The organism is Acidimicrobiales bacterium (assembly GCA_036378675.1).
Taxonomy (GTDB): domain Bacteria; phylum Actinomycetota; class Acidimicrobiia; order Acidimicrobiales; family Palsa-688; genus DASUWA01.
On sequence record DASUWA010000017.1, the window covers coordinates 56,739 to 114,244 of the forward strand.

Consider the following 57,506-nt stretch of genomic DNA (forward strand, 5'->3'; position numbering starts at 1 on the left):
TCGGCGCGTCCTCGGGCTTGCCACCGGGCTCGGGCTTGCGCTGGATCGGCAGGTGGTCGGTGAGGGGATCCCCCGATATCACCACTGCCGCGGCGTGGATGCCGTCCTGCCGGCGCATTCCCTCCAGCCCCCGGGCGACCCCGACCACCTTGGCGGCCTCGGGGTCGGTTGCCACGAGGTCTCGCAGCTCGGTCGCCTGCCTGTATCCGTCCGCGAACTTCGGGTCCTGTTCGAAGCACGCCCAAAGGGGGGTGTCTCGGCCCATCACCAGCGGCGGCATCAGCTTCGCGATCCGGTCGCCGAGCCCGTAAGGAAAGCCGAGCACGCGTGCGGCGTCACGCACCGCGGCCCTCGCTTTGATGGTGGAAAAAGTGACGATCTGCGCGACCCGATCCCATCCGTAACGTTCGGCCGCGTAGCGGATCATCTCTGAGCGATACCGCTCGTCGAAGTCCATATCGATGTCAGGCATCTGCTTGCGGCCCGGGTTCAAGAAACGCTCGAACAGAAGGTCGTACCTGATCGGGTCGATGTCGACGATCCTCAGGCTGTAAGCCACGCAGCAACCTGCCGCACTCCCCCGACCTGGGCCGACGCGGATCCCGCTGTCCCTCGCGTGCCGAATCAAGTCCCACACCACGAGGAAGTAATCCGAGAAGCCCATGTCCGAGATGACGCCCAGCTCGTACTCGAGCCGCGCGGTTACCGGCGGCGAAAGTGGCTCCCCGTATCGCTGCTCCGCGCCTTCGAAGGTGAGGTGCCTGAGATACGCGTCGGCCGTGTCGAAACCTTGGGGGCGGGGAAACGACGGGAGCTTCGGTTTTCCGAACTCGATCTCCACGTCCGCCCGCTCTGCGATCCAGAGGGTGTTGTCACACGCTTCGGGATAATCCCGGAACAGGTGGCGCATCTCTGCTGCCGACTTCAAGTAGTGCTCGTCTCCATGGAACTTGAAGCGCTTCGGGTCGTCCATCACCGACCCGGTCTGCACGCACAACAGCGCGTCGTGGGCTTCGGCATCGGACCGCGAGACGTAATGGCTGTCGTTGGTAGCCAGCAGCGGCGCGCCGATCCGCTGTGCTAGACGAATCAGCTGGGGGTTGGTGCGCTGCTGCTCGGGCAGACCGTGGTCCTGCAACTCCACGAACATCGACTCGCGCCCGAAGATGTCCTGCAGGCGGGCGGCGAGCCGGGTCGCGTTCTCGAAGTCGTCTCGGAGCAGTGCCTGCAGCACCACGCCGCCGAGGCAGCCTGTCGTGGCGACGATCCCCTCGTGGTGGCGCTGAAGGAGCTCCCAGTCGCAGCGAGGCTTGTACCAGTAGCCCTCGAGATAAGCGTCCGAGGAGAGCTTCATCAGGTTCTTGTAGCCGTCGTTGGTCTCGGCAAGCAGCGTCAGGTGGTAGTACAACTTTTCGCCGGCCTCGGCGTCCCCGCCGGTGTCGTCTAACCGCCCCCGCCGCACAGGTCGATCGAACCTCGACTCGCCGGCCATGTAAGCCTCGGTGCCGATGATCGGCTTTATGCCGGCGTTCCTTGCCGCCTTGTAGAAGTCGAGGACCCCGTACATGTTGCCGTGATCGGTGATCCCGATCGCCGGCTGGCCGTCGCTCACCGCCCGGGCAATCACATCCGGGACCCGCGCCGCACCGTCGAGCATCGAGAACTCGGTGTGCTGGTGCAGATGGGTGAACGACGCCCCCACGACTTAGCCTGATCTCCTTGTCTGACGTGCGAGAACGCTTTTCCGGACAGCGCCTGTAGGTCATCCACAGCTCCTGTGGAAGGCCCTGTGGAGAACTACAGCGCTGTGATTTCGCCGCCCCAGGCTAGCGCGGCCACCTCCGGTTGAACACGTTCCGAGGGCGGCTTTTTACAGGTAAGTCCCGCCGGCGGGCCTTTCGTCGGTGCGGGCGGGAAGGCTCCTCTGGCGCATTTGCTCGAGCTGAGCCCGTGCCGCCATCTGTTGAGCGAAGAGTGTCGCCTGGATGCCCTGGAAGAGCCCTTCGAGCCAACCGACCAGCTGGGCTTGGGCGACCCGCAGCTCCGATTCGCTCGGCACCTCGTCGGGGCCGAACGGCGACGTCATCCCGGCCAGCTCGTCCCGTAGGTCGGGAGAAAGCCCGTCGGCCAGCTCCCGCACGGAGGTGTCGTAGATCTCCCTCAACCGAGCCCGGCCGCGTTCGTCCAGCGGCGCCTGGCGAACTTCCTCCAGGAGCTGCTTGATCATCGAACCTATCCGCATCACCTTGGCGGGTTGCTCGACCGCCTCCCGGTCGGGTTGGCCGGATTCCGCGGAGTCGCCCTCACCCGGAAGATCGCCGGGGATGATGAGCACCTGCTCACCCTGAGGGCCGTCGGACATCGGGCCTTGGGACATCGGGTCTTGAGCCATCACGTACCCAGTCTGCCCCGCTGCCCCAGCAACGGCACAAACATCTCGTCGGGTGTCAGCGACCCGTGCCGGCAAACCAGCACCGCTTCGGTGGTCTCGGAGGGGGCGAGGTAGCCGACGGGCTCGAACGGCACGACGGCCACGTCTCCTAGACGCGCCCTGATCGTCGGGGTCAACGGTCCCCCGAACCAGCCTTCCGCTTCGAGCTGGTCGCACGTTGCCACCCACGCCTCGTCGCCGTAGATCTCGCCGGCAAGGGTCGCAAGCTTCTCGATCGCTCCCGGCTCGCCGGCGGGAGCATGGAGCCAACGGAAGCGCGCTTCGCCGCTGGCCATCTCGATCTCGCTTGTCAATCGCGCGTCGAGGACGCGCGCCCTCTGCCCGACATCGACCTGCCCGTGATCCGATGTGACCGCGACCGCGACGTGGGAGGGGAGCTGGTCGAGAAGGTCACCGACTATCCGATCGACCGCGATCAACTCGGCGTCGTAGTGGTCGTCGAACCCGTATATGTGCGCGATCTTGTCGACGCCTTCGTAGTACGCGTAAACGAGCGGCGCCCCCGCGGCGATCTGGCGCCGAACCTCGACGGCGAGGCTCGAAGGCTGCACCCAACTGGCTTCGGCCGCCCCGCGTTGATGGGCGATGGTGAAGCCGGTCCCTTTGAACTCGGCCTTGCTCACCACCGGGATGGGCCGACCGCCGAAAGGAAGCAACGGTTGGAAGGCCACAGGGTCCACCACCTGGCGCATGTCCCCCAACTGCGTACGCCACCGCAGGACATTCATGACCTCGGGCCCGCCTTCGCCATCCACGACCAGCTTGTAACCGACGATCCCGTGAGCCGCCGGCGGGGCGGACACGGTTATCGAGGTCAGCGCGGTCGCGGTGGTGGTCGGGACCACCGAGGTGATCGGACCGCCCGGCATCTCGCTCAGCACCTGCGCGAACCCCGCTCGCTCCCCGAGCTGCAACCAGCCCAGCCCGTCGATCACCAGCATCACGACCTGTTCTGCTTCCCTCAGCGGGTCCGGAAGCCACTCCGGGCGAAGCCCGACGGGGCCGGTCAGGGCGGGTATCAGCCCGACCAGGTTCGGTCCGTCGTAGTCAGGAAGCACCGGCTGAGGCACACTCATCACGACCAACCCTAGAGGTACGATGGGACAGTGAAGGTATCCACGAGGGGGGATTACGCGAGCCGGGCGCTCCTTTCGATGGCTCTCCACGGCGGGCAAAGCCAGCCGACCTCCGTACGCGACATAGCCGAGCGTACCGGCCTTCCGCAGCCCTACCTCGAGCAGATCCTTCTGGCGTTGAAAGGCGCCGGGCTTGTTCGCTCGAAGCGCGGAGTCGGTGGCGGCTACGTGCTCGCGCGCGCTCCTCAGGACATCAGCCTCTGCCAGATCGTCAGCGCGGTCGAAGGCCCAATCGTCGCCGGCGACTTCGGCGAGCCGCACCAGAACGGCGCGTGCGACCACGAGGGTCAGTGCGTGCTGCTAGCGGTGTGGGCCGACGTCGGCGAGCACATGCGCAAGCATCTCGAGTCGTTCAGCCTCGCAGACATGGTCGTACGCGCCCAGGGCAACGCGCCCGTGGCGCCGGCCGAGCTGCTCGCCCACTGACTCAAGCGGCACTCAATGAGAGTGCCTAATGAGTGTGACGGTGCGCCGCGGCCAGATGCGAGTGCCCGACCCCTATGGGCTGTCCGACCCGATCCTCTTTCCCAGGCCAGGGAGCACGGTAGGCGCACGTGTCGCAGTTGACGCCTGACTCAGCCGCGGCAGAATCGCCTTGCTGATCATGCGATCCCGTCCCGATCGCTTCGCGGTACCGCCGGACGACCAACGGCACCAGCGCCGGCTCCGGCCCGATGTAGCCGGCATCCACGTACTGAACGCCAGCATTGTCGAACACAGCTGACATTTCGGCGCGACCCCGCTCCACCAGTCGCCCATGGCAGAGGAACCACCACGCGACCGCGACCCTCGTGTATCCAATCCGCACCATCGCGGCCGCCGCGTCCTCGATGCTCGGCCCGGTGATCCCACTGAAACCGACGTTGACGAACCCACTTCCGGCCCACTCCCCCACGAGGCGGGCGGCTTTGTACGCGTCCGAGTTCGCATCCGGGTCCGAGCTTCCACGGGCCAGCACGAGTAGGGGCAAGCCCGCGCCACCCGCAGAGACAACAGACTTCCCCAACAGCTCCACCGCCTCTCTCGCCACACCGAGCGGCGTTCCGAACCGGAAGTCGACGGACGGATGCCGGTCGCGCGCTTCGAGAACGACCGCCGGCGAGTCGCTCTTCGCGTGCCCGGCGCCGAGGAGAACCAGCGGAAGGACGCCGATCCGTTCGCAGCCCCGTTCGACCAGCCGGTCGATCGCCGCTCCCGCGGGCGGATCGTTGAGTTCTAGGAACCCGACCTCGACGGAGACGTAGGGCATCTCCGAAGCGACCAAGCCGCCGAGGGAGTGCATCTCCTCCACGCTCAGCTCGGAGCGGGACCCGTGACCGACCATCAGGAGTCCCTCCCGAGCAGGCAACGGTCCCCGCCCGCCACGACCGGTCCCGCCCATCGGGCCTTCTCCCACGCCTACCACGGGCGCCAAACCTAACCGACTCGCCTTCCGACCGCCGATGCTGCGAGCATCCGATTCGTGCCTTCGGATCTGCTCGGCCCGCGCGTCGTCATCGCCGGCACCCACTCGGGGGTCGGCAAGACAACCGTCGCGACCGGGCTGATGGCTGCCCTACGTGCGGCCGGCCACCGGCCGGCGCCTGCGAAGGTCGGCCCGGATTTCATCGACCCCGGGTACCACTCCCTCGCGTGCGGTCGGCCCCCCCGGAACCTCGACGCTTGGCTTTCCGGGACCGAAACGATCCCGGGCCTCGCCGCCCGAGCTGCCAATGGAGGCGATGTCCTGGTGATCGAGGGGGTCATGGGCCTCTTCGACGGCGCCGGCGACAACACCCCGTCGTCGACCGCCGACATCTCCCGCATGCTCGACGCCCCGGTGGTGCTAGTCGTTGACGCGGCCGCGATGTCCGGCTCGGTGGCCGCCCTCGTTCACGGCTTCAAGACCTTTGATCCCTCGTTGCGCTTCGCCGGCGTCATCCTCAACAAGGTCGGTTCCGAAGGACACGCGACGCTGCTGCGCGAAGCGATGGCACCAACCGGGATTCCGGTGCTCGGCGCCCTTCCCCGCGACGACCGCCTCTCCTGGCGCGACCGCCACCTCGGCCTCGTTCCCGTCGCGGAACAACCTGCGCGAGTCGAAGCATCACTGTCCCACCTCGCTGCAGCGGTCTCCGAGCACATCGACCTCGACTCGGTCGTAGCCATCGCCGCTTCAGCACCCCACCGATCACCGAGCGCACCGCCTTTGCCGCGCCCCGGCCCGCCCGTCGAAGTGGCGGTCGCCGCGGGCCGCGCGTTCACGTTTACCTACACCGACACGATCGACTCGCTGGAAGCCGGCGGCGCGCGAGTCTCCACGTTCGACCCGTTGTCAGATGCCAAGTTGCCAGATGCCGACGGAGTCATCATCGGTGGTGGATTCCCCGAGGTTCACGCTTCCGCGCTCGCCGGCAATCAACCGTTCCTGAACGATCTCAGGACGAAAGCCCAAGACGGAGTCCCGTTCTGGGCGGAGTGTGGAGGCCTTCTTCTCCTCGCCGAATCGCTCGACGGCCACAGGATGGCGGGAGTCCTGCCCGCGAAAGCGAGCATGACCGAACGCCTCACCCTCGGATACAGGGAAGCGACCACCACCACCTCGACAGCCGTCGGCCCGGCCGGCACAACCTTCCGGGGCCACGAGTTCCACTATTCAAGGCTGCAGCCCCCCGGCGAGGCCCTGACGCTCAGCTCCCGCTGGGGAACCGCTGGCGAGGGCTGGGCGACACCAACGATGCTCGCCACCTACGTCCACCACCATCCCGGAGGAGACCCAGGCCTCGTTCAGGCCTTTCTCGGCGCCTGTGCCCTACGTCGTGCCCTACGTCGCGGCTAGCGCCTATTGTGCGTTCCCGTGAGCAGGACATGAAGAAGAGCAGCCTGTACCTGCCCGACCGGTTGAAGGCGGCCCTAACCTCTCGCGCCGCCGCCACGGGCCGCTCGGAAGCCGACCTCATCCGGTCCGCGCTCGAGACGATGCTCTCGACCGGTCAGACGAGCTCGCAACGCGTCGACCCGCCGATCCCGGGACGGCTGATCGGGGTCGGGGTCGGGCCGGGCGAACCCGAGCTGATGACTGTTCGCGCAGTCACGGCGCTGCGTCGCGCAGACCGTGTGCTCGCACCTACTACGTCGGTTGACTCGGTGGGCCGCGCCGAGGCCATCGTCCGCGAAGCGGTGCTGGATGTCCCGATCGAAAGGGTTACCTTCTCGATGAATCCGTCGCGCACAGCACGGGACCGGTCGGTCAACACCGCCGCGGCGGCAGTTGCCGCGCATCTCAATGCAGGCGAGGAGGTTGCTTGGATCACCCTCGGCGACCCTCTCACCTATTCGACGTTTTCCGCCGTCGCCGATCGAGTCCGCAAGCTTCGTCCGTCGACGATCGTCGAGCAGGTGCCCGGAATCATGGCGTTCCAGGCTCTGGCCGCACGAACGGGAACGGTGGTGGCCGACGAGCGAACAAGGGTTTCGATCAGGACCGGCCTCGACGGCGACGAGCTCGACGCCGACCTCCGCGATCAGTCCACGACTCTGGTCGTCTACAAGGGAGGGAGACGCCTCCCCGACATCGCCGCGCAAGCTGCAAAGCGCGGACGCAACGGAACCGCGGTCGCCGGCGAGCTTCTTGGCATGCCCGGCGAACGTATCGGGTCTCTCGCCTCGCTGGCCACCTCACCGGCTTCCTATCTTGCAACGGTCATCTTCCCCGCGAGACGCAAGGGGCCGAAATGATCTCGTTCGTCGGCGCGGGACCCGGAGCGGCGGACCTGCTCACGATCAGGGGGGCCAAGCGCCTGGCTGGCGCGGATGTCGTCATCTGGGCGTCGTCGCTCGTGCCCGAAGAGCTGCTGACCCACTGCCGCAACGAAGCAGAGATCCATGACTCTGCGGTCATGACCCTCGAGGACGTCGTAGACGTCTACCGCCGCCATCCGGAGTCGTCGCAGATCGTGCGGCTGCACTCGGGTGACCCGAGCATCTACGGCGCCATCGGCGAGCAGATCGACTGGTGTCTCGAGAACCGTCGCTCGTGGGAGATCGTCCCCGGAATCAGCTCGGTGACCGCGGCCGCCGCGATCATCGGAAAAGAACTGACCCAACCGGGTGTCTCGCAGAGCGTCGTGCTGACCAGGCTTGCCGGTCGCACCAGTTCGTCGATGCCGGCGCGCGAAGGGGTCGAGCAGTTTTCTCGTCACGGATCTTCGATGGCCGTCTTCCTGTCCGGCGCCCGTCCCGACGAGCTGGCGTCCGAGTTGCTGGGGACCGAAAGCGGTTACCGACCCGACACGCCGGCGGCGATAGTGATCCGCGCCACCTGGCCCGACGAAAGGGTGATCTTCACCACGGTGGGCCAGTTGGCCGACGACCTGAAGTCGACGGGGACGACGCTGACCGTCCTCGTTCTGGTCGGCGACTTCCTCGCCGATCTCCCCGTCGCCAGGCGCTCGCATCTGTACTCCCCCGGTCACTCCACGGCGTACCGTCTTCGCTCGAAGCCGGGTTCGACCGCCGGACGGCCCTCGGCCCGCCGGCGTTGAGACAGCAGCCTCACGAGCCGCCGCTCTCACCGGAGGTCGCCGGGGCGAAGGGACTCCGGACCGGCTGGACGACCGGAACGTGCACCGCTGCGGCGGCCAAGGCCGCGGTGACCGGCCTGCTCACCGGTCAGGTCCCGGAAACAGTCGAGGTCGGCCTTCCTTCCGGAAAAAGGGTCGCCTTCGATGTGGTGGACGCTGATCCCTCCGAACCGTGGCGCGCTGCTGTCGTCAAGGACGCCGGAGATGATCCCGACGTCACCAACGGGGCTCACCTGACGGTGGAGGCTCGGTGGCTTCCCGTCGGCTCTCCGGCCGGGACGGTCGAGCTCGTCGCGGGCGACGGCGTCGGCACGATCACCCTGCCCGGGCTGGGGCTCGAGGTTGGCGCGCCTGCCATCAATCCGGTTCCGGCCCGAATGATCAGAGCCGCTGTTGCGGAGGTCGCCGACCGTCCGGTGTCGCTGACCGTTTCGGTACCGGGCGGAGAGGAGATGGCGTCGAAGACGTCCAACGCCCGCCTCGGGATCATGGGCGGGATCTCGATCCTCGGGACCACAGGTGTGGTGCGCCCGTTTTCGACGGCGTCGTGGCGGGCGAGCGTTGTGCAGCAGGTAGATGTGGCGGCGGCCCAGGGACGCGACGTGATAGTGCTTTCAACGGGCGGGAGGACCGATGCGGCAGCCCAGCGGTTGCTACCGGAACTGCCGCCGGTCTGCTTCGTAGAGGTCGGGGACTTCACCGGGATAGCCCTCCGGCGCGCCGCCGGCGCCGGGATGTCCAGGGTCGTGTTCGTCGGGATGGCCGGCAAGATCGCCAAGCTCGCTGCTGGCGTGCTGATGACCCACTACCGAAGATCCAAGGTGGATGTCGAGATGCTGGCCGAGGTCGCCCGCGCGTCGGGGGCGCCCGCCGCTGTCGTATCTGCCGCGACCGAGACTGCCACCGCTCGGCACTTCGCCGAGGTGTGCGTCCGCGAACGATCATTGGACCCGCTTGCAGAGCTGTGCCGTCGGGCTTCTGCATCGTGCACCGAATTTGTCAACGGAACCCTCGATGTCGAGGTGATCATGGTCGACTTCGAAGGAGAACAGGTGCTGGCCCGTGGATAAACCATCGCTGTCAGCCGGCGCGTCCGTATCCCTCGTCGGACTGGTCGGAGGCGAGTGGTTCGGCTCGGCCGCGGGTGACGTACTCGCTGCGGCGGACGTGCTCACCGGCAACTCCCGGCACCTTGATTCGCTCCCCGACGAGCTTCCCGGGCGTCGGGTTCCGGCACCGAGTTCCGTGGCCGGATGGCTCGACATGATCGAGTATTGGAGCCGGTCCGGCGAGTCGGTCTGCGCCGTGGTCTCCGGCGATCCTGGTTTCTTCGGTTTGGGCCGCCTGGCCACAGCGCGCTTCGCCAAGCTTCTGACGATCTTCCCCGCGGTGTCGTCGGTGTCGCTTGCATTTGCGAGGGCCGGGATGGCGTGGGACGACGCAGCCGTGGTGTCATCCCACGGCCGCCCGATCGACCATGCGGTGTATGCAGTGTCCCATCACCCCAAGGTTGCGGTGATGTGCTCTCCTGACAACCCACCGCAGGCTCTTGCCATCGCCCTCCTCGAATCGGGTTGCGCGGCACGTCGAATGTTCGTCGCGTCCCGGCTCGGCGAACCCGACGAGCGGGTGTGGGAAGGCGACCTCGAGTCGCTCGCCGGCGAGCAGTTCGACGGTCTGTCTGTGGTGGTCGCTGTTGCACCAGTGGCAGACCCCGGATCAGGACCTGGGATCTCGTGGGGATTGTCAGAGGACTACTTCGAATACCGCGCGGGGATGATCACGAAAGCGGAGGTGCGGGCGGTGGCTTTAGGGAAACTCGCGCTGCCTCCATCGGGGGTCATGTGGGATGTCGGCGCCGGTTCAGGGTCGGTTTCTTTCGAATGTGCGAACCTCGCGCCCGGGCTTCGGATCTTCGCGGTCGAGCGCCAATCCGAAGACGTCGACAGAATGCGCCGCAACCTCGAAGGCACTGCGGTCGAAGTTGTTACCGGCGAGGCGCCGGCCTCCCTCGCAAGCCTGCCCGACCCCGATCGCGTTTTTCTCGGCGGAGGCGGGCCCGCTGTCCTCGACGAGGTGTTGAACCGGTTAAGGCCAGGAGGGACGGTCGTGGCCACCTTCGCCTCGTTCGGCAGGGCGGCCGCCGCCGCGGAGCTTCTGGGCAACGTCATGCAGGTGGCCGTCAGCAGGGGTGTTCGCTTGGGTCGCGACGGCAGTTTCCGGCTGGAGGCCCAAAACCCGGTGTTCATCTGCTGGGGGCCGAGTAGAACGGGACTGGGTTGAACCGCGTCGTCTGCTGTTCGATAACTTCGGCCGGCGAACACGTCGCACGAAAGCTCCCGTACGAGCACAGGCACGGCAACCTGGTCACCAACGTGAGCGAGCTCTGGGAGCGCGTCGACGGATTCATTCTTGTGTCAGCTACCGGAGTCGCAGTCAGAGCGATAGCGCCGCACCTGAACCGCAAGACCGGGGACCCGGCGGTTGTCTGCGTGGACGACCACGGAACCTTTGCGATCGCGCTCTCCGGGGGCCACGCGGCCGGAGCGAACCGGCTGGCGCTGGATGTTGCGGGCGTGCTGGGCGCCACTCCGGTGATAACGACCGCAACCGATAGCGCCGGACTGCCCGCGCTCGACAACCTTCCCGGCCTCATCGCGGAAGGCGACGTCGCGACTATCACGCGATTGTGGCTCGACGGATCTCCGCCCGCGCTTCGCGTCGACGTCGGCCTGGAGGCTTGGCCGCTGCCGGAAGAGATCCGCGGCCTTCCAAACGAAGGGGCGGCGGAGGTACTCGTGACCGACCGGCTCCACGACCAGCAGCACGGCCCCCAGGTTCGCCTCCGGCCGAGCTCGCTCGTTCTGGGGGTCGGCTCGAGCTCCGGTGCCGACGCGGAACGCTTGTGGGAGCTGGCGATGTCGCAGCTGCAGACGGCGGGGCTCGATGCTCGATCGGTTGGCCTAGTGGCGACGCTCGACCGCAAGCTGAGCGAACCGGCTATCAGGTCTCTGGCCGAACGCCTCGGGGTGGAACTCCGCGGTTTCGAAGCCGCTCTGCTCGCAGGCGTCGACGTCCCGAACCCGAGTGAAGCCGCCGAGAGAGCTGTCGGCACCGCCTCGGTCTGCGAGGCCGCCGCGCTTCTCGCGTCCGGGCCGGGGTCGGTCCTGCTTTCCGAGAAGGCGATCAGCTCGTCAGCCGACTCCACCGTTGCGATCGCCCGCCGGCGGGTGCCTGAAGGCCACCTGGCGGTGGTGGGTATCGGACCGGGGCACCCGTCTCGCAGGACGGCAGAGGCGAACATCGCAATCAGGCACGCCGACGTGGTGATCGGCTACAGCGGGTATGTCGAACAGGCTTCGGATCTTGTCGAAGCGCGGCATCGGGTGATCTGTTCCCCGATCGGAGCCGAAGAGGACCGATGCCGGGAGGCGCTGAAGCTGGCGGCTGAAGGTTTCTCGGTGGCCCTGGTTTGCTCCGGCGATCCCGGCGTGTACGCGATGGCTTCGTTGGTTTGCGAGCTTGGCGGCGAATACGGCGATCCTCCGTTGTCGATCGTGCCCGGAGTGACCGCCGCCCTGAGCGGCGCAGCGGTGCTGGGTGCGCCACTCGGTCACGATCACGCAGCCATATCTTTGTCCGACCTCCTGACCCCGTGGGAGGAGATCGTCCGGCGGCTCGAGGCGGCTGCCGCCGGCGATTTCGTCGTGTCGCTCTACAACCCGCGGTCGTTCCGTCGCTCGGAGCACCTTGGCGAAGCGCTGAAGATCCTCGCGTCTCGACGGGCGCCTTCAACCCCGGCCGCGGTCCTGACCGACATCGGGCGACCCGGGGAGTCGGTGTCGAGAACGACGCTCGGTGAACTCGATCCTTCAACCGTCGGGATGCTTTCGCTCGTCGTGGTCGGATCGACGTCTACGCGCTGGATCGGCGAGCGAATGGTCACGCCCCGCGGGTACAGGACATCCGAGCCGTGACTGTCACGGTCGACGGATCCTGCACCGCGTGTGGTGTGTGCATCGTCACCTGTCCCGAGAATGCGTTGTCGAAGGCACCACTCCAGCCTGCAGTCATGAGCACTCGCTGCACCGATTGCCTCGCGTGTGTGGAAGTGTGCCCCACCGACGCCATCCGGCCTGTCGCGCTGTCCGGGTCGTGACCGATTCCGAGATCCATCCCATCGAACAGGAGTCATACCGCATCATGCGGTCGCGCGTGGACTTCTCCCGGTGGCCGGGCGGCGCGCGTGAACTGGTGGAGAGGATGGTGCATGCGACGGCGGACGAGTCGTTCTCTGACACGGCGCGCGTCGGCGGTCGATTCGTCGAAGCGGCCGTGGGCGCGCTCCGGTTGGGAGCCGCGGTGGTGTGCGACTCTCGGATGGTCGAGGCGGGAATTCCTCCCGTAGCGAGCCGGGTTTCGGTTCGCTGTTATCTGGACCAGGCCCCAGGCCGGCCAAACCGGGCCGGACTGCACGGGTCGACTCGGTCGGCGGAAGCCTTCAGCTTGGCGGCGGGCGAGCACCCGACCGGTGCGGTGTGGGCGGTGGGGAACGCCCCGACCGCCTTGTTCCGCCTGCTCGAGCTTCATCGCGCCGGCGAGGTATCGCCCGCTGCTGTCGTGGGTCTGCCCGTTGGATATGTCGGGGCCGCTGAGAGCAAAGAGGCTCTGTGGGCGTCACCGCTGCGCGACATCGCCGTGACCAACGTTGGGCAGCGCGGGGGAAGCGCTGTCGCGGCTGCGGTGCTGAACGCGCTCGCGCGCTTGGCTTGGACTCAGCCGGAGCCGAGGTAGGCGGCCCGAACAGACGGGTCGTCGAGGAGTTCCTTCGCGTTCGCGGAGCGGGTGACCACACCGAGCTCGATCACGTAGGCACGATTGGCGAGGCTCAGCGCCTGCACCGCGTTCTGCTCGACAACAAGGACGGTGGTCCCCTGCTCGTTGATCTCGCGAAGGATGCGGAAGATCTGTGACACCAACATTGGAGCCAGGCCCATCGACGGCTCGTCCAGCAACAGCACCTGGGGGTTGGCCATGAGGGCCCTGCCGATCGCGAGCATCTGCTGCTCCCCTCCCGACAGGGTCCCACCCATCTGGCCCCGGCGGTCAGCGAGGCGCGGGAAGAGCCCGTACACCCTTTCGAAGTCGTCGTCGAGGGGGTCGCTGCGGTCGTACCCGCCCATTTCCAGGTTTTCCCGTACGGTCATCCCCGGAAAGATCCCGCGCCCTTCCGGTGCTTGGCACAGCCCGAGCTTCACCCGCTTGTAGCCGGGAAGGTGGGTGATGTCCTTCCCGTCGAAGCGGATGACGCCTCTGCGGACCGGGCGAACTCCGGAGATCGCCTTCAGGGTGGTCGTCTTGCCCGCTCCGTTGGCCCCGATCAACGCGACGATCTCACCGCGATCGACCGACAGGGTGACCCCTTTGAGCGCCTCTACCTGGCCGTAGAAGACGTGCATGCCCTCCACTTCAAGAAGCGCCATGGCCGTCCCCGGAGTCTTCGGGCCGGCCGAGGTAGGCCTCGATCACGGCCGGTGTCTCGCGGACCTCTGCAGGCAGACCTTCGGCGATCTTGCGCCCGAAGTCGAGGACCGCGATCCGGTCGCAGAGGTTCATCACGACGGTCATGTCGTGCTCGATCAGAAGGACCGTGACGCCGGTGTCCCGGATCCTGCGGACGAGTGCGGCGAGCCCCTGTTTCTCCGCAGGGTTCATGCCGGCCGCGGGCTCGTCCAGGAGCAGGAGCTCCGGACCGGTCCCGAGCGCCCGGGCTATCTCGAGGCGCCGCTGGTCCCCGTAGGAAAGGTTGCGGGCGGCTTCCTGCTCGGAGCTGGCGATGCCTACGAATTCGAGCAGCTCCCGTGCCTGCAGCCTCCCGTCCCGTTCCTCTCGGCGGTGCCGGGGCAGGTTCAGCACCGCACCGGGTATCCCCGTGCGGTGGCGGGCGTCGCATCCGACCATGACGTTTTCGATCGCGGACATCTCCGGGAAGAGCCGGATGTTCTGGAACGTCCTCGCAATACCCAACTGGGTGATCCGGTGCGGCTTCAAGCCTGCGACCCTGCGGCCGCTGAACCGGACGTCGCCCCTCGTCGGCTGGTACACGCCGGTGATGATGTTGAACGTCGACGTCTTGCCGGCCCCGTTCGGCCCGATCAAGCCAAATATCTCGCCGCGGTGCACGACCAGGTCGAGTTGCTGGATCGCGTCGACCCCCCCGAATCGGACAGTCAGGCCGTCGAGCTCGAGAAGTGTGTCCGCGGACGCAACCGGCGCGGTCGCGCTCACGCCTCCACCTCAGCTGCGGGCTCGGACGAAGGCGCAACCAACGGTGCACTCATCCCCCCTCCGGTCCCGACCTCTTGCAGCTCGGCGCTGCGGCGGCGGGAGGGCCACAAGCCCTCCGGCCGGAAGATCATCAGCACTACCAGCGCGGCACCGAAGGCGAGAATCCGGTAGTTGGCGAACTGGCGAAAACGCTCCGGCAGCCATTCGACGACGAACGCGCCCAACGCAACGCCGAACATGTTTCCCGAGCCACCGAGGATCACGGCCACGAGTACGAGGATCGAGATCTGGTAGCTGAAGGCGGTGGGATCGATGTGGTTCGCCTGGGAGATGTAGAAAGCGCCAGCGGTACCGCCGACGGACGCGCCGATTGCGAACGACCATAACCTGAATCTGTAAGTCGGCACACCCATCAGCTCGGCGACGTCCTCGTCCTCCCGGATCGCCATCCATGCCCGACCGACACGGCTTCGCTCGAGCCGGCGCACAAAGAACACGACAACGAACAGGACTGCCAGAGTCAGGTAGAAGTACGGCTTCCCGCTCAGCACACCGTAGGTGAGCTGCTTGACGTGGGGCACCGACGGCGGGTGTGGGATCTGCGAGATGCCTTGAGGCCCACCGTCGACGCTCACCAGGTTGTTGGCAGCCACCGCGACGATGAGACCGAAGCCGAGCGTCACGATGGCCAGATAGTCGCCCCTGAGCCGCAAGGTCGGTGCCCCGAGAATCAGTCCGGAGATCGCCGCAGCAACGATCGCGACGGGAAGCGCTGGCCAGAAGTTCCATCCGTGGTTCTTCATCAGGATGGCGGCGACGTACCCGCCGACGGCATAGAAGCCCACGTACCCGAGGTCGAGCATGCCGGCATAACCCACGACGACGTTGAGCCCGAGGGCCATCAGGATGTAGATGGTCACCGCACCCGAAAGCACGAACGGCCATGAGCTTTGAGGTGCCATGATCCGCGACACCGGTCCGCTGGGCAGGAAGTAGGCGATTGCGAGGTAGAACGCGATGACGACGACGACCTTCGCCGGCAGGGAGAGGCTCGCCCACGTACGTCCGGCGCGGGTATTGAGCCTGCCCTGCGTCGCGGTGATCCGATGCCCGATGCTCATGCGCGGGCCCTCGCCAGCGATTCGCCGAGCAACCCGCTCGGACGGACGAGCAGAACGACGACCAGCACCACGAACACGACGACGTTTTCCCATTGCGATCCGAAAAGGCTCGAACCGTAAAACTCGAGAAGCCCGATGACCAGGCCTCCGAGCAGCGCCCCTCGAAGGTTGCCTATGCCCCCGAGCACGGCCGCGGTGAAGGCCTTGATGCCCGGCAGCTGCCCGATGTCGTAGCGAGTCTGGTGGTAGTGAACTCCGTAAAGGGTGGCAGCAACGCCGGCCATCAGACCGCCGACGAGAAATGTGTAAACGATGACCCGGTCGAGGTTGACTCCCATCAACGTCGACGTCTCGGGATCCTGGGCGACGGCCCGTATGCCTCGGCCGAACTTGGTCGTCGCCACGAGTCGTTCGAGGGCGATCATCATCACGACCCCGGTGATGATGACGAGGAGATCGTCGGATGTAACCGCGGCAGATCCGATCTTGAACACCGTTGCGTGCCCCATGAGGTTGGGCAGTTCGACCGCGTCGCGTGTGTACCAAATGCCGAAGATCTCCTGCAGCACGAAGGAGGCGCCGATGGCGGAGATCAGTGCCGCAAGGCGGCTGGCGCCTCGTCGCCGCAGTGGGCGGTAAGCGAGGCGTTCCAGCAGGATCGCGGTGAAGGCGGACGCTGCCATCGCGACGAGGACACACACCAGCAAAACACCAACGAGCTTTCCTCCACCGACCTGCGAATGGATGTCCAGCAGGTTGAGCGCGCCGAGCATCGCCATCGTGCCCACCATGAACACTTCGCTGTGGGCGAAGTTGATCAGCTTCAGCACCCCGTACACCATGGTGTACCCGAGTGCGAACAGGGCGTAGATACTCCCAAGCACCAGTCCGTCAACTGTCGACGGCCAGAACTCCGTCACGAAGCTATGAAAGTTCAAACCTCTCCTCGCTGCCCTCGCTGCCTGGCAGGGGAATCGTTGGCGGGGGGTTTTGAAGCCCCCCGCCAAGCGTGTCGATTCCTAGCTCGTGGTTCCGGTCTGGACGATCTTGCCGTTCTCTACCTTGTACACGTAGATCGTGCCTCCGAAGATGTTGCCATTCGGCTGGAACTTGATCGTCTTGGTGATGCCCGTGTAGTCGATCGTCGCCAAGTAGGTGTTGATCGCGGAAGGGGTAGTCGCTCCCGACTTGATGGCCTGGAGCACCGCGTTGGTCGCGTCGTAGGCCTCAGCCGAGTAGATCTCGGGTGCCGAACCGATCTGAGCCTGGTATGCGGCGTCGAACGCCTGGGCTGCCGGGATCTTCGTGCTGTCGGCACAGGCACAGGAGAGGTACGCGCCCTCGGCCGGTGCCCCTCCGGCATCGGTCACGAACTTCTGGTCCTCGGAACCGTCTCCAGACATGAAGCTTCCGGCGTACGCCTTGGCTTTCAGCTGGTTGATCAAACGGCCGGCTGCGTCGTAGTAGCCGCCGAAGAACACGGCATCGGGCTTCGCCGCGACGATCTTGTTCACGGTCGCTCCGTAGTCAGCGGCCTTCGGATCGATGTGGTCGTTGAGGACCACGGTGCCCCCGGCCGTTGCCACGTTGCTTCTCACCGAGTCTCCAAGGCCTTGCCCGTAGGAGCTGGCGTCGTCGATAACCGCAACCTTCTTGGCACCGAGCGACTTGACCAAGTAGTCGGCGTCGCCGGCTCCCTGGGCGGCGTCGTCGGCAACGACACGGTGGTAGTACTTCCAACCGTTTTGAGCCAAGGTCACCTTGGTCGCCGAGGCACTGATGTTCGGTATGCCGGCCTGCTCGAAGATCGGGTTGGCTACTCCCGACTCGCCCGAGAACGCCGGACCGATTACCGCGACGACCTTGTCGTTGATCAGTTTGGTCGCACCGTTGTTGGCCTGCGCTGGATCGCCCTGGCTGTCAAAGGGGTCAAGCGTAACTTTCACCGATGGGTTGGTAGCGTCGTACTGGCTGATCGCGAGCTGCTCGCCGTTGCGGATGTTGATGCCCAGCTGAGCGTCGGCTCCGGTGAGGGCTCCGAAGAAGCCGATCTTCACCGTCTTCCCGGACCCTCCGCCGCTCGAGGTTCCCCCCGTGGTCGACTTGTTGCTGCTGGAGCTACAAGCGGCGATTCCCAGTGTTGCGATCGAGACCAGAGCGGCGGCCTTGAGCCCCGCCCGGTGGTCGCGTAATGCCATTCGATTTCCTCCCGAAAGATCGAACTGCTTTGTCGAGCCCGCAACAATAGACCTAGCTCGGACCGCTGTGTCTTATACCCCGGAGCACCCCGGACAGGTCAGCAGGAACTTCGGACTCGAACACCATCAATTCGCCCGTTCGGGGATGGGCGAATTGCAGTTTCGTCGCGTGCAGAAACGGGCGCCCCTGAGGCAGGGGAGCCCAATTGCCCAGTTTGCGCGATCCGTAGCCGTCGTCGCCCACGAGCGCGTGACCTATCGACGCGAAGTGAACCCGGATCTGGTGGGTGCGTCCGGTCTCGAGACGGCAGCTCAGCAGCGTGGACGGCGCTGGTTCGCTGAACCGTTCAATGACCATGTACAAGGTGCGGGCGGACCTCCCACCAGCCTGTACGCGAATTCTGGTGGGGTCGACATCGGAGCGACCCAGAGGCGCGTCGATCAGGCCCTCGTCGGACGCGACGTTCCCCGCGACCAGCGCGATGTACTCGCGCCCGATCGTACGCGCCGTCATCTGCGCGGACAGGGATCTGAAGGCGGTCGGAGTGTGCGCCACAACCAGCAGGCCCGACGTGCCCTTGTCCAGGCGGTGAACGATGCCTGGTCGGTCGGGCTCACCGCCGGCAGCCGTCAAGTCCGGGAACCGGGCCAGCAGGCCGTGAACCAAGGTGCCGGTGCGAGTTCCCGCCCCCGGGTGCACCACCATGCCGGCGGGCTTGTCGACGACGATCACGTCTTCGTCGTTCCAAACAACCGGAACGTCCACCCATGCCTCGGCACCAGGAGCAGACGGCCCTTCATCCGGCAGCGGTCCGACCAACCTAAGCCGCTCTCCTGCTCGTACCTTGCGGTTGCGGGACGTGAGCTGACCGCTTGGCAGCGTGACCCTCCCGGAAGCGATCAGGTCGTTGACCACCCGCCGGCTGAGACCGGTCAGAAGCGCCAGCGCCCTGTCGAGGCGTTCGTCGTCAAGCGCAGACGGAACCTCGAAGCACACCTCAGCCGGTTCATCCATTGGTCTCCACCTTGGGACGGCGGTCCAACGCGTAGAAGGCCACGATCATCACGACCCCGACGACGATCGACGAGTCGGCCACGTTGAACACTGGCCACCAATCGTGTTGGCCGACCCGAGCCGCGGCAATGAAATCGATCACCGCCCCGGGGTGGGCCGGAATGTGACGGAAGAACCGATCGCCGAGGTTTCCGGCTGCGCCGCCGAGGATCAGGCCTAACGCGATCGTCACCGGCCAACCGGTCCCCCAGGCGGCCCGCCTGCCGAATAGGACCAGCCCTGCGACGACGGCGAACACCCCGATCTCGACCAGAGGGGTGACGCCACGACCCAGCCCGAAGGCCGCCCCTCTGTTGAACGTCAAGTCGAACCAGAGCGTCCAGATGACGTGACGAGGTGAATTGGCGTGGTGCAGAGCCCAGGTTTTGCTCACCTGGTCGGCGGCGGTGACCGCGGCAGCAATCACGGGCACGGCAACGCCGCGAACCGCCAGAGCTGATGGAACGGCTACCGCCGAGCGGAGAGCCCGCCGCTCTTGCAAGAGACGCACAGCGCGGCGTATGGGAGTGCCTGGAGGCGGGCGTCGGGAATGGGATCGCCGCACTGCTCGCAGAACCCGTAGGTGCCCGCCTCGATCTTGGCCAGGGCTCGATCTATCTCTGCCGCCGCCGAACGGGCCTGGGCCGAAAGGACCAGATCCAATTCCCGATCGATGTTGGAGGTGCCGCCCTCGCCGCCTTCTTCGTCGAACTGGACATCGCCCGGTTCGTGTTCCAGGGCAAGGGAGTCCGCCTGGGCTTTGAGCGCCTCGGCCGAGCGTATGTACTGGTCCTTTTCTTCGAGCAGCAGCTGGCGCTGCTTCTCGAAGAATGCAATCCGGTCGGCTCTAGGTTTGGCGGCGACCTTTGCTGGTGCCTTGTGTGTACCGGCCGTGGGCGCCGCCGGCGCCTTCGCGGCTGCCGACTTCGAAGGGGCTGACTTGGTGGCGGCCTTTGCCTTAGCCGGTTGGGTCTTCGACGGTAACGACTTGGGCGCCGGGGCGTGGGACCTTGCCGGCTGTGAGGTCGCCTTCACCTTCGCCGGCTGGGCCTTCACCTGCGCCTGCTGGGGCTTCGCCTTCGCCGGCTGGGCCTTCGACTGGGCCCTCGGCTGGGCCTTGGATTGCGCCGCTGGGGCCTTTGACTGGGATTTCACTGGTGATTGCGTCCTCGACTGCGACTTTGCTGGTTGAGACTTGGAGGGGCTCTTCGCCTGCTGGGTTCTCGGCTGGGCTTTCGTTGGCTGGGTCCTTGACTGGGCCTTCGCCGGCTGGGTTCTCGACTGCGCCGGCTGGGTTCTCGACTGCGCCGGCTGGGTCCGCGCCTGGCTCGATGGCGAGCTACGTGCCCTGCCCGTGGACTTCGCCGGCGCCTTGCTGGCTGCTTTGGCTGGCTTCTTCAATGGCATTTCGACTCCGCAGAGTTCGAGTTCTACCCGCGCGGGAGGGGGCACCCTATCACGCCCCGGTAGATGAACCGGGGAAACGCCGGGATCACGTCCGCGCTCGGGCCGTAGATTGTTGGGATGCCCGGAGGCCCCCGACCGAAGTACCCGGACGTCCCAGCATCCCCCCGGTTTCCGAAGATCGAGACTGAGATTCTCGAGACCTGGGAGGGAGAGGACACGTTTCGGCGCTCCGTCGAACAACGCCCCGACAGCAACGAGTTCGTGTTCTACGACGGTCCACCATTCGCGAACGGGCTGCCGCATTACGGCCACTTGCTGACCGGTTACGTCAAGGACGTCGTTCCCCGATACCGAACCATGGTTGGCCAGAAGGTCGAGCGCCGTTTCGGTTGGGACTGCCATGGTCTGCCTGCGGAGACCGAAGCACAGAAGGAACTGGGAGTGTGGGGCCGCGGCCCCATCGCCGAGTACGGCATTGCCCGCTTCAACAGCTACTGCAAGGCGTCGGTCCTCCGGTATACGCAGGAGTGGGAGCGTTACGTCACCCGCCAGGCTCGCTGGGTCGATTTCCGCAACGACTACAAGACGATGGACACGTCCTACATGGAAAGCGTCATGTGGGCGTTCAAGCAGCTGTGGGACAAGGATCTCCTCTACGAGGATTACCGGGTCCTCCCCTACTGCTGGATCTGCGAAACTCCTCTTTCCAACTCCGAGACGCGCGTCGATGACGCCTACCGGGACCGTCAGGACCCGGCTGTCACCGTGGCCTTCAAACTTCAACCGGACCCGTCGGCATTGCCGGAAATATCCGGACCGGTCGACTTGTGGGTTTGGACGACCACACCCTGGACGCTGCCGTCCAACCTTGCATTGGCGGTCGGCCCGGACGTGGAGTACGCGGTGTACCGGCGCGAAGGCACCTCTTTTTCTCTCGGAGCTGACGTTGTAGGGACCTTCGAGAAGGATCTCGCGGGTGCCGAGCGAGTCGGGACCGTACGAGGCGCGGACCTGATCGGCCGAAGCTACGAACCGCTCTTTCCGTACTTTGCAGGGACCGAAAATGCTTTCGTCGTTCTCGGAGCCGGCTTTGTGACCACGGACGAGGGCACCGGGATCGTCCACATGGCCCCGGGCTTCGGAGAGGACGACCAGATCGTCTGTGCCGAAGCTGGGATCCCGGTGGTGTGCCCGGTCGACGACCGTGCTCTTTTCACCGGCGAGGTGACCGACTTCGCCGGACTCCAGGTCTTCGACGCCAACCAGCCGATCATCAGGGCTCTCCGGGACACGGGTTCACTGATCCGGCAGGACTCGATCGTTCACGCCTACCCCCACTGCTGGAGAACCGAGAACCCCCTCATCTACAGGGCGGTGAGCTCGTGGTTCGTAAAGGTCACCGCGATCAAGGACCGGCTGCTCGCGCGCAACCAGGAGATCCAGTGGATACCCGAGCACGTGCGCGATGGGTCATTCGGCAAATGGCTCGCCAACGCGCGTGACTGGTCGATCTCGAGAAATCGGTTCTGGGGATCGCCCATTCCGGTCTGGAAGAGCGACGATCCCAACTACCCCCGCCTCGACGTGTACGGCAGCCTGGACGAGATCGAGCGGGACTTCGGCGTCAGGCCGACCGACCTGCACAGGCCCCGCATAGATCAGCTCACCCGTCCCAACCCGGATGACCCTACCGGTCGCTCGTCGATGCGGAGAGTCACCGATGTCCTCGACTGCTGGTTCGAGTCGGGCTCGATGCCGTTCGCCCAGGTCCACTACCCGTTCGAGAACCGTGACTGGTTCGATGCTCACTTCCCAGGCGACTTCATCGTCGAGTACATCGGCCAAACCCGCGGCTGGTTCTACACGCTGCACGTCCTTGCGGTCGCCCTCTTTGACCGGCCCGCGTTCAAGCGTTGCCTGGCCCACGGCATCGTCCTCGGAGAAGACGGCCAGAAGATGTCCAAGCGGCTTCGCAACTACCCGGACCCCGAAGCCATGTTCGAGGTTCACGGCGCCGACGCGATGCGGTGGTTCTTGATGTCGTCCCCCGTGTTGCGCGGCGGGAACCTGATTACTGATGAAAAGGGGATAACGGACGCAGTACGGGCGGCTCTGCTTCCTTTCTGGAACGCGTGGTACTTCTTCGCGCTGTACGCCAACGCCGATGGGAGGTCGGCAACTCTGGGGCGGACGGACGCGCCCGGAACGCTCGACCGCTACGTGCTTGCCAAACTTCGGCAACTCGTAGAAGACGTAACCGCAGAGCTCGACGCCTACGACCTTTCCGGCGCGTGTGACTCGATCGAAGCATTCTTGGATGCTCTGACCAACTGGTACATCCGCCGGAGCCGTGATCGGTTTTGGGGAACCGGCGCCGAGGGATCGGCGACCGACGACGCATTCGACACGCTCGGCACCGTCCTCGAAGTTCTCTGCCGCGTCGCCGCGCCTCTCTTGCCTTTGGTGAGCGACGCCGTCTGGCTCGGACTGGTCTCGGGCTGCGCCGAGAGCCGGGGACGTTCGGTGCACCTCGAGGACTGGCCCGATCCGACCGCGTTGCCGTCGGACCCAGATCTCGTCGCAGATATGGACTGGGTCCGGGAGATCTGCTCGGCCGGCCACTCAATTCGCAAAGCCAACGGCCTGCGCGCCCGACTACCCCTGTCCCAGCTCACCGTCGCCGCGGCAGGAGCTGAAAAGCTTCGCGGCTATATCGATCTGATCGCTGACGAAGTGAACGTGAGGAACGTCGAGCTGACCGAGGACACCGACCGGTTCGCCACACGAACACTCAGCGTCGCGTTTCCGGTGGCCGCACCGAGGTTGGGTCCGGCCACCCAGGCCGCGGCCGCGGCCGCCAAGCGAGGTGACTGGGAGATTCTCGATGACGGCACGGCGAGAGTGGGCGAAAGCGTTCTCGAACCGGGCGAGTTCGAGCTCCGGGTGCGCCCGCTCGACGAAGCAACTACGAGAACATTGGGCGGGAACGTAGGTGTCGTTGCACTCGATACGACGTTGGACGACGACCTGCTCGATGAGGGCAGGGCGCGCGACCTTGTCCGATTCGTCCAGCAAGGCCGGCGGGATATCGGGCTGCAAGTGACCGACCGCATCGCGTTGGAGCTCGCCGGCGACGAGCAGGTCCGGCGTTCTCTTGACGCGCACCGCGAATGGATCGCGGAGCAAATCCTCGCCACCGACATTCAGTGGCTCGGGACCGAGCCAGTGTCTTCCCAGGACCCATCGGGTGCGTGGGCAGCGACGTCCTTGGCCGACGGTTCCTCGGTGTCGGTCAGGATCAAGCGGTCGGCCGCGTGAGGCGGCCGGAACCCGAAATACAGCGCCTCACGTAGTGGCTCGGCGCTGGCCTGGCGTTAGCGCTTCCGAGGCTGCGATGCGGCCTGACCCGTCGCCTTCTTGGCCGCCTTCTTCGCGGGCTGGGCCGTCGTCTTGCCCGCGGCTGCCTTGGTCGCCTTCGCAGGCTGCTTCGCAGGCGTCGCCTTTCCGGCAGCGGTCCTCGGAGCCACGGCCTTTGAAGTAGAAGCCTTAGAAGCGGCCGTCTTGGATGCGGCCGTCTTGGATGCAGCCGTCCTTGATGCAGGCGCCTTGGACGCAGCCGTCCTTGATGCAGGCGCCTTGGACGGAGCAGCCTTCGACGCCGCCGCCTTGTTGGTGGTCGCGCTCCTGCCGGTCGCTGCGGCCTTGGTGCCTTGCACCGCCTTCTTCGCGGTTGTCACCGGTGCCCGACCGGCTGAGCGCGCCCCTGCGCCTGTCCCGGTTGCCTTCGCGGCGCCACCCGCTGTGGATGCCGCCGCCCGTCCCGTCGCCGCAGTCCGCTTTTCGGCTAACCCGGCCCCCGCAGCCGCAGGCTTGGGAGCAGCCTTCTTCGCAGTCGGGCCGGCGGCTCTCCGCGCAGCAGGAGCTGCTGCGGGAACTCGGGCCGGGGCTGGCATTGCGGGTGCCTGTGGCTCGCGCCCGAGGAGCTCGTCGATCTTGGCGACAATGGTTGCGCGAGCCTTGGTGTTGACCTCTCTATCGCGCACGTCCTCGAGTTCGTCGCCCTCCAACTGCGGTAGCAGCGGAAGAATCTCGGCGACTCGAAGGTCGTCGTAGTCCTCGATCGGGAAGACGACTTCGTCGCCCCACTCTTCCTCCCACTCGCCTGGCTCCTCCCAATGACCCTGCCCCGCAGCGTCCTGAGCGCCTGCGTGGGCGAACTCGGGTAGCGGCTCCCTGCCGAACACCGGAGCCGTTTGCACCGGCTGCGGCCTTGTGGGCTCGAGCACCTCCACTTCCTCTTCTTCGAATTCGTACTCCCCGGGGAACGCAGCGCCTCCAGGGGTGAGCGCCGGCTCTTCTGCAACTCCGTACGACGGCGCGGGCTGCCGTTCGGGTGCCGGGCGAGGCCGGAGATCCATCCCCTCGTCGGCGCGGGAGCGGGCGAGCAACGGCGGGGCCGCAGCGGCAGGAACCCCTTCAATCGCCAGCCGCACCGCCCGCCGGCGGCTCAGGCGGCTGAAGACGATGAGCGCGATCCCCGCGACGGCCGCGCATGCGATCGACAGGTAGATCAGGCTCAGCGAGTCCTGCACGAACCCGACGATCAATAGAACCAGGCCGGCAAACACCAGCGCGACGGTCACCAACAGCAACACAAGATCACCTTCCACAGCCCATTCGAAACGTCTCGCACCCTAGTTGGATCGCTCCGCCCGAGACGCGACACCAGAATCGATTCGCCAGCATCCGGCCGGATCCTGCTCCGGCTCCGGCACCCACCTCTGCCGGGGCGTCCGGTTCAACGGCGCCGGCGCAGCCTTCCTCCGAAGCGCCGGTCGTCGCCGAACCCTTCGGGATCGTCGAAGAATTCGTCCATGGCCCTTTCGTCCGGGCCGATCGAAGCATCCGAGGGACGGACGTCGACGACGCCGGCCTGTAGCGGCGGGGCGAACGACTGAGCGGCGACCGTAGCTTGCTCGCCGAGCATCTCCTCTCGATCGATCCCTTCGTCTGCGGGCGACCACGCGACGGTCTCCGGTCCTTCGACCGCTATGTCGGCGGGCGGAGGGGGAGGGGCGCTCCCCCGGGTGGACTGCGGTACGTCGGCCGGGCGCGGATCGGGAGCCGGCCACATGACTCCGATGCGCTCCACAGACGCCAACGCTTCGGACAAGCTGGTCTGGACGTGGGTCTTGTGCTCCTCCAGCCAGCGCTCGAGCGTCTCCACCTCCTGATGCGACTGGGCGCGAGCGGACTCGAGCCGCGCAAGCTCGGCGCGGCTCTCGGCGAGGGAATCCTCGAGGGTCTGCCGTCCCTTGTCCTCCGCCTCGGCCAGGATCGCTTGAGCCTGCTGTTCGGCTCCGGCGAGGATTCGGGCGGCTTGCTCCCGGGCTTCCTGAACGGCGAGGTCGGCCGTTCGCTGCGCCAGCACCAACGTCTTGCGGAGGGTTTCGTCAGTCCCGCCCGCCTCGGCGGCGGCGGACTCGGCCCTTTGGGCCCGCTCGACCGCCTGGCGTAGACGCTCCTGCATGACTTCGAGCCCCGCGGCGACCTGCTCGAGGAAGTGGTCGACATCCTCCGGGTGGTATCCGCGCATCTTCTCGCGGAACTCGACTTCACGAAGGGTCTTCGGCGAAACCTCCATGCCGCAATGCTAGTGGCCTGCAGGCGACCCCGAGGTGATGGCGAGCCGTTCGTCGGTCAAATCGGCAGGTTGCCGAGGACGCCCTGGACGAAAATCTCGACGACGATGAAGGCGACGAAAAACGAGAGGTCGAACATGCCCACCGGCGGGATGATCCGCCGGAATGGCGCCAGCACCGGTTCGGTAAGGGTGAACACAACCCGGCGGACCGGGTTCAACGGCGAGTCAGAGCTGTACGGAAACCAGCTGAGAATCGCTCGGGCGAACAGGACGAGCACGTAGATCTGCCCGAGGTCGTAAAGCGGGTTTCCCCCGCGGAAGCTGACCACTCGTGAGCCGGATCAGGACCGGTAAAGGCCGCGTTCTTGCAGCCTTCGCTTCTCCTCGGCGGACACCTCGACGTTGGACGGGGTGAGCAGGAAGACCTGATCGGCGACCTTGTCCATGCTTCCCGAGAGCGCGTATGTGACCCCGCTGCAGAAGTCGATCATTCGGCGGGCCAGCTCCCTGTCATTTCCCTGCAGGTTGACGATGACCGGTTGGCCGTTCTTGAACCGGTCGCCGATCTCCTGCGCGTCCGCGAACTTGCTCGGCGCTACGACGTGAACCTTGGCGCCGTGCATCGGGGTGATGGGTCTCACGACTGCCGTTCGCGGCTGCAAAGTGACTCCGTTCGAAGGATCGGGGGCTTCTCTCACCGGGCGCACCGCCGAAACCGAGCCACTCTCAGACGGTTCGGTCGAGTATCTCCGCGTTGGAGCCGGGGCCGGCGCCGAGTCCTCATAAGGGTCGTACTCCTCGTACTCGTCGTCCGTCAGCCCCAGGTACACCATCGCCTTGCGCATGATTCCCGATGCCATCAGTGCCTCCCAGTAGTCGTGAAGCCTATCGTCGTGCCGCGGTCCGGCTGGGTCGCGGTCCGAAAAGCGTCCTTCCTAGACGGAGGGTCGTGGCGCCCTCCTCGACTGCCACTTCGAAGTCGTCGCTCATCCCCATCGACAACTCTGGTAGCCCAAGCTGGCTGGCCTTTTCGGCAAGCCAGCGAAAACACAATCTGCTCTGCTCCAGGTCGCCCTGTGGACCTATTGCCATCAGACCGCTCAAGTTGAGCGGTAGCCGCCGCAGCCGCGCGACGAGCTCATCGACGTCGGCCGGCATGCATCCGGGACGGGAAGCTGCGCCGGTGACGTTCACCTCGATCATCGCCTCCACACCGGGAGTGGCGGCGGCGATCGCCTCTCCTTCGACGGTGCGGTCGACGCCGTGCCACGCGCTCACCACCTCTGCCAATCGCGCGACCTTGTTGCGCTGTATCGGACCGAGGAAGTGCCACTTGGCGCGCGACGAAGAGTCTTTCACTTTGGTCAGGAGTTCTTGCGCGTAGTTCTCGCCAATGTCTTCGAGACCGGCGCCGAGCGCTGCTGCTACCGCCTCGGGACCGAATCCTTTGGTGACTGCGACAATCCTAAAGGCGGCCGGGTCCTTTCCTCGGCTGCTGATCCTTCGCTGAACTTCATGAAGGCGCTCGGCCACCGCGCGGGCGCTCATCCCTTCCCGCTCGAACGGCGAAGCCGCTGGGTAATCCGGCTTCATGCCCGCCACACCACGGTTGCTTGCCGCTTTTCGCCGCCGCCCCTTCTCCATGACCAGTGGCTTGAGGAGCATCCGGTACAGATGCCGGATTCCCCAACGAGGACCACGCCGACTGCATGTAGCGCCGAGCGAACGGCAGCTGGAACGTCCAGGGCTGGACTTCCTTTGGAGTCCGAGGCGCGGACCTTCTCTCCGAAACGAGACGCGACCGCGAAGAGCTCGTCCTCCCCGAATGGATAGCAGCACGGGTGGATGCATGGGCCGATGACTGCCTCGACCCTCGTCGCGCCGAGGCGTCGCATCGCGGTAACAGTCGCCTCGACGACACCGGCGCGAAGGCCGCGCCATCCGGCGTGTGCCACACCCGAGATGCCTTCGGGGCTGCCAAGACCGATCGGCGCGCAATCCGCGGTCAGCACGGCCAGGGCCGCTCCTGTGGCGGAGCTGATCGCCGCGTCCGCGGACGCGCCGCTCTGGGCTCCGGGCTCGTCGACGACGACGACCCGCGCGCCATGGACCTGTTGGAGAACGGTCCAAGGAACGTCTGCCACCGCCCGCCTCCGTCGCTCGACCACCTCGCCGCGGCCGGCAAGGTCTCCTTGGGAGCACCCGGTGCTGCGAACACGAATACCGCCGGCCAGCTGCCATTCGGCCGGGTGGGAACTGACCCCGGCAGCCACCACTACTTCAGGAAGTCCGGGACGTCGAACTCGTCTCCGACCAGTCCCAGGTCCTCTTCTTCCTCTCGCAACTCGCGTTCTGTCTCAGCCAAGCCGATACCGCCGGACGCCCCTGAACGATCGTCGAAGGACTGATCCTCCCACCGGTCGAAACCGGCGGCGATGACCGTCACCCTGACCTCGTCGCCCATCGAGTCGTCGATGACCTGACCGAAGATGATGTTGGCGTCTGGATGGGCGACACCGTGAATGATCTCGGCCGCCTCGTTCACTTCGAACAAGCCGAGGTCGCTGCCGCCGGCGATGTTGAGGAGGATGCCGCGGGCGCCTTCGATGGAGGCTTCCAGCAGCGGCGAGGTGATAGCGAGCTTGGCAGCGGTAACCGCCCGCCCGTCGCCCGACGCGGTTCCGATACCCATGATTGCGCTGCCCGCGTTGCTCATCACCATCTTCACGTCTGCGAAGTCGGTATTGATCAGGCCGGGCGTGGTGATGAGATCGGTTATGCCCTGCACCCCTTGCAACAGGACTTCGTCGGCCATCTTGAACGCGTTGACCATAGAGGTCTTGTCGTTCGAGACGGTGAGCAACCGGTCGTTCGGGATGACTATGAGGGTGTCGACCTTTTCCTTCAGGTTCTGGATCCCGGCTTCGGCTTGGAGTGACCGCCTGCGCCCTTCGAACCCGAAGGGGCGGGTGACGACACCGATCGTCAAAGCTCCGAGCGACTTGGCGATCTCGGCGACGACCGGGGCACCGCCGGTTCCCGTTCCACCACCCTTTCCGGCCGTGATGAACACCATGTCGGCGCCTTTGAGAACCTCTTCGATTTCCTCTCGGTGTTCTACGGCCGCCGCACGGCCCACCTCGGGATCGCTGCCGGCGCCGAGACCGCGGGTCAGCTGCCGCCCGATGTCCAGCTTCACGTCGGCGTCGCTCATCAGCAGAGCCTGAGCGTCCGTGTTGACGGCAATGAACTCGACACCTTTCAGGCCTGCGTCGATCATGCGGTTGACCGCGTTGACGCCGCCGCCGCCGATACCGACGACTTTTATGACGGCGATGTAGTTTTGGGCGGCACCGGCCATGAAAACCCTCCCGGGCACAGCAATACACCGGTCGGCGACCGGCTGTTATCTATCGGTTCAATCGGTTCTTTGCCATCGAGCGTTATTCGCTGGACGATCTATGCAGGACAAAAGCGTGCCACGTGGCGCTGCCGGCGTCGCGGATCCTCCGGCCCCCTTGTAAAACCCTTTAATCTCAACCTCGATCTCAACTGGAGAGTTAATGTGAACCTCCGGCGTGGGTTGAGAGACTATCGGGGGATTTGTGACCGGTCAAGGCTGCGGGCCGGTCCGGCACGGTGAGATCAAGGCCAGTCAGCCCGGTCAGGTCGGTCTGGGTCAGGAGCGCGGTCAGAGCGGTCAGTTTGGCGGCGAGCTGCGAACCGTCGCCAAGCGCGACTGTCAACGGTCCGGCGGAGCCCTCGGTGGGAGCGACGATAAGGGAGAGCACGGTCGCCTGGTCACCCGCGCTGCCCGGCTGAGTGGATTGACCTGGCTGGGCTGGCTGGGCCGACTGGGCCGACGGTCCCAGCTGAATCGCTTCGACGGAACCGGCGATCCGCGCCGGCAACGCGGCCGCGACATCAAGGGCCGCCGCCATTCCCTCGGGGACTGAAGGCCCGTCGGATTCCGCGTTCAGCTCCCCGAGCGAAGCCCTCCCCGGAGAAGGCACCAGCGCGTCGGGTCCTGCCGAGCCGTCGACCCACTGGCCGGGGGGCGGAGGAGCGCCGGCCCCCACGAGCAGCGGAATTCCGGCTGGCGGCTGGCCGACAACGGCGATCACCCGTCCGGTTGCGTCTATCTCTGACCATCGCCGGGGGGATTGAGCGGCCGGACCTTGAATGGCCGCGACGGCTTGTCTGACGGCGACATGAATCGACACGGTCCCCGGCCAGTGGGTGCGCACCTGCGCGTCACCGAGATTGGGCACCGAGTCCAACCGGCGCGCTACCGATGAGTCGTTGACCCGGATCATCAAGCTGTGCCCGTTGAGCCCCGACAGAGCGGCCACGGTAGCGACGGGCATCGGGCCGCGAACGGAAACCCGGACGTGCCGGACCCTGAAGAGAGGGGTGTAAAGAGAGCCTGCGACGAGGGCCAGCACGAGCAGTGCCGCTCCGATCGAGATCAGGATCCGCAACCTCCGGCGACCCTGCTGGCGTCTGACCTCGACCCAACGACGAGCGATCCGCGGGTCCATCCTGAGCCCGGTACGTCTCTCCGTGGTCGGCACTTCGGTGATCGAGCCGCTCACAACCCTAAACCTGTGATTGAGGTCGATGATCGAATCCGATGAGCCGCACCTCGTGCTGCAATTCGACGCCCTTCTGTCGGAGCACCTCCGCCCGGACGACCTCGATCAGCTCCCGAATATCTTCCGCGGAACCGCCCGCATCTGCCTGTATGAAGTTGGCGTGCTTTGGCGACACCTCGGCACTCCTGAGTCGGCGTCCTTTGAGACCAGCGGAATCGATCAGCAAGCCGGCGGACGTCCCGGGTGGATTGGTGAATACCGACCCGGCATTCTGTCCGCCGGGTTGATGGTCGCGCCTCCAGCGCACGATTTCGCGGATGGTGGCCCTGCCCTTCTCCGGGTCGCCAGGCGAGAGATGGAATCGGGCGGACACGACCGCCCGTGCGGGTGTGACCGCCGAATGCCGGTACGAGAACTCCATCCGGTCGACCGGGATCGCCTCGGGAGCCCCGCTTCCCTCCAGGTCGACGATCGTGGCCGACTCGAGATGATGGGCGATGTCGGAGCCGTGCCCCCCGGCGTTCATCCGGACCCCCCCGCCTACCGAACCAGGCACGCCGACGGCCCACTCCAGACCGGTGAGCCCGGCTTCGACCGTCTGGCGGGCCAGCGCAGGCAGCGGGAGTGCCGCGCCGGCGCTGACCGCGTGCCCCTCTATCTCGACATCGGAGAACTCGGAGGGATCGAGCACAACGGCGATCCCGGGAAAACCTCCGTCGGACACGAGCAGGTTCGATCCACGGCCGACGATGAGCACGGGAAGTCCGGACTCGACCAAGGCGTCTTTGACCAAGCCGAGCTCTTCGACCGACTGCGCCGTCAGGAGCAACGCCGCGGGTCCGCCCACTCGGTAGGTCGTCAGCGAACCGAGATCGCCGCCCCGAACCACCCGATCCCCGAGACCGCCAAGAACGTTGAGAGCTGCACGAACCCGGTCAGGGACATCGCCAGGTGCAGCCGCCGTTTCGCTCATCGGCTCGCCGTTTCGCTCATCAACGCAGGCTTCCTCGTTGAGCGAACCTCGAGGCGAGCTGGGTGATGTCGCCAGCGCCGAGGGTCAGGCAAAGGTCACCCTCGCGGAGCTCCTCGAAGAGGATCTGCTCCGCTTCGTCGAGCGTTTCCACGTAGCGCACGTCAGCCCCGGGACGGGCGTCCCGGACCGCGTCGGCGATCATCCGTCCGGAAACGCCCGGCCGCGGGCGCTCCCCCGCCGCATAAATGCCGGTTACCACCAATACGTCGGCGCCGGATAACGCAGGGCCGAAGTCGCGCCAGAGTGATTCCGTGCGCGAGTAACGGTGTGGTTGAAACACGGCCACCACCCGGCCCCAGGACCCGTCGCGAGCGGTCGCAAGTGCTGCGGCGACCTTCTCGGGGTTGTGTGCGTAGTCGTCGACGAAGGTGACCCCTTCGACAGTGCCCTTCGTTTCGAACCTTCTCGCGACGCCTCGGTAAGCGGTGATGCCCTCGATGGCCTGGTCCCAGGGAACCCCGATCGACGACGCGAGCGTCAGCGCGCCGGCGGCATTGAGGACGTTGTGCAGTCCCGGCACAGCCAGGTGGATCGGTCCTCGAACCTGCTCACCCACGGCCAGCGAGAAGGTCGCCCTGTCGCCCGCCAGCTCGACCGCCTCGACCCGAACGTGGGCTATTCCGGCCCTTCCATAGGTGATCAACTCGCGGTTCGCCCTCGCCGCAACCGAGGCCGCGCCGGGATCGTCCAGGCACACCACTGCCGGACCACTCGCCGCCTCGATGAACTCGACGAACGCCCCGTCGAGGGCATCCCTGCTCCCGTAGAAGTCGAGGTGGTCGGACGCGACGCTCGTTACCAGGACGGCTTCTGCGCCTAAACGGATGAACGTGCGGTCGCTCTCATCGGCTTCGACGACCATCCACTCTCCCGCGGGATCCCACACCCCGCCGGTGCCGATCCCGGCGATGTCACCACCGACGACCATGGAAGGGTGGCGGCCTGCGGCCCGCAACGTCACCGCCAGCATGGCCGAAGTGCTGGTCTTGCCGTGACTACCGGAGACCGCTGCGGCCCGCCTCTGGCGGCATATCGCAGCAAGAACGGCCGAACGGGGCCAGACCGCCACACCCTTGCGGGCCGCCGCGACGATCTCGGGATCGTCCTCGGGAATGGCGGTCGAGACCGCGACCATGTCGGCAGCGGCCGCCAACCCGGGCACGTGACCGACGTGAACTTCGACTCCGAGACCCTCCAGGCGAAGCAGCGCCGGACCCCCCGCAACATCGCTGCCCGTGACCTTGTGGCCCATCTCGGCGAGAACGGCGGCGATCGCGCTCATTCCGGCGCCGGCGACGCCGACGACGTGAACTCTCCTCGGTACGGACAGATCCGGCGCGCGAAGCGAATCAACCTCAGACACGGGCGTGCTCTTCTGCGAGGGCCGCGACCGAGTCGGCTGCGTTCGGAAACGCGAACGACCGGGCCGCCGAGGACATCTTCGCGAGCAACTCGGAGTCGTTGAGCAGTTTCTCGAGCTCCGCCGCGAGACGATCCGCATCGAGCTCACCGTCCGGCACCATCACCGCCGCGCCGGCTTCGACGAGCCGCCGTGCGTTCATGGTTTGATGATCCCCCGGAGCGCCTGGAAGCGGGACCAGGACCGAGGGAACCCCCATTGCGGTGAGCTCGGAGAACGTGCTCGCCCCCGCTCGCTGCACCGTGACGTCCGCCGCGCTGAGCAACAGGTCCATGCGATCCTCGAAGCCGACCAGCTGGTAGAACAACCCACCACGCGGGCTCGAATCGTTTCCACCCACGGCGGTCTCGCCCGACTTTGCGGACCACGCTGGTAAGTCGGCCGCCGCCGCGCGCATTCTGTCGAAGTCACGATCGCCGGCCACGTGACGCAGCGCGACGCCATCCTTGTCTTTCCAGAGGTGAGCCAGCTTCACGGTCGCGTCGTTGATTCTCCGGGCACCAAGAGATCCGCCGGCCACTGCGACGACCCTGAGCGCGTCGGGGATGCCAAGCGCCTTCCTTGCGGCAACCCTCCCTGCCGGCGAGCGGTCGGCGGCGACGATCTCGGGACGAACCGGGTTACCAGTGACGACCGCTCTCGGGAGCGGGGTACCCGGAAATGAGACCGCCGACGCTCTCGCGAAACGGCCCGCGATGCGGTTGGCGAGACCGGGCACGGCGTTCTGCTCTGCAACAACGAGAGGAATGCGGAGCGCGACCGAAGCCAGAGAACAGGCGACGCTCGCGTAGCCGCCGACCGAGATCACTATGGACGGGCGCAAGCGGGCGAGCAGCAAGGTCGCCCTGAACACGGCGGAGACCAGGCCGAATACGGCACCCACGTTCGACCACGAGAGTCGCCTCACGATCCCCCGTCCCGGCAATAGAGTGATATCGAAGCCTGCGGCCGGAACCAAGCGTCGCTCTACACCTCGCTGTGAGCCGACGAAGTGAATGGATTCGGGCGGGTGGCCACGGTCGACGAGTGCCCGGCCGATGGCTACTGCCGGCACCGCGTGGCCCCCGGTTCCGCCGCCCGCGATCACCGCCCACACGTCCCCGGCTCGCCTCCGGCTGTTCAAGGCTGCTGGGCGATATTGGCCAAAATGCCCAACGCGAACAGGTTGATCACCAGAGACGATCCTCCGAACGAGACGAACGGCAGAGGGACACCGGTAACAGGGAGCAAGCCGACCACGGCGGCGATGTTGATGACGGCTTGCCCGACGATCCACGCGGTGATCCCCGCAGCAGCCAGAGCCGCAAACCGGGTTCGGGCGTTGCACGCAATACGAACACCGACGAGGCCAAGCAGGACGAACAGCCCGCTCAACACGAACCCGCCGACCATCCCGGTCTCCTCACCCAATACCGCGAATATGAAGTCGGTCTGGGCATTCGGAAGGTACCCGTAGCTGGCGATGCTGGATCCGAGTCCGTCCCCCAGAACATGACCATGGCTCAGGGCGGCGAAACCCTGCACCGTCTGGTACCCGGTGTTCGATGCGTCTTTGAACGGATGCAGGAAGGACGTCATCCGTCGCCACCGGTACGGGGCAGCCACCGCCAGCAGCAGACCGACGCCGGCAATACCTCCGCCAGTCAAGAGCATCGGGCCGGCCGGGATCCCCGCCATGAAAAGCATGGCGAGAGCGATCACGACCAGGACCATCGTCGTCCCCATGTCGGGCTGGGCCATCACGAGGAGAACCAGAATCCCCATCACTGCAAGGACCGGAGCCATCTGGTACCTCCAGTCGCGCTTGGCCGCCCGGCGGTCGAGTATGTCGGCGGCGAACAGAACCAGACCCAGCTTGGCGACCTCGGACGGCTGGATCTGAAGAGCTGACGTTCCGAGCCAGCGCGACGCGCCGGCCGACTTGACACCGATTCCGGGAACCAGCACAGCGAACAGCAGAGCAATGGACATGTACATGAGCGGCGTGGCGAAGCGACGCCATCGAGCGTGGTCCACCCGCAATGCCAAGACGAACCCTGCGGCGCCGACGGTCAGCCACATCGTTTGGCGCAGGAAGAAGTGCCACGGAGATCCAAACTGGTGGAGGCTGAGGATCGACGAGGAAGACAGGATCATCACGAGCCCGGTGAGGCAGAGAACCGACACCAGGCAGAGCAGCAACCAGAAGGTGCCTCCCCGCGCCGGAGCCGCGGCTTTTGCATTGGCCCGGTTCTTGATCCCGGGAGGACGGGACCTCCGGTCCGTCACCCGACGGCTCGCGGGAGCCTGGGCGATCCGGGCCCGCTGGGCCGTACGAGTCGTTCTGGCCCGTGCGGCGGGCGCAGGTCTGCTTGTCAGCATGATCCCTCCCCTTCCACGATCTTCGAACGCACCAGCGCGGCGAAGTGGTCGCCGCGCTCCGCGTAAGAGCCGTACCAATCGAAGCTGGCGCATCCCGGCGACAACAGCACGGCGTCGCCTGGCGATGAATAGGACGCCGCCGCTCCGACCGCTTCATCCATGTTGCTGGCGATCGTCACGGGGACGGTCGCTTCGAACGCAGTCACAACTTCGCCTGCGCACTCTCCGATCGCGACCACCGCTTTCACCGGGGGAACGGTCGACCGCAGGACGTCGAGGTCGAGACCCTTATTGCGTCCGCCGGCTATCAGCACCACCGAGTCGAATCCCGCCACTGCAGCGAGGACCGACGCCGGAGTGGTGGCCTTCGAATCGTCGTACCAGTTCACACCCTTCGACGACCCGACGAAGCTGACGCGGTGCGGAAGGAGGGGCGCGCCGCCAAGAGCCCCGCGGCAGCCTTCGATTGTGCCACCAGCCTCCAAAGCCACGGCTGCCGCGGCGAGCGCGTTGGACAGGTCGTGCGGAAGAGATCGTGGGAGCTCGGAAGTCGCAATGATCCGTTCCCCGTCCGGCGCCACAAGCCACCCGTCCGTTACGTGGTAATCGGTTTCCGATTCGCGGGTCGAGTAACGACGCACGTGCACGCCGGCCGGAATGGATGCGGCGGCGGCGTTGACTGCAGGATCGTCGGCATTGATGACCGCTGCGTCGCCAGCCCCCTGGTTCCTCCAAATGCGGGCTTTCGCCGCCGCGTAATGGTCGACGGTGGGATGCCAGTCGAGGTGATCTTCGCTCAAGTTCAGCCAGCAGCTCACCGCCGGACGGAATTTTTCGGTGAACTCCAGCTGGAACGACGACACTTCGGCGACGCACACGTCCGTGTCCGACCCGGCGGCTTCGATGAGCGGAACACCGATATTGCCAGCCGACACGGCGGCAACTCCGGACGCCTGAAGAGCCGCAGTGACAAGAGTTGTGACCGTCGTCTTGCCGTTCGTTCCGGTGATCGCCACCAGACGCGGCCGGCCCCTTGCCGCACACTCCAGGTAACCGAGCTCGATCTCGGACCGGACGGGCACACCGGCTTCGCGAGCCGCGTAGTACGCCGGGTGCGAGGGAGGAACCCCTGGGCTGGGCACGACCATCGTCGCCCCTTGCAAGATCTTCGCTAACTGCTGACGTTCGGGCGTGCGCTCGAGACGCACGCCGATCGACCTGGCGGCCGACTCTTTTTCAGGCGACAGCGAATCATCGATCACGACCACGTCACGACCTGCCGACATGAGTGCCCTCGCTACGGCGCGACCGGTTACTCCGAATCCGACTACCACGACTGCATCGCGCGTGGTGGTCATCCGTTGCCACCCTTTGACAAGAAATCGGCATAGAACGCACCCAGCGAAAGCGCGGTGAACAACCCGGCGAGTATCCAGAACCGGACGATCACCGTCGTCTCTGGCCACCCGAGAAGTTCGAAGTGGTGATGAATGGGAGCCATCCGGAACACCCGCCGGCGGAAGAACCTGAAGCTGGCAACCTGCGCGATGACCGAAAGGGTCTCGACCACGTACAGCCCGCCGACGATCGGCAAGAGCAGGTCGACATTCTCGAGGAGCGCAAGAGTGGCGATCGCCGTGCCGATTCCCAACGATCCGGTATCCCCCATGAAGATCCGCGCTGGGGCCGCGTTGAACCAAAGGAACCCCGCGCAGCCGCCGATCAACGCCGCGGCAAGCGACGCCTCGTCGAGCGCCGCCGGGTTGCGATACAGCGAGAAGTGCTTGAGCTGCACGAACCCGATGACCGTGAACGTCGCGAAGGTGAAAGCCGACGAGCCGGCGGCTAAGCCGTCCAGACCGTCGGTCAGGTTCACGGCATTGCTGCACCCGACGATCACCAACACCGCGAAGATGACCCAGCCGACCTTCCCCAGGTTGAAGTCGAGAGAGTTGTAACGCGTGAACGACAGATGCGTGTCGACCTTCAGCCAGGTGACACACAGGATCGCGAAGGCGAGCGCAACGATGAGCTGTGCACCCGCTTTCGCCCGCTTGTTGAGGCCAAGACTTCGCTGGCGGTGCACCTTGATCCAGTCGTCGACCAGACCTATCCCCGACGCGGCGCACACAGCGACCGCGGCGACAATCCCTCGAGTCGTGAAGGTCGCATGAATGTGTGAGAAGAGGTAGCCGATGATCGCCGAGCCGATCAGCGCTACTCCACCCATCGTCGGCGTTCCTGCCTTGGTCAGGTGGAGTTCCGGTCCGTCCTCTCTGATCTGCTGCCCGATTCCCCGGCCGCGCAACCAGCTGATCAACAAAGGCGTTCCCAGCATGGCGACGAACAAGGCGATGCCTGCCGAGAGCAGAAGGTCGATCACTCGCCATACCGCCTCGATGCAATAATCCGGGCGATCGCCGAGCTGGCCTCTTCCACGTCGTCGAATGGCATCACCCTGCCGGCAATTTCCTGCCCGCGTTCGTGGCCTTTGCCGGCGATGACGACGATGTCGTTATCTCGAGCGTTCGCGACCGCCGCCGCGATCGCAGCGGCACGATCAGGCTCGACCACGACGTTTGCGCTGCCCTCCGCGCCAGCGAGAATCTGATCGATTATGGCGAGGGGGTCCTCGCTGCGCGGATTGTCGGATGTGACTATCGCCAGATCGGCCAGGCGCGCCGCGGCCGACCCCATCAACGGGCGTTTCTCGTGGTCACGGTCGCCGCCGGCGCCGAATACGACAATCAGGCGGCCGTTGGAGAGTTCACGGGCCGACGAGAGTGCTTGGACCAAACCGTCGGGAGTGTGGGCGTAGTCGACGACGACGGTGAACGGCTGACCGGCCTGCACATCCTGGAAACGGCCGGGAATCCCTTCCAGCCGTCCCAAGCCCTCGGCAATCACCGAGGAAGGTATCCCGAGCTCGCGCGCGCACGTCGCCGCCGCGATCGCGTTGATCACGTTGAACCGGCCGCCGATCCGGATCTGCATCTCCTGGCCGTCCCAATGGAAACGGCTCATGCCGGCTCGCAACTCGACGTCATGCGCATCGTCGACGGAGTACCCGATGCAACGCAGCGATCCGCCCTGCAACTGATCGCACAGGATCCGGCCCCACGGATCGCCCACATTCACCACCGCCACGCCCACCCGCTCCTTTTGGAACAGCGACGCCTTCGCTTCGAAGTAGGCCTGCATGCTGTGGTGGTAGTCGAGGTGTTCAGGGCTGAGGTTGGTAAAAATCGCTGCGGCGAAGACGGTCGCATCGATCCGGTGCTGGTCAAGGGCGTGAGAGGAGACTTCCATGGCGATCGCGCGACCTCCGCTATCGCGCCAGCCCGCCAGCAGCGCCTGCAGATCCGGAGCCTCCGGCGTGGTCCGCTGCTGGGTAAGCGTACCGATCGTCGTGCTGCTCCAGCCAAACGCCTCGAATATGGACGAGAGGAGCGCGCAAGTCGTGGTCTTTCCGTTTGTTCCGGTGACTCCCACTACGTTGAGTTGCTTGGAGGGATGCCCGTTGAGCGCATCCGCGACCGGACCAAGCGCCCGGCGCACGCTTGGAACGATCACCTGCGGAACCCGCAGATCCAGTCGGTGCTCGCAGAGGAGCGACCCTGCGCCGGACTCGACCGCCTCGGGTGCGAACTGGTGGCCGTCACTTCTCTGCCCGACCACGCACGCGAACATGGCGCCGGGCGTGACGGAGCGCGAGTCCATGGTGAGCGAGCTGACGTCGATGGACTGGTCGCCCAGTACATCGACGACGAGGCCCAGCCCGTGCAAGCCCGCCTCCGCTATCAACCCGTCGAGCCGCATCGGAGACCTCAGGTGGTCGAGGGGCTGGATCGGGACCGCGGGGCGGCCGTGGTCGTTCTCGGCACGGTCGTGGTCGTCTGCGGTGTTGGTTCGGTAGGGCGCGACGCTGGCACCGTGGTCGTTGTCGATGCCGGTGCGTTCCCACCCGGAGCCGGGGGCACAGTGGTAGTCGGAGCGACGCTAGGTGGGGTGGACAGACCCGGTAGCGGTGTCCCGGCGACCTCGCCGGCCTCAGTAGCCGACTTGGGCGATGCGAGGGGAACGCCGAACGCCGGCGGCTGTTTGGGCTCGGGCGGGATACCCAGCTCGCGTAGTGCGTCGCGTGCGATGGTCGCGAAAGTGGGAGCCGAAGCTGCGGCGCCGTAGTCCGGGGTGTCGTCGATGACGACCATGCCGGTGATTTGCGGGTTTTCCGCGGGGACGAACCCGGCGAAGCTGGCCACGTAGTGACCGGCTTCGTAGCCTCCGTGCGGAGACGGAACCAAAGCCGTCCCGGTTTTGCCCGCAACCGTGTAGGGACCGAGGTCGGCCGCGGTGCCGGTGCCGACACGAACCACTTCGTCGAGCATCGTCGTCATCTCGCGGGCGATGGAAGGCGACACGACCCGATGGCTCGGGCTGGCCGGGATCGGGTGCTCTTTGCCATCGGCGTCGATGGTGGCGTTGACGAGCCTCGGGGAGACGTAAATGCCGCCGTTGGCCATCGAGTTGTACGAGGCGAGCATCTGCATCGCGGTGACCGCGATGCCCTGGCCGATCGGGACGTCCGCGATCGACGTGCCTGACCAGTAGCTCGGAAGCAGACCGGGGGATTCTCCGGGGAACTTGATATCGGTGGACGAGCCGAGCCCGTAGCTGTGGATGTAGTTCAAAAGGTTGGTCTTGCCGAGCCTTTGGGCGATCTGAATGGTTCCGATGTTGGAGGAGTTGACGAGGATATCCGTCACGCTCCAACGCTCCGTCGGATGGTTTTCGGCGTCGTGGAAAGTCGACCCGGCGACGCCGTATGTGTTGGGGATGGTGAAGACGTCCGACGGCTTGATGACCCCGGTCTCCAGAGCCGCGGATATCGTTACCAGTTTGTTCACAGAACCCGGCTCATACACGCGCGTGAATGCGCTCGCCGACGGTGCCTCGACCGGTTGAGCCTGCGGTGCGGGAACGGACGATGCCGCTCCCTGATTGGCAGAGGCCGAAACGCTTGTCTTGTCGGGAGACGGGATGCTCACCGGCACGGCCGGAGTCTGGTTGCTGCCCGCGACCGGCATCGTAAGTTGGGCGTCCGCGAGGATCTGTCCGGTCTTGGTGTCCATCAACAGCGCGATCCCGCCTTGCGCGTGCGCGGCCACGATGGCCTGCGCCAGAGCCTGTTCCGCGTCGTATTGCAAAGGCTCGTCGATACTGAGCACCAGGTCCTCGCCCGCGAGCGGTGCCTGGTACTGCTCGAGCCCGCCGGCGATCTGGCGTCCCTGGGGATCAATCTGCTCGACGGATTTCCCGGGAGTGCCCGTGAGGATTTTGTTGTACTCGTACTCGAGGCCACCGAGCCCGGCGCCTGCGACACCGACGGATCCGAGGAGCGGGACCGCTAGCTGCCCTGCGGGATAGAACCTTTTGGGCTCCTTCAGGCTGTAGACGCCGGGAAGGTTGAGCTTCGAGACAGCCGCTGCCGTTGAGTCGGGAACGGTATGGGCGAGGTAGGAAAAGCTCCCGCTTCGGGTTAGATCCGCCTGGAGTGTGTCGGCGCTTATTCCGAGAATCGGCGCCAGTGCCTCGGCCTCAGATCGCGGGTCAGACACCTGATGCGGATCCGCGTAGATGGTCGTCTGCGGGACCGACATCGCGAGTTCGTTGCCGCTGCGGTCGAGGATCGCGCCCCGCTCGGCAGGCAGAGTGACGGTCTGCTTCCACTCCGAGGCTCCAACCGCGGCGTAACGCGCTGAGTCGAAGCCCTGTATGGCTACCAGCTTGGCCGCGATAGCGATGAACGCCACCGTTATTACGACGAGCATCCCGAATGCCCGCGACCTTCCTCTCGCCCCGAGCCCGCGCGCACGCGGCTGCGCATGATGGGCCGGGCGGCCCCCAGAGGGGGGCCGCCTCGCGGTCATGGGCTGCCTGCCAGCTGCGATTTGATCTGAGGCCAGTCCGCGTCGCCGACTGGTGCCTGTGCGGAGGATGAAGTTGTTCCAGCACCGGGTCTAGAGGATCCGGTGGAGCCAGACGACCCGACCGTCTGATTCGGTGTGAGGTAATTCACCGACGCGGGCTGCACCATGCCCAGCTGGCCTTCTGCCGTGGCGATGATGTTCTGGGGCGAGCCGAGCTGGGCGACGGCAAGACGCAGGTTCTGATACTGCGCCTGCTCTGATTGGACCTTCGTGTTGAGCCGGTCGATGGCGAACTGTCGCTGGGCGAGAACAACGTGCATATACACGAGCCCGAAGACGACCATCACCAGAAGCCCGACCCCGCCGGCCAGAAGCATTCGAGCGCGCCGGCGTCGCTCTGCGGCCGTGAGTTTTCGCGGCTCGACTACGCGAAGGTGGCGAACACCGTCACCGACACGTTGAGGGCTAAGTGCCTCTGTCAGCTTGTTGTGAGCGACCAAACGTGCCGCCGCGGCCGCGCGCGCGGCGGATGGGCGCGAGGACGGTCTGACCGAACCCTGCCTGTCCGATGGGTCTGGCCTTGCGGCCCTTTGTACCTGTGATGCAGCCGGCTGGTTCACTGCCCGCCTCCTTCGTCCGCTAACCGCTCGATCGCCCGAAGCCGGGCGCTTTCCGCGCGGCGGTTGGCGTTGACTTCGCTCGCGCTCGGTTTGCGCGACCCTCGGTTCAGCAGCCGGACGGTTGGCTGCGCCCCGCACACGCAAGGAAGCCCGGGCGGGCATACGCAGTCACCGGTGGCGGCAGCACGAAAACGGTCTTTGACGATCCGGTCCTCGCCCGAATGGTACGAAAGGACGACGCAGCGACCTCCTGGTTGAAGACGGTCGATCGTGGCGTCGATCGCGTCGGGGAGGATGTCGAGCTCCTCGTTGACCGCGACGCGCACCGCCTGGAAGATCCGGCGAGCGGGGTGCCCGCCGGTGCGCCGGGCAGCGGCTGGGATCGCTGCCCGAACAACCTCTGCGAGCTGTGCCGTCGACGACAACGGACGGGCCGCAACGACTGCCCTCGCGATCCTCCGCGCGAATCGCGCCTCGCCGTGGTCGCGGAAAAGCCACGCCAGCTCCTGCTCGCTCCAACCGTTTACGACGTCGGCAGCCGTCGACGGCCCCGACGGATCCATACGCATGTCGAGCGCTGCGTCGGCTCGGTAGCTGAAACCGCGGTCGCCTCTATCGAGCTGCGGAGAGCTGACCCCGAGGTCGAACAGGGCGCCGGCGAGACGGCCGACGCCAAGATCATCCAACACCTCGCCGAGGCGGTCGAAGCGCGACCGCACCACAGTCGCTCTCGCGCCGTACGGCGCCAGCAAGGCCGCCGCCGCCGCCACCGCCTCGGGATCCTGATCCAGGCCGACGACCGAGATGTGCGGGGCCGCGTCGAGCAGGGCGGCAGCATGGCCGCCGCCTCCAACCGTCGCGTCCAGCACCACCCCGGCTGGAACGCCGGAGAGGATTCCAACCACTTCGTCGACCATCACCGGCCGGTGGTCGAAATTCACTGTGACACCAGCCCGGCGGGACCCCATAACACTTGCTTGGCCCCGCCTCCGGGGAACCGTGGGGGCCCCAACCCCACGGCCGGCCGTGGTGATCCCGGTCCGGACCATCCGCAGCCCCTCGACCAGCTTGCCGTCGGGATTTCTCCCCGATCGTGCGAAGTGGAAGCGGGCGGAGAAGGGGACTTCCACCCTGCCAGTCGAAGGGCTGCGCATGGCCCAATGGGAAAAAGACGCCGCTTCGTTGCGGATCACGCCCCTTCCAACGCCGGAGCGGATCCGCTCCAGGACGGGTCGGCGAGTTCCGCATCGCCGGGAACACCCCGAATCTCCCATTCGGAGGGATTCCAGAGCTCTATGTGGTTGATCGCACCGTGGATGAGGACCGCGGTTTCGAGATGCGCGTACTCCCGCAGGTACGCCGGGATCGCAAGCCGCCCCTGCCGGTCGAGCTCCACGTCCGCCGACCCGGAGGCCCACGCCCGGACCATCTGGCGGTCCTGCGGACTCCGGTCCTGTAGCGACTCCATCTGATCCAGCTTCTGGTCGAACGACTCGGGGGTCCAGATGGCGAGGCAGCGCTCGTTGTGCTTCGAGATGAACGCCTGGGTGTCGAAGGCGGAGCGGAAGCGCGCCGGGAGGATGATCCTCCCCTTCACGTCCAGGGAGTGCTCGTACCTCCCCACGAAGCGCATGGCCACCTGTCACTTCTCCGTCCTCTGTGGCAAGGGTCCCTCCCCTTCACACCACTTTCCTCCACTTTATGATTCTATCCCCCCACTGTCAACCATTCAGACGCCAGATCGGGCAGAAACTGGCAGCCCAGCGCCACCACACACCCTCGCCTCCCTCCGTCCCCCGCTCGGATTGCGGTCCCCCGCCGAGGTCACCCAGGGAGGGCGGAAAGCAACGCCGCGACCAGATCGCTCGGAGCGGCGGGCACGCCGGTGGCCGCAAGCGTCAGGTCGAACTCGGCGCGCCCGCGGGAGCCCGGGTCGAGGGCCAGCAGCCGCAAGAGCTCGGCGGGGCGCCAATCGAGGAGAACCGCCGTTTGGAAAAGAGCCGCGAAGCGGGTCCGCCGCTGGGAGACCCCGACCGCCTTCCTCCCCTCGACAAGCACTTCACCAGGGGCGACGCCGGCGAAGCAGACCCGGCTCGACCATTCGGTCTTCACCAGGCGCTCCTCCCAGACGGCTGCACCTGCGACGCCCACCGAGCCGAGCGCCGCCGCCCACGATTTCCCGACCCACAGCGCCGACCGGCCGACGTCCTGCTCCCAGAGGGGGTCGCCGGCGGGAAGAAGCAGGTCGACCCAAAGGATTTCGGCGGCAGTGACCAGCACGGCCCCGCCGCCGCTTCGCCGGCGGGCCACCTCTACTCCCTCGTGGGCGGCCTCCGCGGAATCGACGTGCTCCTCAGGTTGGGCGCTTCCGAGGACGATCGCCGGCGCAGAGACTTCCATGATCCTGACCGTGCGCGATGCGCCCGGGTCTGAAGTCGCCGCGGCCGAGGAGGCGTGGAGCGCTGACGCCCGGCCGGTTGCTGTTTCTGTTTTCCAGCTCAGGCGGACAGGCTCGCCGACGTGATCGTGAGGTACGGCTCCCAATCCGAGTGGATCGCACCGGAAGCGATGAGAATCCACGTTCTCTGGCGCGGTGCAATCGGGGGCTTCCGGAGCCGCATGCCGCTCTCCTCTGGAGAGCGGTCCCTTTTGCGGGAGTTGCAGGGGCGGCATGACGCGACGACGTTGTCCCACGAGTGGGTACCGCCCCGGCTCCTCGGGACCACGTGATCGATGTTCTCGGCCGAGGCCCCGCAGTACTGGCAACGATGCTCGTCGCGCGCGAACACTGCCCGGCGATTGAGCGAGATCCGCGCCTGGTAAGGCACCTTCACGAAGTGCCACAGCCGGACGACGGACGGCTCGGCGAACGCGGCGCGTGCCGACCTGAACAACCGGTCGGTGGCATGAAGCAGCTCCGCCTTCTCGTCGAGGATGAGCATGAGAGCTCGCTTGCTCGAAACGACGCAAAGAGGCTCGTAGCTGGCGTTGAGCACGAGTGACTGCGCCATCGCCGCCGGAGCCTCTCTTAGGCCGTCTGTATCCGATATGGGGCTGGCAGCAGGTCCCGCCCCGTAAACCCGGTGAGCACGGGCCAGACGTTACCTCGCTTGGCGTCCCATCCGCCGACACCATTCCAGGTAGACGATCAGGTCGCGCCCCTCGACGGCGGCCTTGCTGTCGCCGTACATCGTCTCCAAGCGGAACTTTCGATATTCGCGTGGCGGAAATGGGACAGGCGGCCAGCGCTTCCACCAACGAGGAGGCGCCATGCGGGTCGCCACCAGCCAGAGATCCGGCCGGCGCAACAGGGCGACGGCGGCAGATCCCCGCAGGCCTCTAGGCACTTTCCAGCCCTCTCCAGCCCACCGCGGCGGCTCCGAGCAGCGGGCCCGACGAGCCGAGCTTGCTGCGGACAACCCGGCACCCTCTCGAGAACGACAGTTTGCACCGCTGGTCGACCTCGCGCTGAGCGGCCGCGAAGAACGGTTCACCGAAGCCGAGTGCGACCGATCCCGCGACGGTGGCGAGTTTGAGGTCGAGCAGGTTGGCCACGCTGGCGACCGCTCGGCCCACCAGCCGTCCGGTTCGTTCGATGATCTCCGGGGCCGCCTCCGCCGGCGGGCGTCCCGTTATGGCGGCGATCGCAATTCCGGACGCCTCGCCCTCGAGGCATCCGTAGCCCCCGCACCCGCAGCGGTGGCCATCCGGCTCGACGATCACGTGTCCGATGTGTCCGGCGTTGCCGCCCTCACCTTCGAGAAGCCGGCCGTCAAGAACGATGCCCCCACCTATCCCGGTCGAGACGACCATCGATATGTAGTTGGAACAACCGACGGCGCTCCCCAGCCATCCCTCTGCGAGGGCGAGGGCCTTCGCGTCGTTGTCGACCCAGGTCGGAAGCGCGGTCAGTTCCGCGAGACGGCTCTTGAGAGGGAAGTCCCTCCAACCCGGGATGTTCAAGGGCGAGACGAATCCTCCACCGGGTGACATGGGACCCCCGCATCCCACGCCGCACGCAGCCGGCATGATGGACCCGGACGACGAATCCGGCGCCAACATCTCCAGGACCAGTGGTTCGAGAGCGTCCCACAGTTCGCGGGCGCTGCCCCCCGCGGGTGTCGGTACGCGGCGCTCACGGAGGACCCGGCCCGATCGGTCGACCAAACCCGCCGCGAACTTGGTCCCACCGACGTCGACCGCGAGCACCTGATCAGTCGTCGCCGCCTCGGGTGGAGCCATTTCGGGCAGGGTACGCTACCGGCCAGTCCCCTCGGAGGCGCCAGTGGCGAGACAACCGGCTGCCAAAACCCAAACGATCAGCGGATTCGCAGACACATTCGAGGCGATCGTTGCCAACGTGTCGACCGTCATCCAGGGCAAGGATGAACCGACCCGCCTGGCGTTGGTATGTCTCCTGTCGGAAGGGCACCTCCTGGTCGAGGATGTCCCCGGCGTGGGAAAGACGACCATGGCAAAGGCGCTCGCCCGCTCGTTTGATCTCGACTGGCGCCGCATCCAGTTCACTCCCGATCTACTCCCGTCCGACGTGACCGGGTCGAGCGTGTACGACAGAGAGACGGGATCTTTTTCCTTCAGGCCGGGTGCGGTGTTCGCCAACGTCGTGCTGGCCGACGAGATCAACCGCGCTTCGCCCAAGACTCAGGCGGCCCTTCTCGAAGCTATGCAAGAGCGTCAGGTCACCATCGACAACGTCACCCACTCCCTGCCCGAGCCGTTCCTCGTTATCGCGACGCAGAACCCGGTCGAGTACGAAGGGACCTATCCCCTGCCGGAAAGCCAGCTCGACCGGTTTCTTCTTCGGGTGCGCATGGGCTATCCCGATCGGAACGCCGAGATCGCGATGCTCGACGTCCACGCAATGAGCGACGACGCACTCGTGGATCTCCCGGTTGTCGCCGCCCCCGAGGCCGTGATCCAGATGGTGTCGATCGCGGACCAGGTTCACATTGCGACGTCGTTGAAGGGTTACGTTGTCGACCTCGCTGCGGCCACGAGAAGTCATCCCGCACTTACCCTCGGGATGTCGCCGCGAGCCGTGCTCGCCTTGCAGCGGTCGTCACGAACTCTCGCAGCTTCCCTCGGACGGGAGTACGTGATCCCGGACGACATCAAAGCTGTCTTCGGACCGGTCGTGGAACACCGGCTCGTGCTGTCGCCAGAAGCCGTCGTCTCGGGTGTAGACCTGTCTGACGTGCTCTCCGACGTTCTGCGCATGGTGCCTGTTCCGTCCGGACGACCAGCCGTCTGATGCGCCGCGGCGCCGGCTTGACCCGGCGCGGCTGGGGGCTGCTCGCGGTGGCCCTCGCTCTGGGGGCGAGCGCCTACTTGTTCGGTCTGGACGAGCTGTATCCACTCGGTGCCGGGTCACTCATCCTCGTCGTCGCGGCGCGCGGCTGGGTTGCCAACTCAACTTGGGACGTGAGGATCTCACGGACCATCCGGCCGTCGCGACTTCCCGAAGGAGCAGAAGCGAGGGTGCATGTCACGGCGCGCAATCAGGACCGTAGAAGGTCGCCCGTCGTGGTTGTGCGAGACCGCTTCGAAGGCGGGAGGGTCGCAGCAGCTTTCGCGGTCGCTCCGCTCGAACCAGGAGAAGCGCGCGGCGCCAGCTACCGCCTCCCCGCCGTCCGTCGTGGCTTGTACCGCCTGGTCGCTCTCGAAGTGGAGCTCTGCGATCCGTTCGGCCTTGCTCGTGTTACTCGGGTCGGCGCGCCCGGAGGATCGCTGACCGTCCATCCCCGAATCGAGTCACTGATCCATGGCTCGATTCCTTCGGACAGCGAGAGAGATCGCCGGGTGCCTCTTCCGGTGTTGGGTCGGGGAGGCGACGAGTTCTACGGGCTTCGCGAGTACGCACCGGGCGATGACCTACGGCGCGTCCATTGGGTCTCTACCGCGCGAGTGGACGAGCTGATGATCCGCCAGCCCGAGAATCTGTGGCGGGGGCGAACGACGATCGTGGTTGACACGAGATCTCACGCGCACAGCTCACAGACCTTCGAGGGTTCGTTGTCCGCGGCAGCAACCTTGGCGGTCGCGACCCTGCGATCCGGAATGCAGGCTCGGCTGGTGCTAACCGGAGGTGTCGACACCGGCTACGGGAACGGAACGGGACACGAAGCGACCATTCTCGACACGCTCGCAGTAAGCGAGCCGAGGCGGGGCGAGGGGCTCTCGGATGAACTCCGCTTTGCGAGGCTTTCCGGACCGCTCGTGCTCATCACCAGCGATATGACGACCGCCGACGAGATAGGTGCAGTACTGAGGACGGCGGGACGGTCGTCGGCGGCGGTAGTCGTTTTTGCGCGGGAGCGACGGCGCGAATCTGTCGCCGGCGACGAGGCTCGGGCATCCGCGCGGACGTCGAAATGGCGACAGGTGGTTGTCCAGCCGGGCATGAGCTTTCGCGCCGCGTGGATCGGCGCTGGCAAGGTTGGCGTGCGATGCTGACCGCGCCGGAGCGACCCAGGCTGACATCCACGAGCGGAGCGCGCGCCCAGCGTCCCCGGGGTGCGACGGGACCGAACCAAAGCGCGCGAATCGCTGGGGACGCCGCGGCCACCGGTGCCTTGTTACTGCTGACGCTCGTTTCGGCATGGGGGATGTTCCGGGTCTTCGCCGGCAACCGCTGGATCGCTCCGGTGGTGGTCACCGCGTTGGTGGTTCACGCAGTGTCGTGGGGCGCACGCCAACTTCGGATACCGGCCTCCGTAGCCGTAGTCATCGGTGTCGCCGCGGTCGCGCTCACATCGGTCTGGACGCTCATCGGCTCGACAACTACATACGGCATTCCTACCGGGTCAACGGTCAGCACCGCGTTCCACGCGTTGAGAAACGCCTACCGGGACATCCCGAATGTCGTGTCCCCCGTACAAGGGACGACCGGCTTCGTTCTCGCCGCTGCGCTGGGAACAGGCCTCGTCGCGTTGTTCGGGGACTGGCTGGCATTCAGGGTTCGCTCTGCGCTTTGGGGATTGGTGCCGGCGTTCGTTCTGTTCATGACGTGCTGCGTCGTCGGATACGGGCCGGGCCGGCAGTGGGCGGTGATATCCGAAGCCGGCGCCCTGCTTGCATTCGTCTTACTTCACCGGAGTTCTTCGGCCGGCGCTGGCGTTCCCTGGCTGGGCGGAATAGCCACCGGTGCCGCCAGGTGGGCGCTTCCGTCCGGGGCTCTCGTCGCCGCCCTGACGATGCTCATCGTCGTCCTGGTCGCGCCTGTGTCGGAGGGTGTGGAAGGAAGCGGGCTGCTCGGATGGCGGTCCGGCGCCGGTGGCGGGGGCGGCCCGCGACAGGTGGCGAACCCGATCGTCGACCTGCGCACCCGGCTCGTCGAGCTGAGCAATGTCGGAGTGTTCACAGTTCGCAGCCAGGTTCCCTCGTATTGGCGACTTACTTCTCTCGACACGTTCACCGGTGAGGCCTGGGTGGCGACCAACTCCTATCGCGGGTTCGGTAGCCGGCTTCCTGGTGTAGCTGGAGTACCAACCGGTACCCGGACGGTGCAAGAGCAATTCCACGTCCAGGGACTCGAGTCCGTTTGGCTCCCGGCTGCGTTCACGCCCGTTTCGATAAGCGGTGTCCGAGGTGTGGGCTACGACCCAACGTCGTCAAGCTTGATCACGTCCCATAAGACGTCCGACGGGCTCAACTACGTGGTTACGTCCTACCAGTACCTCTCGACGTTGGATCCCGCACAACTGAAGGCTGCGCCCCCGCTCCATGCTGACGCGTCGGTCGCCCACTACATGAGCCTGCCGGGAAACGTTCCCCAATCAGTGTACGCACTCGCGAGACAGATAACTGCGGGCAAGGAATCCGAGTACGACAAAGCTCTCGCGTTGCAGGACTTCTTCCTCGGCCCGTCCTTTCAATACAGCCTCAACCCACCGTTCGACGGCTATGGGCTCGAGGCTCTTGCCAACTTTCTCTTCGACACCCGAACGGGTTACTGCCAGCAGTTCGCCGGCGCGTATGCCGTCCTGGCCCGTGCCATCGGCTTGCCGACTCGGCTCGCCGTCGGGTTCACGCCCGGCACCGTCCAGGCAAACGGGGTGTACCAGGTGCTCGACGCGGACGCCCACACCTGGCCCGAGGTGTACTTCGGCCCGAAGATCGGATGGGTGCCGTTCGAACCGACCAAGTCGTTTTCGGATCCGACTGCGCAGGGGTACGCCCCGCCACTCCCGGGTTCCGGAGGCTCCACGGGCCCAATCAGCGAGGCCAGCCCAGCTGCGCCAAAGAGGTCCACCGAAACGACGGTCGGTGGCGGAACGACGCGAAGCAGCCCGACGACCACAGCCGTGTCTGGCAGCCACCCGGGCGGAGGATCGACCATCAGCGGAGGGTGGGCAGCAACACTCGTCGTCCTCGGATTGATCGTGGGGTGGACTGCCGGCAACATCGGGCTCAGAAGGCTGAGATGGCGGATACGGCGCTGGCGCGACGGGGGGAAGCCGGCTCCGCGGGTGCTCAGCCACTGGAGCGAGGTATCGGAGATGCTCTCCTGGTGGGGGGTTTCCCGCGCCGCGGCGGAGACGAACGCCGAGTTCGCCCGGCGGGCCGGCCGGTCGTTGAGCTCCCAGCTTCGTGAGCCTTCGCCGTGGGTTGCCTTCGGCGTGAACCGGATGGCGTCGCTTGCGACCGAAGCCGCGTTCGCGCCCAGCGTTCATACCGGGGCGGCTCACGAAGCCGAGCTGGTTGCCCAGGAAATAAGGCAACGACTGACCCGGAGTGCCTCCGGACGCCGGCTGATCATGTGGGCCCTGATCCAGCGGCCAGGTCGAAGCCCCGCGCTCTGACGGAATGCGTCCGCGGGGCGAGTCCATACCTCTTCCGAGTCCCTGGGCTCTGAGAGACTGGATAGGTGGCACCCGAAGCGCGCTCGGGCTTGCGGGCGATTCTCCACGTCGACATGGACGCGTTCTACGCATCGGTGGAGATACTGGACAATCCGGAACTAGCCGGTAAGGCCGTCATCGTCGGGGGCGCCGGCGCTCGAGGGGTAGTCGCCTCATGCAGTTACGAGGCCCGGGCCTACGGAGTGCGATCGGCCATGCCGTCAAGCCGCGCGCGGAGACTGTGCCCCCACGCGGTGTTCGTCGCCGGGCGGTACGACCGGTACGCCGAGGTGAGCGCGCAGATCCACGCGGTGTTCGAATCATTCACCCCGCTCGTCGAAGGAATCTCGCTCGACGAGGCCTTCCTGGACGTGACCGGTTCGATACGCCTCTTCGGACCGGCACCGGAGATTGCACGGATGATCAGAGAACGAATCCGCTCCGATCTCCACCTCGGCTGCTCGGTCGGCGTCGCGCCGTCCAAGTTCCTCGCCAAGCTCGCGTCCGAAGCCGCGAAACCGCACGCCAGCCTGAAGGGAATCGTTCCCGGCGACGGCGTGGTGGTGGTCAGCCCGGGGCAAGAGCTTTCTTTCCTGCACCCCTTGCCCATCGAGGCGCTCTGGGGCGTCGGCCCCGCCACAGCCGAGCGTCTCCGCAGGCTCGGCGTCACGACCGTCAGCGATCTGGCCACCCTCCCTGCGGCAACCCTCGAGGGCGCAGTGGGTCGAGCGGCTGGCTCGCATCTCCTCCGCCTTGCGAATGGCATCGACGATCGCCCGGTCGAGCCTGACCGCGAGGTGAAGTCGATCAGCCATGAGGAGACCTACGCGGTCGACCGGGTGGACGCCGACGGGCTCCACGCCGAGGCAGTGCGCATGTCGGACGCAGTCGCGGCTCGCATGCGGAAGTCGGGTCTCACGGGTCGTACGGTGACGATCAAGATCAGGTACGGCGACTTCCGGACTCTGACCCGCTCGCGGACGCTCCCGCGGTGGGTGCAGGACGGACAGGCGGTCGCGTCCGTCGCCGGCGAGCTGCTCGAAACAATCGATCTGGCCGACGGCATCCGGCTGCTCGGCGTCGGCGTTTCCAACCTGACCGCCGACAAGCTCGAGCCGGTTCAGATGGAGCTCTTCGCCGAATCGGGAACGGACCAGGAATCCGGGACGCGACCCGACAACCGGGATCGATGGACCGCTGAGACGAGCACAACGGACCGGTGGCGCTCCGCTACCGGGGCAGTCGACTCGATACGCGACCGCTTCGGCGACTCGGCGGTCGCGCCGGCCACGACTGTGGGAGACCGGGGAATCCGGATCAAGCGGTCCGGCGACACCCAGTGGGGACCGCGATCCGAGCACTTGAGGTAGAACGATGCCGAAATCGCGCCGCGTTGCTGTAGTTTGCGACCAGCGCGAAGATGGCTCACGGAGGGTGAAAGGTGCCGCTTAACGAGCACGAGGAGCGCATTCTGCACGAGATCGAGGAGCGCTTCTACAAGCACGATCCCGAGTCGGCCCAGAGGATCAGTTCGACCACCCTGCCCGCGTACCTGGCACGGAACTGCCGTTGGGCTGCGGCCGGTTTCGTCGCCGGGCTGGTCATCCTTCTCGCAGCATTCGCTTCGGATTGGATCGTCGGCGTCTTCGGGTTCGTGATCATGCTCGCCAGTGCGGTGGTGCTCATCCAGAACCTCCGCAAGATCAGCCGGCGCGGTCTGGACGAGCTACGTGGTTCGGTCAAGGCTCGCGGTTTCAACGACGCCGTAGAAGACATGGCCCGGCGGTTCCGCAAGCGCTTCAACGGCGAAGACAACCCCCCTTCATAGCTCGCAGCGATACACGCCTGGGCGCCGGGGCTATAGCTGAACCCGACGGAATCCCTCGGCGAACGCGACGCCGGCGCGACGTCCCGCATCCTCGGCCCGCTGTCGCACCGCAACGCGTAGCCATTCGCCGTTGTCCCCGACCTGAGTGCTATGGCAACCGATGGCAGCCGCCTTGGAATCTATGGTCGTCGAAATGTCCACCCAAACGTCGGGCTCCAGGCTGCCCGAGAGGTAGAGGTTGCCGACGCGATGGGCTGGGCCGGACTCCGGAAAGTAGTGGGGGAACGCCGCCGCCGGCGAGACGGCGTCCAGAACGGCCCATCCGACCGACCGGTGATCTCGGTGGTTGACGTAGTGCTGGCCGAAGAAGACAGCCGTCGGATCCGGCCCCATCACCGCCTCGGGCCTCACCGACCGGATCAACGAGACCAGACGGGCGCGAAGTTCGCCCTCGTCGTCGAGCTCCCCGTCGAGGTATCCGAGCCAGTGGTGCTCGGCAACTCCGAGCACCTCGCCCGATGCGGCGACTTCGAGGCGCCTGGTGGCGACCAGTTCGGGAGGTTCCGTCGCCGGGTCGAGCGATCCCTTGTCTCCCTCGGCGCAGATGCACACATGAACCTCGCAGCCCGCTTCCGACCAGCGAGACAGCGTCCCGCCGGCGGCCACATCAGGGTCGTCGGGATGTGCGTAGATGGCCAGCACGCTGGCGGGCACGGCAGTCAGCAGTTCCGGCACGGCTTAGAAAGTAACCGCGCACCGTCAGTCGGGCGCCCCCGCGAGCGCCTTGCACGCCAGGTCGATGCCGTCGTCCGCGACGTCGCGGTGCGTCACCAGCCTGACGACACCGGGTGCGATCGTCCCGGCGAGGATGTCGTTGTCGCGGAGGTACGCCAGAAGCTGCGGAGTGTGGGGGTGCGAGAACAACACGATGTTCGTCTCCACCTTCTGGGGATCGCAGCCGGCTCCCGGCCAGCGCTCGGCGACTGCCGACGCGAGCCGCCGCGCCCGCTCGTGATCTTCGGCCAGACGATCGATGCCGGACCGGATCGCGACCAATCCCGCCGCGGCCAAGACGCCCGCCTGACGCATCGCCCCACCGAGTCGCTTGCGCCGCAATATGGCTTCGCCGATCAGGTCGATCGGCCCGGCCAGGATCGAGCCGACAGGAGCCGAAAGCCCTTTCGACAGGCAGCAGGTGACGAGCGTCGCCGGCGCGGCCCGGTCGCTGAGCTTCTGCCCCGAGGCGACCGCGGCGTGCCAGAGCCGAGCGCCGTCGAGATGGACAGGCAGTCCGTGCCGTCGCGCCGCAGCGGCGACTCCCTCAAGCTTGTCCATGTCCCACACGTTCCCGCCCGATGCCATGTGGGTGTCCTCCACCGCCACCGCCCCGATGGAAGGCTGGTGGTGCTGGGTGCGCTCGACTGCGGCATCGACGTCCCCGGGCGCGATGGTCCCGTCGGAGTCGTCGGCCGGCGCCCAGTTGATGCCGGCGTTGATCGCCGCAGCGCCGGCCTCGTACAGCACCACGTGCTGATGGGCGCCCACGACCACGTGGTCACCCGGCCGGGTCAGGATCTGTAGGGCGATCTGGTTGGACATTGTCCCAGACGGGACAAAGAGCCCGGCGGGTTTGCCTACCAGCTCCGCGAACGTGTCCTGGAGCAGGTTGACTGTCGGGTCTTCTCCGTACTCGTCGTCGCCGACCTCAGCATCCGCCATCGCCCGTCGCATCTCAGGTGTGGGCCGGGTGACGGTGTCCGAACGCAGGTCGACTAACACTCCGTCAAGGTACTGCTAGACAAAGGCGGGATGAGTCCTCCGACTCCTGCGTCGGCTCTGATGCCGGCAGAGAAAGTGTTCCGGCCGCCGCGCGACCCGGACGGGTTACTTGTCGACCTGGCCGAAACGGCGCTGGAGGCCGCGAGAGCTGCCGCGGCGGTACTCGAAGAGGCTATAGACGCCGAGCTCGAGGTGGACACCAAGATCTCGGCCACCGACATGGTCTCCGACGCCGATTTTGCAGCCGAGGCGGCGGTCGTGGAAACGATCCGCTCGAGGAGGCCGGACGACTCGGTTCTCGGCGAAGAAGGGACGACCCAACTCGGGTCCTCGGGAATCCGCTGGGTCGTGGACCCTCTCGACGGGACCACCAACTACTTGTTCGGCGTGCCTCATTTCGGGGTGTCGGTCGCGGCCGAAGTGAACGGCGAGACCGCCGTAGGCGTCGTCATCGATCCCTGCCGGGACGAGACCTGGGCCGCCGTTCGCGGTTGGGGTGCTCGCAGAAACGGCATCCCCCGCCGCGTCGCAACCGATCGGTCGACTCTCGACACGGCCCTGGTCGCAACCGGATTCGGGTACCTTCCGGCCAGGCGTGCGTGGCAGTCACACGTCCTCACCAAAGTGCTGCCGGTCGTCCGTGACGTGCGCCGGTTCGGGGCTGCCGCGCTCGACCTTTGCTGGACCGGAGCCGGGAGATTCGACGTCTACTACGAGTGGGGTCTCAACCCTTGGGACCTCGCCGCCGGCGCGCTCGTCTGTTCGGAAGCGGGAGGAAGGGTGGAAGCCCTGGACGGGCGGCTGATCCTGGCCGCTCCCGAGCACCTTTTCGGCCCGATGCGCGAGCTTCTGGAGTCCGCCGGCGCTCTCGACGCGCCTGCCGGACCCGAGCCCGCGAACTGGTGACACCGCCGGGAACTGGGGCTAACCGAAGAACACCTCGGCGACACCGTGGAACAACCCGGCGTCGACCGTCTTCAGCTCCTTCACCGCCTCGCCCAACGGAGCCCGCACTATCGCGTCTGCCCGCAATGCCACCATCTGCCCGAATGCACCGTCGTGCACCGCGTCGATGGCAGCTACGCCGAACCGGGTGGCGAGAACGCGATCGAACGCAGTCGGAGTACCACCCCGCTGTACATGGCCGAGGATGGTGACCCTGGTCTCGAATCCGGTCCGCTGCTCGATCTCTTCCGCCAGGACGTTCGCAATTCCGCCAAGCCGGGGATGCCCGAACTGGTCGACTTCCCTCGATGCGATCGTCATCGTTCCCTCGACGGGAACGGCGCCCTCCGCGACGACAACGATCGACGCATAACGACCCTTGGCGTGGCGTGCCTTCAGGTTCCGGCACACCTCGTCGATGTCGAAGGGCTCTTCAGGTATCAGAATCTCCGCGGCACCACCGGCGATACCCGCGTACGTCGCGATCCAACCCGCGTGCCGTCCCATGACTTCGCAGACGATCACACGGTCGTGAGATTCGGCCGTCGTGTGCAACCGGTCGATTGCGTCCGTTGCGATCTGGACGGCAGTGTGGAAGCCGAACGTGACCTCGGTGGCAGAGAGGTCGTTGTCTATGGTCTTGGGCACGCCAACGACCGAGACCCCTTCCTGGCTCAGCTTGTGCGCGACACCGAGAGTATCTTCGCCGCCGATCGCCACCAGGGCGTCGACTCTCTGCGAGCGAAGGGTGTCGAGAGCCTTCGCAACACCACCGTCGATCTTGTACGGATTGGTTCGCGAGGTGCCGAGGATCGTCCCACCGCGCGGAAGGATCCCACGGCAACGCTCGACGTCGAGAACGGTGGTCCGGTTCTCGATCACCCCTCGCCAGCCGTCGAGGAAACCGACGAACTCGTCTCCGTAACCCACCTCCCCCTTACGCACCACTGCGCGGATGACAGCGTTGAGGCCGGGGCAGTCACCGCCCCCGGTGAGAACTCCAACACGCATGCAAAGGTCCTCCTGTCTGGAGAGGGCGCCGGAGGCCGTTTGAACCGGACGGACGGTATCGGGCGCCGGCGGCCACCCGTGCACGCTACCTGCTCGTGCGACCCCCCGAGACCTGCCCGGGTGACTTGGGTCTGGTCGACTTGATGAGCATGCCGGCTTCCCGCTCGAAATCGGTCGCTCCGGAGAAACCCTTGTACACGCTGGCAAAACGCAGGTAAGCGACTTCGTCGATCGCGCGCAGTCTTTCGAGCACCGCGACTCCGATCTGCTGTGAGGAAACTTCGTGCCCGACCATCCGCAGCGCCTCCTCTACGTCAGCGGCGAGGCCCTCCATCTCTTCCTCGGTGACCGGTCGATTCTTGGATGCGGCGCGAATCCCTTCGACGATCTTGGCGCGTTCGAAAGGAACCCGTTCGCCGGATCGCTTCACGACGGTGAACGGCACTTCTTCGAGCCTCTCGTACGTCGTGAACCTCCGGCCACATGCGAGGCATTCACGGCGGCGCCGGATAGCGGCACCCTCCTCCGCGGCTCGCGAATCGACGACTTTGTCATCCACACTCGAGCAATGGGGGCAGCGCACCAATCGCGACCCTATCCCCCTGGGACTGCTTTACTGCAGGTGGCCGGCGATAGGTATGTTCAGCGACCAACCGGGATGTTCAGCCGCTCGCCGGCGTACAGGGGCCTGCCCCCCAGCTCTGCACTGATCCGATCGACGAGGGGCCTCACGTCGCCGTGCGGTTCCACGGCTTCGGCGATCGACCAGATCGTGTCTCCGGGACGCACGACCCAGGCCTGATCGTCGGCGAGCTGGCCGCCAGGCAGCGCACCGGTGGCAGCGAGGGGTCCACCACCGGTGCGGCCGAGCGCCGCCTGGACGGCGAGAGTTGCGACCATCAGGAAGAGGACGATGCCAACCAGCAGCGCCGCCGCCGCGATCCGCCTGCGGCGGTAGATCTCGAGCCGTATATTCCTGGGGTAATCGACCATTGCGGCCACCACGGCAGCTCCACCTTTCTGGCTAGTCGGGTCTGGCTAGTCGGTTTGGTCAGTCGGTCTGGCTGGTCGGACGAACGTTTGTTCCCCGCCATCCCATCACGAACGTCCGTTCGTTGTCAAGACCCTGCTTCGAACAAATGTTTGCCTTTCCTCGCCGGATGCTCTAACGTGAAATCTCGTGACGGATACCGAGTTGACCGGCAAGCGCAAGGAGATCCTGGATTTCATTGCGGAGCAGCTACGCGAACGGGGGTACCCG

General features: G+C 66.1%; 57 protein-coding genes (2 of these 57 cut by a window edge). 17 read left to right on the forward strand and 40 right to left on the reverse strand.

Annotated features, from left to right (window positions below; genetic code table 11):
• The 3 genes from dnaE to VFZ97_07085 form a co-directional block, all read right to left on the reverse strand.
• On the reverse strand, window positions 1-1,702 hold the beginning of the coding sequence (dnaE, locus tag VFZ97_07075) for a DNA polymerase III subunit alpha (GenBank protein HEX6393187.1). 1,850 nt of this gene lie to the left of the window's left edge; the window shows 1,702 of its 3,552 coding nt (coding positions 1-1,702); it begins with the start codon at window positions 1,700-1,702; its stop codon lies beyond the left edge, outside the window.
• A 168-nt stretch (window positions 1,703-1,870) separates the two neighbouring features.
• Complete coding sequence (locus tag VFZ97_07080) at window positions 1,871-2,392, reverse strand: bacterial proteasome activator family protein (GenBank protein HEX6393188.1); 522 nt, start codon at window positions 2,390-2,392, stop codon at window positions 1,871-1,873.
• Window positions 2,392-3,528 (reverse strand): alkaline phosphatase family protein, encoded by a 1,137-nt coding sequence (locus VFZ97_07085; protein ID HEX6393189.1) that lies wholly within the window; start codon window positions 3,526-3,528, stop codon window positions 2,392-2,394. The genes VFZ97_07080 and VFZ97_07085 overlap by 1 nt, the downstream gene beginning before the upstream one ends.
• Before the next feature lie 30 nt (window positions 3,529-3,558).
• Here VFZ97_07085 and VFZ97_07090 point away from each other — a divergent pair, with 30 nt between their 5' ends.
• Window positions 3,559-4,014 carry an Rrf2 family transcriptional regulator gene (locus VFZ97_07090; protein ID HEX6393190.1) on the forward strand — a complete coding sequence of 152 codons (456 nt, stop codon included), beginning with the start codon at window positions 3,559-3,561 and terminating at the stop codon, window positions 4,012-4,014.
• Window positions 4,015-4,039: 25 nt separating this feature from the next.
• Here VFZ97_07090 and VFZ97_07095 read toward each other — a convergent pair whose 3' ends face one another.
• Window positions 4,040-4,993: a sirohydrochlorin chelatase gene (locus VFZ97_07095; GenBank protein ID HEX6393191.1), complete on the reverse strand. Its 954-nt coding sequence runs from the start codon at window positions 4,991-4,993 to the stop codon at window positions 4,040-4,042.
• 57 nt (window positions 4,994-5,050) lie between these two features.
• Between VFZ97_07095 and VFZ97_07100 the strand changes: the two genes are divergently transcribed.
• The 7 genes from VFZ97_07100 (at window position 5,051) to VFZ97_07130 (ending at window position 12,944) form a co-directional block, all read left to right on the forward strand.
• A complete protein-coding gene (locus VFZ97_07100; protein HEX6393192.1) occupies window positions 5,051-6,406 on the forward strand; it encodes a cobyrinate a,c-diamide synthase in 1,356 nt (451 codons plus the stop codon).
• A 29-nt stretch (window positions 6,407-6,435) separates the two neighbouring features.
• Entirely contained in the window at window positions 6,436-7,305 is an 870-nt protein-coding gene (cobI, locus tag VFZ97_07105; protein ID HEX6393193.1) for a precorrin-2 C(20)-methyltransferase, read from the forward strand.
• Entirely contained in the window at window positions 7,302-8,111 is an 810-nt protein-coding gene (gene cobM, locus VFZ97_07110) for a precorrin-4 C(11)-methyltransferase (protein ID HEX6393194.1), read from the forward strand. Before cobI ends, cobM begins: the two co-directional genes overlap by 4 nt.
• Complete coding sequence (locus tag VFZ97_07115) at window positions 8,108-9,220, forward strand: cobalt-precorrin-5B (C(1))-methyltransferase (GenBank protein HEX6393195.1); 1,113 nt, start codon at window positions 8,108-8,110, stop codon at window positions 9,218-9,220. Before cobM ends, VFZ97_07115 begins: the two co-directional genes overlap by 4 nt.
• A complete protein-coding gene (gene cbiE / locus VFZ97_07120) occupies window positions 9,213-10,433 on the forward strand; it encodes a precorrin-6y C5,15-methyltransferase (decarboxylating) subunit CbiE (GenBank protein ID HEX6393196.1) in 1,221 nt (406 codons plus the stop codon). The genes VFZ97_07115 and cbiE overlap by 8 nt, the downstream gene beginning before the upstream one ends.
• Complete coding sequence (gene cobJ / locus VFZ97_07125) at window positions 10,430-12,127, forward strand: precorrin-3B C(17)-methyltransferase (GenBank protein HEX6393197.1); 1,698 nt, start codon at window positions 10,430-10,432, stop codon at window positions 12,125-12,127. Before cbiE ends, cobJ begins: the two co-directional genes overlap by 4 nt.
• Before the next feature lie 178 nt (window positions 12,128-12,305).
• A complete protein-coding gene (locus tag VFZ97_07130; protein ID HEX6393198.1) occupies window positions 12,306-12,944 on the forward strand; it encodes a precorrin-8X methylmutase in 639 nt (212 codons plus the stop codon).
• Here the strand turns inward: VFZ97_07130 and VFZ97_07135 are convergent.
• The 8 genes from VFZ97_07135 to VFZ97_07170 form a co-directional block, all read right to left on the reverse strand.
• A complete protein-coding gene (locus VFZ97_07135) occupies window positions 12,926-13,633 on the reverse strand; it encodes an ABC transporter ATP-binding protein (protein ID HEX6393199.1) in 708 nt (235 codons plus the stop codon). The genes VFZ97_07130 and VFZ97_07135 overlap by 19 nt on opposite strands.
• The gene (locus VFZ97_07140; GenBank protein HEX6393200.1) at window positions 13,620-14,438 is read right to left on the reverse strand and encodes an ABC transporter ATP-binding protein; all 819 of its coding nucleotides are present in this window, start codon (window positions 14,436-14,438) and stop codon (window positions 13,620-13,622) included. The genes VFZ97_07135 and VFZ97_07140 overlap by 14 nt, the downstream gene beginning before the upstream one ends.
• Window positions 14,435-15,559 (reverse strand): hypothetical protein, encoded by a 1,125-nt coding sequence (locus VFZ97_07145; GenBank protein ID HEX6393201.1) that lies wholly within the window; start codon window positions 15,557-15,559, stop codon window positions 14,435-14,437. Before VFZ97_07145 ends, VFZ97_07140 begins: the two co-directional genes overlap by 4 nt.
• On the reverse strand, window positions 15,556-16,479 hold the full coding sequence (locus VFZ97_07150; GenBank protein ID HEX6393202.1) for a branched-chain amino acid ABC transporter permease: 924 nt from the start codon (window positions 16,477-16,479) through the stop codon (window positions 15,556-15,558). Before VFZ97_07150 ends, VFZ97_07145 begins: the two co-directional genes overlap by 4 nt.
• A gap of 99 nt (window positions 16,480-16,578) precedes the next feature.
• On the reverse strand, window positions 16,579-17,757 hold the full coding sequence (locus tag VFZ97_07155) for a branched-chain amino acid ABC transporter substrate-binding protein (protein HEX6393203.1): 1,179 nt from the start codon (window positions 17,755-17,757) through the stop codon (window positions 16,579-16,581).
• 52 nt (window positions 17,758-17,809) lie between these two features.
• Window positions 17,810-18,772 carry an RluA family pseudouridine synthase gene (locus VFZ97_07160; GenBank protein HEX6393204.1) on the reverse strand — a complete coding sequence of 321 codons (963 nt, stop codon included), beginning with the start codon at window positions 18,770-18,772 and terminating at the stop codon, window positions 17,810-17,812.
• On the reverse strand, window positions 18,765-19,244 hold the full coding sequence (locus VFZ97_07165) for a signal peptidase II (protein ID HEX6393205.1): 480 nt from the start codon (window positions 19,242-19,244) through the stop codon (window positions 18,765-18,767). The genes VFZ97_07160 and VFZ97_07165 overlap by 8 nt, the downstream gene beginning before the upstream one ends.
• A gap of 35 nt (window positions 19,245-19,279) precedes the next feature.
• The gene (locus VFZ97_07170) at window positions 19,280-19,966 is read right to left on the reverse strand and encodes a TraR/DksA C4-type zinc finger protein (GenBank protein ID HEX6393206.1); all 687 of its coding nucleotides are present in this window, start codon (window positions 19,964-19,966) and stop codon (window positions 19,280-19,282) included.
• A gap of 40 nt (window positions 19,967-20,006) precedes the next feature.
• Here VFZ97_07170 and VFZ97_07175 point away from each other — a divergent pair, with 40 nt between their 5' ends.
• Window positions 20,007-20,285, forward strand: coding sequence for a hypothetical protein (locus VFZ97_07175; GenBank protein ID HEX6393207.1), 279 nt, complete (start codon window positions 20,007-20,009; stop codon window positions 20,283-20,285).
• A 50-nt stretch (window positions 20,286-20,335) separates the two neighbouring features.
• Window positions 20,336-23,536 (forward strand): isoleucine--tRNA ligase, encoded by a 3,201-nt coding sequence (gene ileS / locus VFZ97_07180; GenBank protein HEX6393208.1) that lies wholly within the window; start codon window positions 20,336-20,338, stop codon window positions 23,534-23,536.
• Window positions 23,537-23,592: 56 nt separating this feature from the next.
• On the opposite strand, the gene VFZ97_07185 is transcribed toward ileS, so the two are convergent.
• The 23 genes from VFZ97_07185 to VFZ97_07295 form a co-directional block, all read right to left on the reverse strand.
• On the reverse strand, window positions 23,593-24,888 hold the full coding sequence (locus VFZ97_07185) for a hypothetical protein (GenBank protein HEX6393209.1): 1,296 nt from the start codon (window positions 24,886-24,888) through the stop codon (window positions 23,593-23,595).
• Window positions 24,889-25,016: 128 nt separating this feature from the next.
• Window positions 25,017-25,862 (reverse strand): DivIVA domain-containing protein, encoded by an 846-nt coding sequence (locus VFZ97_07190; protein HEX6393210.1) that lies wholly within the window; start codon window positions 25,860-25,862, stop codon window positions 25,017-25,019.
• Between the two features lie 56 nt (window positions 25,863-25,918).
• Window positions 25,919-26,191: a YggT family protein gene (locus VFZ97_07195; protein HEX6393211.1), complete on the reverse strand. Its 273-nt coding sequence runs from the start codon at window positions 26,189-26,191 to the stop codon at window positions 25,919-25,921.
• Window positions 26,192-26,203: 12 nt separating this feature from the next.
• Window positions 26,204-26,722 carry a cell division protein SepF gene (gene sepF, locus VFZ97_07200; protein HEX6393212.1) on the reverse strand — a complete coding sequence of 173 codons (519 nt, stop codon included), beginning with the start codon at window positions 26,720-26,722 and terminating at the stop codon, window positions 26,204-26,206.
• 25 nt (window positions 26,723-26,747) lie between these two features.
• On the reverse strand, window positions 26,748-27,410 hold the full coding sequence (locus VFZ97_07205; protein ID HEX6393213.1) for a YggS family pyridoxal phosphate-dependent enzyme: 663 nt from the start codon (window positions 27,408-27,410) through the stop codon (window positions 26,748-26,750).
• Window positions 27,411-27,451: 41 nt separating this feature from the next.
• Window positions 27,452-28,135 carry a polyphenol oxidase family protein gene (locus tag VFZ97_07210; GenBank protein ID HEX6393214.1) on the reverse strand — a complete coding sequence of 228 codons (684 nt, stop codon included), beginning with the start codon at window positions 28,133-28,135 and terminating at the stop codon, window positions 27,452-27,454.
• A gap of 2 nt (window positions 28,136-28,137) precedes the next feature.
• Window positions 28,138-29,223 (reverse strand): cell division protein FtsZ, encoded by a 1,086-nt coding sequence (ftsZ, locus tag VFZ97_07215; GenBank protein HEX6393215.1) that lies wholly within the window; start codon window positions 29,221-29,223, stop codon window positions 28,138-28,140.
• A gap of 199 nt (window positions 29,224-29,422) precedes the next feature.
• Complete coding sequence (locus VFZ97_07220) at window positions 29,423-30,457, reverse strand: FtsQ-type POTRA domain-containing protein (protein HEX6393216.1); 1,035 nt, start codon at window positions 30,455-30,457, stop codon at window positions 29,423-29,425.
• Window positions 30,458-30,461: 4 nt separating this feature from the next.
• On the reverse strand, window positions 30,462-31,430 hold the full coding sequence (murB, locus tag VFZ97_07225; protein HEX6393217.1) for a UDP-N-acetylmuramate dehydrogenase: 969 nt from the start codon (window positions 31,428-31,430) through the stop codon (window positions 30,462-30,464).
• A gap of 19 nt (window positions 31,431-31,449) precedes the next feature.
• Window positions 31,450-32,853, reverse strand: coding sequence for a UDP-N-acetylmuramate--L-alanine ligase (gene murC, locus VFZ97_07230; GenBank protein ID HEX6393218.1), 1,404 nt, complete (start codon window positions 32,851-32,853; stop codon window positions 31,450-31,452).
• Window positions 32,846-34,033, reverse strand: a complete 1,188-nt coding sequence (murG, locus tag VFZ97_07235; protein ID HEX6393219.1) for an undecaprenyldiphospho-muramoylpentapeptide beta-N-acetylglucosaminyltransferase — start codon at window positions 34,031-34,033, stop codon at window positions 32,846-32,848. Before murG ends, murC begins: the two co-directional genes overlap by 8 nt.
• Entirely contained in the window at window positions 34,030-35,271 is a 1,242-nt protein-coding gene (ftsW, locus tag VFZ97_07240; GenBank protein ID HEX6393220.1) for a putative lipid II flippase FtsW, read from the reverse strand. Before ftsW ends, murG begins: the two co-directional genes overlap by 4 nt.
• The gene (gene murD, locus VFZ97_07245; protein HEX6393221.1) at window positions 35,265-36,629 is read right to left on the reverse strand and encodes a UDP-N-acetylmuramoyl-L-alanine--D-glutamate ligase; all 1,365 of its coding nucleotides are present in this window, start codon (window positions 36,627-36,629) and stop codon (window positions 35,265-35,267) included. Before murD ends, ftsW begins: the two co-directional genes overlap by 7 nt.
• Window positions 36,626-37,654 carry a phospho-N-acetylmuramoyl-pentapeptide-transferase gene (mraY, locus tag VFZ97_07250; protein HEX6393222.1) on the reverse strand — a complete coding sequence of 343 codons (1,029 nt, stop codon included), beginning with the start codon at window positions 37,652-37,654 and terminating at the stop codon, window positions 36,626-36,628. Before mraY ends, murD begins: the two co-directional genes overlap by 4 nt.
• Window positions 37,651-39,090, reverse strand: a complete 1,440-nt coding sequence (locus VFZ97_07255) for a UDP-N-acetylmuramoyl-L-alanyl-D-glutamate--2,6-diaminopimelate ligase (GenBank protein HEX6393223.1) — start codon at window positions 39,088-39,090, stop codon at window positions 37,651-37,653. The genes mraY and VFZ97_07255 overlap by 4 nt, the downstream gene beginning before the upstream one ends.
• Before the next feature lie 8 nt (window positions 39,091-39,098).
• Entirely contained in the window at window positions 39,099-41,102 is a 2,004-nt protein-coding gene (locus VFZ97_07260; protein HEX6393224.1) for a penicillin-binding transpeptidase domain-containing protein, read from the reverse strand.
• 95 nt (window positions 41,103-41,197) lie between these two features.
• A complete protein-coding gene (locus tag VFZ97_07265; GenBank protein ID HEX6393225.1) occupies window positions 41,198-41,821 on the reverse strand; it encodes a hypothetical protein in 624 nt (207 codons plus the stop codon).
• Window positions 41,818-42,975 (reverse strand): 16S rRNA (cytosine(1402)-N(4))-methyltransferase RsmH, encoded by a 1,158-nt coding sequence (gene rsmH, locus VFZ97_07270; protein ID HEX6393226.1) that lies wholly within the window; start codon window positions 42,973-42,975, stop codon window positions 41,818-41,820. Before rsmH ends, VFZ97_07265 begins: the two co-directional genes overlap by 4 nt.
• A 35-nt stretch (window positions 42,976-43,010) precedes the next feature.
• The gene (gene mraZ, locus VFZ97_07275; GenBank protein HEX6393227.1) at window positions 43,011-43,454 is read right to left on the reverse strand and encodes a division/cell wall cluster transcriptional repressor MraZ; all 444 of its coding nucleotides are present in this window, start codon (window positions 43,452-43,454) and stop codon (window positions 43,011-43,013) included.
• Between the two features lie 191 nt (window positions 43,455-43,645).
• Complete coding sequence (locus tag VFZ97_07280) at window positions 43,646-44,221, reverse strand: hypothetical protein (GenBank protein ID HEX6393228.1); 576 nt, start codon at window positions 44,219-44,221, stop codon at window positions 43,646-43,648.
• Between the two features lie 98 nt (window positions 44,222-44,319).
• Window positions 44,320-44,832, reverse strand: coding sequence for an HNH endonuclease (locus tag VFZ97_07285; GenBank protein ID HEX6393229.1), 513 nt, complete (start codon window positions 44,830-44,832; stop codon window positions 44,320-44,322).
• Window positions 44,833-44,922: 90 nt separating this feature from the next.
• On the reverse strand, window positions 44,923-45,168 hold the full coding sequence (locus VFZ97_07290) for a hypothetical protein (GenBank protein HEX6393230.1): 246 nt from the start codon (window positions 45,166-45,168) through the stop codon (window positions 44,923-44,925).
• Entirely contained in the window at window positions 45,161-46,063 is a 903-nt protein-coding gene (locus VFZ97_07295) for an ROK family protein (GenBank protein ID HEX6393231.1), read from the reverse strand. Before VFZ97_07295 ends, VFZ97_07290 begins: the two co-directional genes overlap by 8 nt.
• A 43-nt stretch (window positions 46,064-46,106) precedes the next feature.
• Here VFZ97_07295 and VFZ97_07300 point away from each other — a divergent pair, with 43 nt between their 5' ends.
• From VFZ97_07300 to VFZ97_07320, 5 genes are all read left to right on the forward strand, one after another.
• Complete coding sequence (locus VFZ97_07300; protein HEX6393232.1) at window positions 46,107-47,093, forward strand: MoxR family ATPase; 987 nt, start codon at window positions 46,107-46,109, stop codon at window positions 47,091-47,093.
• Window positions 47,093-48,295, forward strand: coding sequence for a DUF58 domain-containing protein (locus tag VFZ97_07305; GenBank protein HEX6393233.1), 1,203 nt, complete (start codon window positions 47,093-47,095; stop codon window positions 48,293-48,295). The genes VFZ97_07300 and VFZ97_07305 overlap by 1 nt, the downstream gene beginning before the upstream one ends.
• Window positions 48,289-50,643, forward strand: a complete 2,355-nt coding sequence (locus VFZ97_07310) for a DUF3488 and transglutaminase-like domain-containing protein (GenBank protein HEX6393234.1) — start codon at window positions 48,289-48,291, stop codon at window positions 50,641-50,643. The genes VFZ97_07305 and VFZ97_07310 overlap by 7 nt, the downstream gene beginning before the upstream one ends.
• 65 nt (window positions 50,644-50,708) lie before the next feature.
• Window positions 50,709-52,052 (forward strand): DNA polymerase IV, encoded by a 1,344-nt coding sequence (locus tag VFZ97_07315; GenBank protein ID HEX6393235.1) that lies wholly within the window; start codon window positions 50,709-50,711, stop codon window positions 52,050-52,052.
• A gap of 71 nt (window positions 52,053-52,123) precedes the next feature.
• Window positions 52,124-52,510: a DUF3040 domain-containing protein gene (locus tag VFZ97_07320; GenBank protein ID HEX6393236.1), complete on the forward strand. Its 387-nt coding sequence runs from the start codon at window positions 52,124-52,126 to the stop codon at window positions 52,508-52,510.
• Between the two features lie 30 nt (window positions 52,511-52,540).
• On the opposite strand, the gene VFZ97_07325 is transcribed toward VFZ97_07320, so the two are convergent.
• Together VFZ97_07325 and VFZ97_07330 are read right to left on the reverse strand one after the other, a co-directional pair.
• Complete coding sequence (locus tag VFZ97_07325; protein ID HEX6393237.1) at window positions 52,541-53,245, reverse strand: PIG-L deacetylase family protein; 705 nt, start codon at window positions 53,243-53,245, stop codon at window positions 52,541-52,543.
• Between the two features lie 24 nt (window positions 53,246-53,269).
• Complete coding sequence (locus VFZ97_07330) at window positions 53,270-54,289, reverse strand: GntG family PLP-dependent aldolase (protein ID HEX6393238.1); 1,020 nt, start codon at window positions 54,287-54,289, stop codon at window positions 53,270-53,272.
• 30 nt (window positions 54,290-54,319) lie between these two features.
• Between VFZ97_07330 and VFZ97_07335 the strand changes: the two genes are divergently transcribed.
• Complete coding sequence (locus VFZ97_07335) at window positions 54,320-55,195, forward strand: inositol monophosphatase family protein (protein HEX6393239.1); 876 nt, start codon at window positions 54,320-54,322, stop codon at window positions 55,193-55,195.
• Between the two features lie 18 nt (window positions 55,196-55,213).
• Here the strand turns inward: VFZ97_07335 and VFZ97_07340 are convergent, their stop codons facing one another.
• The 3 genes from VFZ97_07340 to VFZ97_07350 all read right to left on the reverse strand — a co-directional run bounded on the left by VFZ97_07340 (window position 55,214) and on the right by VFZ97_07350 (window position 57,247).
• Window positions 55,214-56,245, reverse strand: a complete 1,032-nt coding sequence (locus VFZ97_07340) for an ATP-dependent 6-phosphofructokinase (GenBank protein HEX6393240.1) — start codon at window positions 56,243-56,245, stop codon at window positions 55,214-55,216.
• Between the two features lie 85 nt (window positions 56,246-56,330).
• On the reverse strand, window positions 56,331-56,828 hold the full coding sequence (nrdR, locus tag VFZ97_07345) for a transcriptional regulator NrdR (protein ID HEX6393241.1): 498 nt from the start codon (window positions 56,826-56,828) through the stop codon (window positions 56,331-56,333).
• Window positions 56,829-56,887: 59 nt separating this feature from the next.
• Window positions 56,888-57,247 carry a LysM peptidoglycan-binding domain-containing protein gene (locus VFZ97_07350; GenBank protein ID HEX6393242.1) on the reverse strand — a complete coding sequence of 120 codons (360 nt, stop codon included), beginning with the start codon at window positions 57,245-57,247 and terminating at the stop codon, window positions 56,888-56,890.
• A 178-nt stretch (window positions 57,248-57,425) separates the two neighbouring features.
• On the opposite strand from VFZ97_07350, the gene lexA reads away from it, so the two are divergent.
• Window positions 57,426-57,506, forward strand: the 5' portion of a protein-coding gene (gene lexA / locus VFZ97_07355) for a transcriptional repressor LexA (protein ID HEX6393243.1). Its footprint extends 552 nt past the window's final position; 81 of the gene's 633 nt are visible here — the first part of the coding sequence; it begins with the start codon at window positions 57,426-57,428; the stop codon falls past the right edge of the window.

Excerpts from the sequence above, each read along its gene's own strand:
- mraZ (HEX6393227.1), bottom strand. The coding sequence starts at position 43,454 with ATGCGCTTCGTGGGGAGGTACGAGCACTCCCTGGACGTGAAGGGGAGG.
- VFZ97_07080 (HEX6393188.1), bottom strand. The coding sequence starts at position 2,392 with ATGGCTCAAGACCCGATGTCCCAAGGCCCGATGTCCGACGGCCCTCAG.
- VFZ97_07160 (HEX6393204.1), bottom strand. The coding sequence starts at position 18,772 with ATGGATGAACCGGCTGAGGTGTGCTTCGAGGTTCCGTCTGCGCTTGAC.
- ftsZ (HEX6393215.1), bottom strand. The coding sequence starts at position 29,223 with ATGGCCGGTGCCGCCCAAAACTACATCGCCGTCATAAAAGTCGTCGGT.
- murB (HEX6393217.1), bottom strand. The coding sequence starts at position 31,430 with ATGAGCGAAACGGCGGCTGCACCTGGCGATGTCCCTGACCGGGTTCGT.
- VFZ97_07285 (HEX6393229.1), bottom strand. The coding sequence starts at position 44,832 with ATGGCGCAGTCACTCGTGCTCAACGCCAGCTACGAGCCTCTTTGCGTC.
- VFZ97_07260 (HEX6393224.1), bottom strand. The coding sequence starts at position 41,102 with ATGCTCGTCGTAATAACGGTGGCGTTCATCGCTATCGCGGCCAAGCTG.
- VFZ97_07085 (HEX6393189.1), bottom strand. The coding sequence starts at position 3,528 with ATGAGTGTGCCTCAGCCGGTGCTTCCTGACTACGACGGACCGAACCTG.
- VFZ97_07335 (HEX6393239.1), top strand. The coding sequence starts at position 54,320 with ATGAGTCCTCCGACTCCTGCGTCGGCTCTGATGCCGGCAGAGAAAGTG.
- cobM (HEX6393194.1), top strand. The coding sequence starts at position 7,302 with ATGATCTCGTTCGTCGGCGCGGGACCCGGAGCGGCGGACCTGCTCACG.
- VFZ97_07135 (HEX6393199.1), bottom strand. The coding sequence starts at position 13,633 with ATGGCGCTTCTTGAAGTGGAGGGCATGCACGTCTTCTACGGCCAGGTA.
- VFZ97_07305 (HEX6393233.1), top strand. The coding sequence starts at position 47,093 with ATGCGCCGCGGCGCCGGCTTGACCCGGCGCGGCTGGGGGCTGCTCGCG.
- VFZ97_07255 (HEX6393223.1), bottom strand. The coding sequence starts at position 39,090 with ATGCGGCTCGACGGGTTGATAGCGGAGGCGGGCTTGCACGGGCTGGGC.
- VFZ97_07340 (HEX6393240.1), bottom strand. The coding sequence starts at position 56,245 with ATGCGTGTTGGAGTTCTCACCGGGGGCGGTGACTGCCCCGGCCTCAAC.
- VFZ97_07205 (HEX6393213.1), bottom strand. The coding sequence starts at position 27,410 with ATGAGCGCCCGCGCGGTGGCCGAGCGCCTTCATGAAGTTCAGCGAAGG.
- VFZ97_07310 (HEX6393234.1), top strand. The coding sequence starts at position 48,289 with ATGCTGACCGCGCCGGAGCGACCCAGGCTGACATCCACGAGCGGAGCG.
- VFZ97_07155 (HEX6393203.1), bottom strand. The coding sequence starts at position 17,757 with ATGGCATTACGCGACCACCGGGCGGGGCTCAAGGCCGCCGCTCTGGTC.
- rsmH (HEX6393226.1), bottom strand. The coding sequence starts at position 42,975 with ATGCGCAGCCCTTCGACTGGCAGGGTGGAAGTCCCCTTCTCCGCCCGC.
- cobI (HEX6393193.1), top strand. The coding sequence starts at position 6,436 with ATGAAGAAGAGCAGCCTGTACCTGCCCGACCGGTTGAAGGCGGCCCTA.
- VFZ97_07190 (HEX6393210.1), bottom strand. The coding sequence starts at position 25,862 with ATGGAGGTTTCGCCGAAGACCCTTCGTGAAGTCGAGTTCCGCGAGAAG.
- VFZ97_07295 (HEX6393231.1), bottom strand. The coding sequence starts at position 46,063 with ATGGCTCCACCCGAGGCGGCGACGACTGATCAGGTGCTCGCGGTCGAC.
- murD (HEX6393221.1), bottom strand. The coding sequence starts at position 36,629 with ATGACCACCACGCGCGATGCAGTCGTGGTAGTCGGATTCGGAGTAACC.
- VFZ97_07280 (HEX6393228.1), bottom strand. The coding sequence starts at position 44,221 with ATGGAAGTCTCTGCGCCGGCGATCGTCCTCGGAAGCGCCCAACCTGAG.
- ftsW (HEX6393220.1), bottom strand. The coding sequence starts at position 35,271 with ATGCTGACAAGCAGACCTGCGCCCGCCGCACGGGCCAGAACGACTCGT.
- ileS (HEX6393208.1), top strand. The coding sequence starts at position 20,336 with ATGCCCGGAGGCCCCCGACCGAAGTACCCGGACGTCCCAGCATCCCCC.
- VFZ97_07145 (HEX6393201.1), bottom strand. The coding sequence starts at position 15,559 with ATGAGCATCGGGCATCGGATCACCGCGACGCAGGGCAGGCTCAATACC.
- sepF (HEX6393212.1), bottom strand. The coding sequence starts at position 26,722 with ATGGCATCGGGAATCATGCGCAAGGCGATGGTGTACCTGGGGCTGACG.